The following is a 57,671-nucleotide window of genomic DNA, read 5'->3' as shown; positions in this document are numbered from 1 at the left end:
CCCCGCTCTATCCTGGAGCGCTTCTTGAGGTCACCGGAATCCCGACTAAAACATAGTTGGTGCGGTGCCGCAATACACCGTTACACCTGCAACTTCAGCGCTGGCGGCGGCGCTGTCGCCGCCGCCGTCCCGGGGTCTCCGCCGGGCGCTCAGCCGCAGCGCACGCCGGTGATCTGGTTCTTGTCGTCGACCTCGATGTTGAGCCGTTCGCCGTTGAATTCCATGGTCACTGCCTGGTTCGGCTTGAGCACGCGCACGCTCTTGGCGCCGGTGTCGCTGCGCGCCTGGTCCAGCAGCGCCTGCTCGGCGGCCTGGCCGACCAGGCCCTGCGCCTGCGAGGCATCGCAGGTCCCCACCGGCGGCGCGTCCGGGGCATTGGCCGGGTCCGGCGCGGCGGCCTGCTGTGCGGCGGCCTGGGCCTTGGCGCTCACCTGTTCCTGCTCGTCCGGCGGCGGTGCGCCGCAGGCGGCCAAGGCCAGCGCCAGGCAGGCCGTGCCGAGCAGGCCGGCACGCGTGGACGCACGGGAGGAAAGGGGTGTGCTCATCGGGGCTCCTGATGGATGGAGGGAAGATGGGGTGCAGCATAGAACGTGTGATGCGGTTTGCGTTGCCGTCCCGTCGCCGGCCGGCCGACGGCACGCGCCGACGCAGCGCAGGTTCCTGTGGCGACAGGATCGGACACCGCACGTTCGCCAGACGTTAACCGGCGCGCTGAGATGCCTGATGCGAGCCGCTTCAGCCGCGGCGAGTCAGCCCAAAGCCGACTGGCTGCTTCAGGCGTCGGGACTGAAGTCCCTCCCACACGGACGCCAGCACTTCCGCAGCCCCGCGGCGCGGGGCCAGACAGGCCCGTGCGGCAATCTCACGCGGCCTAGCCGCGGCGCTGCCGACAATCGATGTTCGTGGAACCGGCGGCACGGGTCGCGGTTCCGGCTTTCGGAGGTCCGATGTCCAACGCGTCCCGTTCCAACGTCGCCACAGCCGCCGACGCGGCGCGTGCCCGTCAGTCCCGCCAGGCCGCCAGCAGCGCGGGCCTGGTCTACGTCAGCGACCAGGAGCCGGGCATCGCCCGCCGCCGTGCCGGCAAGGGCTTCGGCTACCGCATGCCCGACGGCAGCGCGGTGCGCGATGCGGCCACCCTGCAGCGCATCCGCCAGTTGGCGATCCCGCCGGCCTACACCGAGGTGTGGATCTGCGCGCGCGACAACGGCCATCTGCAGGCCACCGGCCGCGACGCGCGCCGGCGCAAACAGTACCGCTACCACGCCGACTGGGCGCAGGTGCGCGGCGACGGCAAGTTCGAGCGCATCGTCGCCTTCGGCCAGGCCTTGCCGCGGCTGCGTCGGCGCCTGCGCCGCGACATGGCCCTGCCCGGCTACCCGCGCGACAAGGTGCTGGCGATGGTGGTGGCGCTGATGGCCGAGACCCTGGTGCGCGTGGGCAACGCCGAATACGCGCGCAGCAATCGTTCCTACGGCCTGACCACGCTGCGCAACCGCCACCTGGCGTTCGTGAAGGGCGGCCGCGCGCGGCTGCAGTTCCGCGGCAAGGGCGGCCAGGAGCACGACATCGAGGTCGACGACGTGCATCTGGTCAAGCTGATCCGTGGCTGCCAGCAATTGCCAGGGCAGGCGCTGTTCCAGTACCGCGACGACGACGGCCAGCTGCAGCCGGTGGACTCGGGCGAGGTCAACGATTACCTGCGCGAGGCGATGGGCGAGAGCTTCACCGCCAAGGACTTCCGTACCTGGGGCGGTACCCGCGCCGCGCTGCAACGGCTGGCCGCGCTGCCGCTGCCCGATACGGGCGGCGAACGCGCGCTGGCGCAGGCGCAGAACGCGGTGATCCGCGAGGTGGCCGAGGCGCTGGGCAATACCCCGGCGGTGTGCCGCAAGGCCTACATCGACCCGTGCGTGTTCGACGGTTGGCGCTGCGGGCGCCTGCACGGCCTGTGCGAGGGCGTGCGCGGCGAGCGGCAATGGGATCTGCTCACGCTGAAGTACCTGGGGCGGGCACGCACGGCAGCGCGCAAGGCGGCCAAGTCCGCCGGCCGCACCTCGGCCAAGGCGCCACCACTGCGCAAGGTGGCGCGTGCCCCGCGCAAGGGCGCTGCGGCGAGCACGCAGGGCAGCAGCACCCGCGCCAAGCGCAAGACCGCGCCGGCCGCACACAAGCGCGCCTGAGCGCGGGACGCTGCGCTCAGGCGCGGCGGGACGGCCCGGCGCCGCGGATCAACCGCAATACACGGTGGTGATGTTGTTGGTCGGGCCGATCTCGACGGTCAGGCGATCGCCGCCGGTCTCGCGCGCGCCGCGGTTGGCGCTGTCCACGCCGCTGGAGGTGGCGCCGTTGTCGCTGACGCTGCTCCTGACCACCTGCACCTTGAGGCTGTCGCTGTCGACGCGGGCGCGCTCGACGGTCATGCGCGAGGCGGCCAGGCCGACCGCGCCGCGCACCTTGTCGATATGGCATTGGCCGGAGATGACGCCGTCGATCGGCTGCACCTGCGCCACCTGGGTGGTGCTGCAGGCGCCGAGCAGCAGCACGGCGGCGAACGGGGCGAGGCGGGCGAGTGGGTGGCGGATCATGGGGCGTCTCCTTCGATCGATGGCGCGAGCCTGTCGCGGCGCATGTTTGCGCCGCATGAAGAGATCGCGCCGGGGGTTTCACCGGTCGTGGCCGCCGGCGGGGCCAGACTCGGGATTCCCCCAGCAACCGGAGCCGATCATGGCCACCTGCGATGTCTGCGGAAACGACTACGACCAGGCCTTCACCCTGACCCAGGGCACGCGCAGCGGCACCTTCGATTCGTTCGAGTGCGCGATCCACGCCTTCGCCCCGCACTGCAGCCACTGCGAGTGCCGCATCGTCGGCCACGGCGTGCAGGCCGGCGAGCGCATGTTCTGCTGCGCGCACTGCGCCCAGCATGCCGGGGTCAGCGGTCTCGCCGACCGCGCCTGATCGACGCTGGTTTCTTCCCCTCGAGGAGGGCTGCGCCACCGTGGCCTCCTCCCGCATCCGGAGTATTGCCGATGGCCTCCCGCAAGCGTCCTGCCGCCACCCCGTCCGCCCCGTCCAAGCGCAGCGGCGCTGAGGCAGCGTCCAGTGCCAAGACGGCGCAACAGCAACGCGCGCTGCAGCGCGCGGTCGATGCCGGCGACGCCAAGCCCAAGCCGAAGCGCGCCAAGCCGGGCGACGCCGGCCAGGCTGGACCGCGCAAGCAGCCACAGCGCATGCCCAAGCAGCATCTGGCCAAGCCGGGCAACGAACACGAGCTGGCGCTGCAGCCGCGTTTCGAGGCACCGGAGTACGTGGGCAGCGGCAAGCTGCGCGGCATGAGCGCGATCGTGACCGGCGCCGACTCGGGCATCGGTCGTGCGGTGGCGGTGCTGTTCGCGCGTGAGGGCGCGGATGTGGCGGTGCTGTACCTGGACGAACACGAGGATGCGCAGGTCACCCGCCAACACGTGGAGAACGAAGGCCGCCGTTGCATCACCATTGCCGGTGACGTGAAGGATCCGGCGTTCTGCGAGGATGCGGTGGCGCAGACGGTGAAAGCCTTCGGCGGACTCGACGTGCTGGTGAACAACGCCGCCTTCCAGTTGCATTGCGATGCGTTGGAGGACCTGAGCGAGGAACATCTGCAGGAAACCTTGCAGACCAACATCGCCGGTTACTTCCACATGGCGCGCGTAGCGTTGCCGCATCTCAAGCGCGGCTCGGCGATCGTCAACAGCGGTTCGGAGACCGGGCTGTTTGGCAGCAAATCGCTGCTGGATTATTCGGCGACCAAGGGCGCGATCCATGCGTTCACCATGGCCCTGGCCAGCCAGTTGCAACCACGCGGCATCCGCGTCAACGCGGTCGCACCGGGGCCGGTATGGACGCCGCTCAATCCCGCCGACAAGTCTGCGGAGGACGTGGCCGAGTTCGGCAAGCAGAACCCGATGGGGCGCCCGGCACAGCCCGAGGAACTGTCGCCCGCGTATGTGTTCCTGGCTTCGCCGATCACCGCCAGCTACATCAATGGCGCGATCCTGCCGGTGATGGGTGGGCCGACGGGGTAGTGGTTGAGTGGGTTGGGGGGTGCGTTGGCTGGCGGTCGGACCCTCACCCCAACCGCTCTCCCGGTGGGAGAGGTGCTTTGGCTTCTCCCTTCTCACGTCGGGAGAAGGTGCCCCGCAGGGGCGGATGAGGGTACGGGTCACTCGTGTTCGATCTCGGCGAGTCGCTTCGCGCCGGACCCTCACCGCAACCCCTCTCCCGGAGGGAGAGGGGCTTTGGCTTCTCCCTTCTCCCCTCGGGAGAAGGTACCCCGCAGGGGCGGATGAGGGTACGGATTGCTCGCGTTCAACGTCAGCGAGTCGCTTCGCGCAGTACCCTCACCCCAACCCCTCTCCCGGTGGGAGAGGGGCCTCGTTCACTCCGCTTCGGCCCAGCGCGCCAGGTTCTGCTTCAGCGCATCGATACCAGCCCAGGGATCCTTGCGCCGGCGCTTCAGCTTGGCCGGTACGTCGCGCAGCTTGAAGGCGTCGGCGCGGTGCAGTTTGGGCAGGTCGCTCCAGGCCAGCGGCATCGCCACCGGCGCGCCGGTGCGGGCGCGTAGCGAATACGAGGCCACCGCAGTGGCGCCGCGGCCGTTGCGCAGATAGTCGACAAAGATGCGTTGGTTGCGCAGGCGCTTGCTGGCGGTGGCGAGAAAACGGTCCGGTTGCGACTGCGCCAACGCGTCGGCGAAGCCGTGGGCGAAGCGCTTGGTCAGGTCCCAGTCGCAGCCCGGGGCCAGCGGCACCACCACGTGCAGACCCTTGCCGCCGGACACGCGCAGGAACGACTCCAGCTCCAGTTGTGCGAGCAGCTTGCGGATGTCGGTGGCCGCGCGCTTGACCTCGGCGAAGGGCACGTCCGGGCCCGGGTCCAGGTCGAACACCACGCGGTCGGCCACGTCCGGGCGTTGCGCCTTGGCGCCCCAGGGATGGAATTCCAGGGCGTTGAACTGCACCAGTTCGAGCAGCCCGGCCGCATCCTCCACCACCAGATACTCGGCCTGGGTGCCGCTCTCCTCCTTCAGCTTCACCGACGACACCAGTTCGAGCCCGGCGGTGTGGTGTTTCTGGAAGAAGCACGCGCGCTCGGCGCCGGCCGGGCAGCGGATGACCGACAGCGGGCGGCCGGCGATCTCCGGCAGCAGGTGATCCATCACCGCGCTGTAGTAGTCCCAGACCTCGCGCTTGGTGGCGCCGATGTCGGGGAAGACGACGCGGCCCGGGCTGGACAGCGTGGGCGGCGTGCGCGCGCTGTCTGCGCTCGCTGCACCGCGCTTGCCACGTTTGGCGCTGTTGGCCTTCGCGTCGACCGCCTTCGTCTTCGCCGCAGTTGTCGCTTCTGTCGCTCTAGCTGCTTTAGCGGGTTTAGCTGCTTTGGCCGTTTTGTCCATCTTGGCTTTCCTGGCGGCCGGCGCAGCACGCGCCGTCGCTGCGCGCGGTGCCGGAGCGTCGCCATCGCCGAGGTCGGCGATGTCCTTGTCCGGGCGCACCGCCTTCAGCGAGGCCTGGCGCAGCAACTGCTGCCCGCCGATGCCGCGGTAGAACACTTCCACCACGAAGCGCGGCGCGAACCAGCGCGCGCTGCGCAGGTCGGTCTCGGTGGTCGGCACGTGCACGCTGGACGTAGCGCTGCCGGCCTTGCCGATCAGTGCGGTCAGCTCGCGCAGCAAGGCGTCGGAGAAACCGGAGCCGACCCGCCCCACGTACAGCCAGCCGTGCTCGGGATCCGGCCGTGCCAGCAGCAGCGAACCGAAGCCGCTGCGGCTGCCCTTGGGCGCGGTGTAGCCGACCACCGCGAATTCGTCCGAGCGCAGCTGCTTGGTCTTGCGCCAGTCGTCGCTGCGGCCGCCGTGGTAGCCGCGGTCGGCACGCTTGGAGACGATGCCTTCGAAGTGCTGCGCGCCGGCGAGCTGGAACGCGGCCTCGCCATCGCCGTCGATGTGCGAGCTGAAGGCCAGGTGCGCATCGGCATCCTGCAGCAGCCGCTGCAGCAGCGCCTTGCGCTCGGACAGCGGCGCGGTGGCGATGTCGATGCCGTCCAGGTGCAACAGGTCGAACAGGGCGAGCGCCAACTTGCCCTGGCGCTCGCCGGACAGCACCGCCTGCAGCAGATTGAAGTCCTCCTTGGTGCCCTTGCCGGCGATCAGTTCGCCGTCCAGCGCCGCCGAATGCAGGCCCAGTGCGGCGATGGCATCGCGAATCTCGGGGATCTTGTCGGTCCACTCGATCGAGTTGCGCGACCACAGCCGCACCACGCCATCGGCGACGGTGGCCAGGATCCGGTAGCCGTCCCACTTGATCTCGTGGATCCAGTGTGTGCCCTGCGGCGGCGCATCGCCAAGCCGAGCCAGTTGTGCGGTGAACGGCCCGTCCGGCGCCGCGGCCGGCACCGCGCCCGGCAGTGCCTGGGCGAGCTTGGCCCAGTTCGTCCGGCGGCCCTTGCGCATCGGCGCGGCGACGATCGTGGCCTTGCGCTTGTTCGGTTTGCCGGCGCCGGCGCGCTTGACGTCCTGCGCCGGCGCCGCGGTGACATCGGCCAGCAGGTCGTCGGCCTCCAGGTCGCTGGCGAAGGCGTCGTCGTCCTTGAATAGCAGCCACTGCGGTTGCCGCGCCGGTTTGCCAGAGCGCACCAGGTGCCAGCCGCCCTTGAGCTTGTCGCCGAACAGTTCGAAGCGCAGATGGCCCTTGGCCAACTGCGCCTCCGGATCGTCCGCGCTGCTCCACACGCCATGATCGAACTGGGCGACATGGCCGCCGCCGTACTCGCCCTGCGGGATCTCGCCCTCGAACGTAGCGTAGTCGAGCGGGTGGTCTTCCACTTCCACCGCCATGCGCTTGACCTTGGGGTCGTAGCTCGGCCCTTTTGGCACCGCCCAGCTCTTCAGCGCATCGCCGACCTGCAGGCGGAAATCGTAATGGCGGCGGCTGGCGTGGTGCAGCTGCACGACGAAGATCGGCCGCTGCCCCGCCGGCACCGGCTTGCCCGGCTCCGGTTCGCGGGTCTTGTCGAAGCGGCGCTTGCGGCGGTAGTCGGCGAGGCTCATGGCGCGGGCCGGCCCGCGTCACTTGCGCAGGTGCGCGCGGACTGCCGCGGCGCTGCTGCCCACCGCCTGCACGGCGGCGCGCAGTTCATCTGCGGAGACGCCCAGCGCTTGCGTCCAGTAGCGCACTTCGTAGTCTTCGTGGAGGTTGATGCGGTCGCGGTCGGGCGAACCGGTGTTGCGGGTGTCGTCGCTCATGCCGATGTCCTGCTGTCCAGAAGCCGCTGCGGTCGTGGGGCGCCACGCGTGGCGGCGAGGCCGACGGACGCGGCATGCGTCGGCGGACCGGTGCGGAAACTTCTAGTCGCGGCGGCGTGGCACCGCCGTGAACGCCGTGTCTGCCCCGTGCATGCGCCCCCGCCGGCATGGGCGCGCATGCTGCTGCTCAGAACGCCAGCGAGGTACTGAACAGCAATTGCCGTGGCGCGCTGCGCTGCAGCGTCTGGTAGTCGCCGGCAAAGGCCGAGCCGGCGATGTTGGCGGTACCGATAGTGTGGCGGTCGAGCAGGTTGCTCACGTCCAGGCGCAGTTCCAGGCCGGGCAGCCGGCTGTCCGCGCCCAGCGTGTAGGCCGTGTACGCGTTGACCTGCCAGAACGCCGGCACGCGCAGGTCGTTCTCGTAGGTGAAGGGCTGATGCAGGTATTCGGTGCTGGTGGCGCCGAGCCGCCAGTGGCGCACATGCGCCGACAGGTCGCTGACCAGCGACAGTTGCGGATAGCCGGGCTGCGCCTTGCCCTGGATTGAGTAGACAGTGCCGTCGACGACGACATCGCGGTCGTAGACCGAGCGCGCCAGCGCCACGCCTTGATAGAACTGCAGGTGCGGGGTCAGGTCCACGGTCACGCCCAGGTCGACGCCGAACGTGTGCATCTTCGGCATCACCTGCACGGTGTTGACCTGCGCGAACTGGGTGCCGACCGCGGCCGACAGCAGGCGGTTGCGGATGTCGCCGTAGAACACGTCGGCAGTGATTGTGGCGCGGTCGAAGCGATGGGTGCCGCCGACGGTGAGGTTCCAGTCCTGCTCCGGGCGCAGGCTGCGGGTGAGGCGGTCGAAGGCGTCCTGGTCGGGCACGGTCCAGGCCGAGGCGGTGTAGCCGATGTTGCCGCGCTGGGCGACGCGGAAGCCGTTCATGGCGCTGCCCAGGTCGATGAAGCCATCGGTCTGCGCGGTCGGGCTCCAGAACAGCGACAGGTGCGGCAGGAACGCACGCTTGGCGCGCAGCGTGCCGGCCGCGGGCCGGTCCGGCGCATCGCCGACGCCGCCACCGCTGGTACGGAAATCCACTGCCTTGGCGCCCACGCCCAGCACCAGAGTGTCGCTCAGCGCGATGTCGTCGTGCACGTAGGCCTGGCGCGCGCGGGTGGTCCACTGCGAGACGTTGTCGGTCTTGAAGGCCGGGCCGTACACATCCCACGGCCCGGTGGTGCGCAGCGGCCGGCCCTGCCCCAGCAGCGGTTCAGTGTACCAGAAGGTCGCCGCGTCGGCACTGGCGTGCTCCTGCCAGAGGCCGGCGCTGAGGGTGTGCCGGCCGTACACATAGGTCAGGCTGAGCAGGCCGCCGGTGCGCTGCAGGTGCGGCGCCTGTACTTGCTCGGAGAACGGCGCACCGTCGGGCGAGGGCGTGGTCGGGTCGCTCAGCGTGGCATGGGTGCGGCTGCGCGCGCTGTAGACCTGCACGCGTCCGCTGAGCGCGTCGGAGATGCGGAAATCGTGCGCGAGCGAGGCGATGCGGTCGTCGGTGACCTGGCCGGTGTCGTACGGCAGCAGTCCGGCCAGCGCGCCGCAGGTGTAGGCACCGCAGGAGGCGCCGGCGTTCTGCGGCAGGGCGATGGCATAGGCCCTGGCGTAATCGGGATAGACGCTGTCAGCGCGCCAGCCGAGCTTGCCGAGCATGTCGAAGGACAGGTTGTTGTAGCCCCACATCGCCGCATGGCTGGCGGACAGGAACACGGTGAAGGTGCCCCAGGCCACGTCCTGCGTCGCCTTCAGATCGCCGCGCAGGAAGTGCTGGGTGCCGCCGCCCTGGTACTTGTCCGCGCCCAGCCGCTGCAGGTCGACCTGCAGCTTCGGGCCGTTGTCGCCGAGTTGCCCGCTCTGCGCGGAGACCGTGGTGACCCGGGTCGCGTCGCTGCCCACGCCCTGCTTGAGGCGCAGGCCGGGCGTGTCCTTCGGTTCGCCCAGGCGGTACTCCAGCGCGCCGCCGTTGGCGCTGCTGGAGAACACGCTCACCGGTGCCGCGCCGGGGCTGACCGTGATGGTGCCGATGGCATCCGGCACGGCCACGTTGACCACGCTGGTCCCGGTCAACGACAGGAAACCGCTGTCGTTCAACGGCACGCCTTCGAAGGTGATGCCCATTTCGTTCATGCGGAACCCGCGCACGAACAGGCTGGTGGCGGACACGTCCAGGCCCAGGCCATCGGTGGCGGTGTAGCTGGCGCCGGGCACGGTCTTCAGCCGCGCCAGGCCGTTGCTGCCGGCGATGTCCGCGTCCATGTCGCCGGCATTGATGACATAGCGGTTTGGGCCCACCACCTGGGTGGGCGCCACCGCCGCCGCATGCGGCGAGGCCACCACGTCCAGCGCGGACAGCGTGGTGGGCGTGGTGTCGGCATCGGCGCTGGCGACCGCGTCGGCGGCATGCGCCGAGGACGCGGCGAGGCACGTTGCCAGCGCCGCAGACAGCAACGACGGCATGCCTGCCTGCATATGGCGATGTGATGCGGACGGCGGCAGGGCGGCGGCGCGGAGACGGGAGGAAGTCGCGTGCATGGTCGGATCCGGCGTGGAGTGGGAAGCGGTGGCGCAGGCGCGCACCCAGCGCAGGGCGTCCTCTTCGCGGCGGCGTCCGGCTGGCTGTGCGTTTGCGATGGAAGGGCGCCAGCGATGCGGCGCGGACCCTGGGAGGTGGCGCGCGGCAGGTGCGGCGGCCCGCTCCGGCGCGATGGAGGCGAACGGCGCAGCTGCGGCAGCGCACTTCCCACGGTGAATACAGCGGTGTGAAGCGATGCAGGGAATTCTTGCATCGCATGTGCGCTTGCACCATTGCGCGTTGGTACAGCCGTGCCTGCTGCGCGTATGCGATGCGATACCTGGGTATAGGGCGTTGGTGTCGCTGTGCGAACAGGGCCGGATCGCCATAAACTTCTATGGCGAGTGCGTGCATGGTGGAGGTGGATGCGGATCTCGCGCCGCACGTGTGCGCGGGGCATGGACGATCGAATGCCCAGGACCGATGCGGCATCCGCCGGAATGGGATGAGGCGCTACCGCCGCGTCCCGGACGGACGTCATCGCCAGCCTGCAGCCAACCGCCAGCCCATGACCTGCGACCTATTGACGACAGTTGTCGTCATGGGTAGCTTTGCCGACACGTGTAGTCATCGGAGTGGGCGGATGCGCCGCAAATCGATCGGGGACCAGGAACTGGCCCTGCTGCAGTACATCGCCGAACAGGGCGATGCCAGCGTCGGCGAGGTCGCCGCCGGATTCGGCGAGGCGCGCGGGCTGGCGCGCTCGACCGTGCTGACCATGATGGAACGCCTGCGCGCCAAGGCCTATCTGCGCCGGCGCCAGGTGCAGGGCGTATATCGCTATGCCGCCACCAGCGGCCAGGACGACGTGGTGCGCAGCGCGGTCGGCAGCTTCGTCGAGAAGACCCTGCAGGGCTCGGTGTCGCCGTTCGTGGCGTGGATGTCGCAGCGTGCCGAGGTCAGCGATACGGAACTGGCCGAACTGGAGGCCCTGGTGGCCAAACTGCAATCGCAACGGCGGGAGGACTGAGCCATGCACAGCCTGTTGGGGACGGACGTGTTCGAGAGCCTGCTGTCGCGGCTGCTGGCGACCAGCGTGCAGACGCTGGTACTGGTCGCGCTGATCTGGGCGCTGTGCCGCTGGCTGCCGACCCTGCCGGCGGCGACGCGCTGCCGGCTCTGGTGGCTGGTTGCCGCGCAGAGCGTGCTGGGTCTGGTGTGGGCCGGTGCGGTGCAATTGCCGGTGCTGCCGGCCGCACCGGCGCCGCTGGCGGCAGTGCCGGCGGCCGTCGCCACGGTGCCGGTGACGCCGGTACGCGCTGCGACGCCGTCCGTGTTCGCTGCGGTGCCTGCGCAGATCAACGTCAACGCCACCACCGCCACCGCGGCGATCGCCGCCCCACCGGCAACGGCATCCGTGGCTGCCTTGCCCTGGACGCAGGCGCTGGCGGCGCTATGGCTGGCCGGCGTGCTGGTCTGCGCCGCGCACAGCGTCCTGGCCTACCGCCGCAGCCGCCAGCGTGCACGCGAGGCGGCACCGTGCACCGACGCCGCCCTGCTCGGCGCGCTGCGCCTGGCGGCCGAGGCGCACGGCCTGCGCGAGCCACCGCAGCTGCGGTTGTGTGCGCACACCGATTCGCCGCAGCTGATCGGGCCGTGGCGGCCGGTGCTGTTGCTGCCGGCGCAGCGCATGGCCAGCCTGCGCGCCGACGATCTGGACATGGCGCTGACCCACGAACTGGTGCACCTGCAGCGCCGCGATCTGTGGTGGGGCCTGCTGCCGGCCGTGGCGCAGCACCTGTTCTTCTTCCACCCGTTGGTGCACCTGGCCAACCGCGAGTACGCCCTGGCCCGCGAGGCGGCCTGCGATGCGGCCGTGGTCGCTGGTCACCGCCATTGCCGTCACGACTACGCGCGGCTGCTGGTGCAGCTGGGCGTGGCACCGCGGCCCAGCGCCGGCTTGGCCAGCGCTTCGCCGACCTTCCTGAGCCTGAAACGGAGATTGCTGATGCTGCAGACCACGTCCGCCTTTCCGCGCCTGGGCGCGGCCCTGATCCTGACCGCGGTGACCGTGCTCGGCGTGATGCCGCTGCGCCTGGTGGCCCAGCCCGGCCATGCCGTCGCACCTGCCAACAAGTCGGACGCTGCCCGGACCGCCGCCGAGGCCGATGCTGCAGCCGAGGCGGCCGACGCGGCTGCCGAAGCCGCAGAGGCAGCTGCCGATGCGGCCGCCGAGGCAGCGGAGAAGGCGGCAGATGCCGCCGATGCCGACACGGACAACGACACGGCCATGGATGACGGCGCTGCCGCCCGTGCCGCCAACGTGCCCGGGACGCCGCTGCCGCCGCGTGCGGCCACCTCCGCCACTGCAGCGACGCCGTCGCGTCGCGCGGCACCGCCGGTCGCCCCGCTGCCGCCACCCGCGCCGCTTGCGCCGCCGGCACCGGCGGTCCCGGCTGCAGCTCCGGCCATCGGTTCGCGGATCAGCACGCGGTCGGTACAGAAGATCCGCAACGGCCAGCTCGAACAGTCGTATGTCCGGGTCAAGGGCAACCATTCGACGATGAGCGGCAACAGCGACGAACTCGCCACCATGAAGCGCGAGACCCAGGGCGATGGCCTGTGGTTCCGCCGCGGCGGCAAGCGCTATGTGGTGCACGATCCTGCGCTGCTGGCCCGCTTCGACGCGCTGTTCGAGCCGATCGGCAAGCTGGGCGCGCAGCAGGGCGAACTCGGCAAGCGCCAGGGTGCACTGGGCCGCGAGCAGGGCGAGCTGGGCCGGGAACAAGGCAAGCTGGCGCAGGAGGCCGCGGCGCGGGCGCTGGAGCGCATCGACATGGATGCCGTCGCCGCCAAGGCGCAGGCGAAGGCCCAGGCGGCGGTTGCGCAGCGCCAGGACGCGTTGGCGGCGAAGATGCGCGCGCTCGGCGAACAGCAGGCCGCGCTGGGCCGGCAGCAGGGCGAACTGGGCGCGCGCCAGGGCGAATTGAGCGCGCAGGCCGATCGCGAGGTCGACCGCCTGTTCGATGCCGCCATCGCCGCGGGCACCGCGCAGCGGCTGGAGTGATCCGGTGCACGCCGCGTGCCTGGCGCGCGCGGCGTGTTCTTGCGTTGACGTTGCGCCGTCTCGAGCCACGCGCAGGCCGCCGTGACACGGCAAGGCACTGTGGGAGCGACTTCAGTCGCGACGAGGGTTTCCGGGAAAACCCATCGCGATGGAAGGGCGCGGCAGCAACGCCCTCCCGTTACGATCTGGCGAGACCTACCGTTGCCTTGTAGGAGCGGCTTCAGCCGCGACGGGCTTTCCCGATCGCGGCTTAGGGCATCTCCATGCCAAACCCTTCGCATCGCGCCATCGAAAAAAGCGCTGTACCGTGCGTGGCGCGCTGATGAGGCCGCGGATCTTCGGAACGCACCATGCGCGATCCGCTGTCGTAGGAGCGGCTTCAGCCGCGACAGCTTTACCGATAACGCCCGTCGCGGCTGAAAGCGCTCCTACGCGCGTGCTTGCCAACATGACTTGACGCTTCTGACGTCATTTCCGCATCGGTCGCGCCCCTGGATGCATCGCCCTTGCAAATCGCCATGACGCGTTCCCAGCATGGCGTCTGCATCAGCGCGCAATGCTCGCGCGAGGCAGCATCAGCAGGTCGGCAAGGCACCACCCGAGTGCCCAGCGACTACACCGACGCAGCCGCCGCCAGCGCGCGTTCTTCGGCCTCGGCGGCGACCAGGCGCTGCAGCAGCAGCGCCAGCGTGACCACATCCTGGTGGTTGTGCGCGGCGACGCGGCGCAGGTTGCGCGCGTTGCCGCCGCGCAGGTAGCCCAGCCACGCCGCCGGCGCTTCGGACCCCGGCAGGTCGTCCTCGCGCACCACGCGCAGCAGCTGCCGCTCGATGGTGGCGAGCTTGCAGTTCTCCCAGGTGCCGCGGTAACGGCGGCGGGTGGGATGCAGCAGGTCCAGGTGGTCCAGCGCCGACAGCGGATCGGCGCAGCGCGCCAGCCGGTAGCGGGTCTTCAGCAGCGGCGCGTCGTAGCAGCGGCCGTTGTAGCTGGACAGCACCGTGCCCGGCCGCAGCCAGGCGCGGAACGCTTCCAGCATCGCCTTCTCCGCGCCCATCGTGGCCATCAGCAACTGGCGGATGCGCAGGCCCGGGCCATCGGCCGGATGCACGGTCCAGTCGGCCGCGCCGATCATGAAGGCGCGGGTGCCGGTGCCGCCGGCCAGGCCGGTGGTCTCGGTGTCGAAGAACAGCAGGTCGGTGGGTTCCACCGCATCCTCGCGCCGGGCGAAGGCCAGCGACAGCGACGTGGCGGGAATCGGCTGTGGCAGGAACGCTTCGATCAGGTGCAGGCCGGGCGCGATCTCCACGCCGGGCAGGTACCGGTCCGGCGCTGGAGCCGCTTTGCGTGCGGAGGAAGCCGCGGCGGGCGCGACGGCACGTTCGCGCAGGCCGAGCAGGCGCCGCAGTGCGGACACATCGGTGCCACCGCGATCGAACGGGGCGATGGCAATGGGTGGCGCCACCGCGGTGTCGGTGCCGCCACCGCGTGCGGGAGCGGGTGGCGTGCGTGCGGCCGGAGGCGCAGCTGCGCGCGATGCGGCGTCGCGCATCGCCGCCGGTACCTGCGTTGTCGCCTGCGGGGGCGCCGCCGTTGCAGCGGTTGCGCGTGACGCGGGAGCCGCGTCGGCCGTGGTGCGGCTGCCGGAAGACGCCGGCGTGCGCTCCGCGCTGGCGTCGCCGGCCTGTCGGCGCAGCGCGCGCAGGCGCTCCAGGCTGATGCTCATGCGCTCCACTCCGGCAGCGCGTCGGCATCGGCGTCGGCAGCGATCGTGGTCGCGCCGTGCGCGTCCAGCGCCGTGTCGTCCTCGCCGTCGAGCAGCAACAAGCGCAGCACACGCAGCGCCAGCGCCCTGGGCGTGGTCGCGCTGGCTTCCTGCGCGGCCAGCACTGGACCGACGCAGGCCGGACAGCCGGCCACGCAGTCGCAGCCCTGCACCAGTTCGCGCGCGCGCTGCACCAGCTCGGCCTGGCGTCGCCACAACGGCTCGCTCAGGCCGACGCCACCGGGGAAGTTGTCGTACAGGTACACGGTGGGCACGAACTGCTGCAGCTCGATGCTGGCCGGCTCGCCGCTGTCGCCGCCGCGCAGCTGGCCGCGGCCCTTGGCGTCGGCCACCGCGAACCACGCGCCATCGCCGTCGCCCACCGCCTGCTGCAGGTCGCGCGCATCGGCCATCACCGCCACCGTGGCCACCACGTGCAGGGCGTAGGCCGCGCCGAGGAAGCCGTCCAGCGCGTCCTGCTTGCTGCCGAACGCCTTGAGCAGGGTGGCCTGCGGCAGCTGCCACCACACCGCGGTGGTGTGCAGCTCCTGGTCGGGCAGGTTGACCGGGCCGTAGCCGATGTTCTCGTGGGTGTAGTAGCGGATCTTCTTGTAGCCGGCCACGCGCCGCACCACGTGCACTTCGCCGTGGTGCGCGTCGCCGCGGCCGGCCGCGCCGCCGTCGAAGCGGTCCAGCACCTTGAGCTTGGTGAAGTCGATGCTGTCGGTGTAGTAGTCGACGTGGGTGCGGGTGACGTAGGCCTTGCGGCCTTCCCAGTCCAGCTTCTCCACCTGATACGGCGTGCTCTGCACCATGTGAATGGCGCCCTCGTACAGGGTCAGCGCCGCGGCGGAGTAGTCCACCTCGGCGATGATCTGCTGCTTGCCGTCGGTCTTGTCCACCACCACGAAATTGCCGTCGGCCACCGAGCGCAGGCTCACCGCATTGGCCGGGTAACTGTCGGCGATCCACTCCCAGCGGTCGCCTTCCTGGTGCACCACCTCGCTCTCGGCCAGCGCTTCCAGGAACACCGCCGGGTCCACCGGCCCGAACGCCTCGCCGGCGACGAAGGTCAGTTCGAACGCGGCGCAGCGGATGTGGTCGAACAGGATCAGCGGCTGGTCCGGGGCGATGCGGGCGTGTTCGGGCGAGGCGTCGGCGAAGAAGTCCGGGTGCCGCACCACGTACTGGTCCAGCGGCTGCGAACTGGCCACCAGCACGCCCAGCGCCGGCTGCTGGCGGCGCCCGGCGCGGCCGAAACGCTGCCAGGTGGCGGCGACACTGCCGGGGTAGCCGTTGAGCACCACCACGTCCAGCGCGCCGATGTCCACGCCCAGCTCCAGCGCCGAGGTGGAGACGATGCCGTCGATGCTGCCGGCGCGCATCGCCCGCTCGGCCTCGCGGCGCTCGCTGGGCAGGTAGCCCCCGCGGTAGGCGCGGATGCGCGGCGGCTTGCGTGGGTCGTGGTCGAAGATGTCCTTCAGGTACTTGGTCAGCACCTCCACCATCAACCGGGTCTGCGCGAACACCAGGGTCTTGAGCCCGGACTTGATCGCGATGCGCGCGATGCGGTTGCTCTGCGAGCGTGCCGAGGCGCGCAGGCCCAGGTCGGCGTTGACCACCGGCGGGTTCCACAGCAGCACGTGCTTGTCGCCGCTGGGCGCGCCGGAGTCGGTGATGGCGTGCACGCGCTGCTCGATCAGCGCCTCGGCGTGCGCGCGCGGGTTGCCGATGGTGGCCGAGCACAGGATGAACTGCGGGCTCACTCCATAGAAGGCGCAGATGCGCTTGAGCCGGCGCAGCACGTTGGCGACGTGGCTGCCGAACACGCCGCGGTAGGTGTGGATCTCGTCGATCACCACGTAGCGCAGGTTCTCGAAGAACTGCGCCCACTTGGTGTGATGCGGCAGGATCGCCTGGTGCAGCATGTCCGGGTTGCTGACCACGATATCGCCGTGCAGGCGGATCGCCTGGCGCGCATCGCCCGGGGTGTCGCCGTCGAAGGTGAAGGCCTTCACCCCGAGGTCGCCTGCGCGGTTGAGGTCCAGCAGCTCGGCCACCTGGTCCTGCGCCAGCGCCTTGGTCGGGAACAGGTACAGCGCCTTGGCCTGCGCGGTCATCGCCGCGGCCACCACCGGCAGTGTGTAGCACAGCGACTTGCCCGAGGCGGTGGGGGTGACGATGGCCACGTGCTCGCCGCGCTGCGCCGCGTCCCAGGCCTCGGCCTGGTGGCTGTACAGCTGCGCGATGCCGCGTTCGCGCAATGCGGCGGCCAGCGCCGGCGGCACGTCGTCCGGGATCGGCGCGTAGCGGCCGGCCTGGCCGGGGATGGTGAAGCTGCCGGTGATGCGGTCGTGGTAACGGCGCTCCAGCCGCGCGCTGAGCAGGGCGCCATCGCGCGAGGGCATCCCGTCGGTGGTGGACAGGGCGCGCTCGGCGTCCTCGGTGCGCGGGGCTAGGGCGTGGGCGGGCATCGGCACGGCTCTCAAAGCGGAACAGGGAAGCGAAATCGCGTCTCAGGGTATGAGACGGCGCCCGTCGAGGCGAGGAAGGCAGGCTGAGCGGATTCAGGCGGGGGGCTTGCGTGGAGGCAGCCCGCCTACCGACAGGTGCAAGCGGCTGCGCTGCGAATAACGAATGGCGCACCGTGGCGCGCCTCTGGAATGCGGCGAAGGGCGCGTCAGTAGGCGCGCGCTTGTCCCTGGCTTGGCTGTTGCGCCTGCTCGTATGTTTGAACGGCGTGTTGCTGCTCCGCCTGGTAGGCGCTTTCGCGGATTGGCGGTGCTGCAGCATGCGCATCCAGCTGGGTCCGGAATCCGGGCGTTCGCCCCGCGATGAATATCTGTTGATCCTGCAGCGTCACGGCTCCCAGCTGGTCGACACGTTCAATCCCGGCGCTCTTCGCGGCGACCAGTGCCTGTGCCACCTTGGCGTCGGACACACTCTCTGGCAGCCGATCGCGCAACGCGTCGAAATACGCCCGGTCGGGGTGATTCTGGGGAAAGCGTTCCTGGGCCTGGTCCTGGAGCTTGGTCACATCGCGATTGATTCGGTCGACTGCATCATGGTCGACAAGTTCGCGCTGCGGGTCTCCTGCCGGCAACTTCAGGCGCGGGTCTTCGGGATAGAGCTGCTTCAGGCGCGCGTCGTTCAGGCCGGTCACGAGCTCGCCGTTCTTCAGGGCGGCGTAGGTTTCCCGGGCGAGTTGATCGGCGCCGGAGGTCCTGTCGCCGATACGGCGCCCAGCCTCGTTGTTCCACAGATCCATGCGGTGCTCTGCGGGATCGTTCGGGTGGGCCGGGCCGATTTCGGCGTCGTTGCCGAACCTGCGCGCAATCCACTGTTGCCCTAAGGCGATCTGGGTGACGCGCCCGCTGGTGTAGGCATGCCGGAACGCATCCAGCGCGTCGTTATGGCCTTGCGGCTGAATGCTGCCATCGGCGCGGCGTGCCAGATGCACGCCGCTGAGTTGCTCGTAGTGCCGATACGCTTCCTGTTCGATCTCGCGCTTGGCGCCCTTGGGGTCGGTGATGTCGACCATGTTCAGCCCTCCGCTGGCTTGAGGAACTCCACTGGCCCCGCGTAGCCAGGATACTTCTTGCGGATGAGGATGCGTTCTCCCGGCTTCACGCACATGTCCTCCAGCGATTGTGGGACGTGCGCTTCGTCGACGAAGAACTGCTCATACGGGAGCGAAAGCGTCTGTTCGCCGGTGTCCTGCTTGAATGTCAGGCGCAGGCTGTCATCGCGCGTGAAGCACAACGAAGCCCACGGGAAATCGGTCAACTGGCTGGCAGCCACGACGACGTTGTCGCGACCGCCGAGCAGGGTTTCCACGCGCTGCGCGAACTGGGCTTGGGAAATATGGGGATCGGTCATGGTGCATCCTGCAAGCAAGGCGAACGGGAGAAAATGCAGGAAAGACGGCAGCCGTTGTGGCGGCACGGTCATCGGCGTGGCTCCTTCCATTGGTCCCACGGAATTTATATCGCAGGAAGTGAACGCTTTCACTGTCGGCAGCCCGCCGCGCCGACAGACATCGCCTCGACATGTGATAGGCGACACCCCTGCGTCCGGAGGCCATCGCCAGGTATCCTGTCGTCCCCCTCGGCAACGGCGGCTCCTGTCGTCTACTTCCCTTGCCCGTGTCCGCTCTCCCGCTTCCCCCCCATTACCGTACCGCCGCCGCCCGCCGCGCCGACCTGCTCGTGCATGCCGCCGGCCTGTTGCTGGCCGTGGTCGGCGGCGCGCTGCTGGTCTGGCGCGCCCATGCCAACGACGCGCTGATCGTCGCCACCAGCATCTACGCGCTGGGGCTGCTGACCATGTTCGCCTGCTCGGCGGCGTACAACTTCGCCCCGCCGCAGCGCCAGCCGGTGCTGCGCAAGCTCGACCATGCCGGCATCTTCGTGATGATCGCCGGCTCCTACACGCCGTTCTTCGTGCTGGCGCTGTCCGGCGCCTGGGTCTGGTCGATGACCCTGGCGGTGTGGGGCGTGGCCTTGTTCGGCGTGTTCGCCAAGCTGTTCCTGCCCGGCATCGCCAAGGGCTTCTGGGTGGCGATCTACCTGTTGCTGGGCTGGGCGGGGATGGCCGCGGTCAAGCCGATCGTGGCCGGGCTGGACACGCCGGTGCTGTGGCTGATCGCCGCCGGCGGCGCGATCTACACGGTGGGCGTGGCCTTCTACGTGCGCAAGTCGATGCTCTACAACCGCGCGATCTGGCATGCACACGTGCTGGGCGGCGCGCTGGCGCACTGGTGCGCGATCTGGCTGTGCCTGCGGCCGCTGTCGCCGACGTGAACGGCGGCGCCGATGCGCTAGAGATGACCGCGCCGCGTCCGTAAGCTCGGGCGCCATGGACAGCGTGGACACAGCGGATCCGATCGGCCGGCGCCTGCGCGCCTTGCTGGCAGTCGCATTGCTGGTGGCGTGCACGCAGGCGCAGGCGCAACAGGCTGCGCCTGCCGAGCAGGCATCTGCATCGCCGCCGCCTCCGGTCGCCGCATCGGCTGCGCCCGATGCCGCCGCGCAGCCCGACATCCAGACCCTGGGCGAAGTGCGCGCGCTGCCCCCGGACGAGGGCGAGCCGCTGGACCTGTACCGCTTCAAGAATCCGGTGTCGCCGCCGCCCAACCGCTTCGACAAGGACTGGCGGCCGCCGCCCTCGGTGGAGCAGGTCAGCCAGAGCGGCGGATACATCGCGCTCGGCGTCTACTACCTGGCCGGCAAGGCGGCCAAGGGTCTGCATGCGCTAACCGGCGGCCCCGACCAGGTCCAGGCCGCGGTCGCGCGGCCGCCCCCGCAGCTGAGCGAGGCCGAGCTGCAACGTGCCATGAAGGTGTGCGCGGAACAGGGCGGGGGCTGCGCGCCCTAAAGAGCTTGATTAGCTGCGCTTAGAGTTGGTGAAAGCTTTATATAAGCAATTGTAGACGATTTTGGCTGCGCATATCGGGCGAGTCAAATGTGATGTATTTTACAAGACCATAGAGTTGCTCAATTTTATATGTAAAGGTGAATGGGCTACGGATGGTGGTTGGGGCGACAGATAAAAATTTTAGAGTCTAGGATGCGAAGTTAGAGGGGGGGGTAATGCAGCCGACAACTGTTTTAGTAAGAAATTTCAGATCAATCGAAGAGTCCGTTTTTTCAATTCGAAACGGGTTGAATGTTCTTGTTGGACCTAATGGCGCCGGCAAGTCAAATGTCTTGCAGTCTTTGAGGTTTTTATCGTCGTTGCTTCATGACGGCGGCGCTGTCGCATTAGGCAGAGCAGGGGGGCCTTCTAGAAACTTTAAAAGAGGAACGACGGATATCTCGTTCGTCGTAGTTACAGAGTACGAAACTAGTCTTTACAAAGGGCGACAGGTTAAGTTTTGGTTGCGTTGGAGCGTGTCTTTGTCGCTAACGCAAAGTGATAACCTTCTTCAGATCAGTAGAGAGACCCTTTCTGTTGTGCCAAGTAAGCATAATCAGCCCGTTATTAATATGGAGTTGACTAGAAGTCCGGCTGGTTTGGTTAAATACAAGGCTGACGAAATAAGCCACGCCGTACTTACAAAAAAAATGGTTGCTGCGCAGCGGGCAATGAGTAAAGAGGAGGTTTTTAAAAATGCCAACAAATTAATATCGGAAACATTTTCTTCTATAAGAAAGCGCCCTTCAGATGCTTCTTTTCTTCCTTCTTTCGCATGGCTTCATGCATCTGTGCGAAGATTATTGACAGAAATAGGCTCTTTTGACGAGTACAATATTCAGCCGGATGTTGCTCGTCTTGCTGTAGATCCATTGCCTCTAACTAAGATGGGCAATGATGGCAGGGCTGTAAGTGAAGTGATTAATGCACTTGAATCCCAGCAGTACCATCGGCTGGTAAATACGTCCTATGTCGGCGGATACTATGGTCAAAAGCATACTTTTGGTTTTGGGTGGGAAAACTACTACAGCGCAAATAGTTTAGCGAAGAGCAATCCGCTTGAGAAAATAGTAGAACATTTAAGCGCTGCTGTATCTTCTATAGATGGTCTTTGTACTGAGCTTGATCCATCAACTGGACGAAGATTTGTAGTATTCAAATCAGGTGCGCATAGATTCAGGCCTGAAGAAATTTCAGATGGAACGATGAAGTGGCTCTGCCTCCTTGTGGCTATTTATGTCCCTCAATCTAAGGTGATTCTTCTAGAGGAGCCTGAGAATTTTATGCATCCGTGGATGCAGCAGAGATTTGTATCCATTCTTAGAGAACAGGGTAAGAAATTAAATACGGCAGTAATTATGACGACTCACAGCGCAACCATTCTAAATTCTTTGGTTGTACGTGAACTGCTTCTTGTTAGGCATGAATCTGGCGCAACAAAAGTACAAAACGTTGATGATGAAAAAGAAGTGCAGAAGCTGCTTGACGCAACTAACTTTGGGCTTGGAGATATGTGGGTTAGTGGAGCGATTGGTGCAGTCGCAGGAGGGGGATAATGCTTGGAGTAATAGTAGATGGGGCAGGAGACTACGCGGCCTTAAATGCTAGGTACAAGGGACGTGTCAAGATATTGAAATCTGATGGTCCTAGAGGCCACACGGCTGCTGAATGTGCAATAGTAGAAAGCGCGCGCAAACAGATGGCTATTCTCTCGGCATGGGGATGTACAAAAATAGCGTTGATTACAGACTTTGAAGGTAGAAACTGCTCTTTAGAAAGTTTTGCAGAAAGTATCAAAAGAAAAGCCTTGCAAGTTTTTCAGCAGGAAATCGTTGTTGTAATAGCAGATCAGATGATTGAGAATTGGCTTCTGGCAGATATTGCGCATCTGTCGGAGCAAAAGAAATATCTTAAAAAAATAAAAAACAAAAAGTTTATGAGTCAACTCATGGAAAAAAAGAAATAAAAAAGATATTTCTTCATGGCTATGATTATAATGAAATAAAACACTCTTCCGAATTATTTCCTCTCGTAAGAGCCTCCGAGGCCAAAAAGTATAGCTCTTCGTTCAATTATTTTATTAGTCAACTCGGTCTTGACTAAAATCGATTGGCTGCCTGATTTAAGGTGATTACTATTTGTGCAGTTGCTTTATGTGACTAAATGGTAAAAATTATTATGGGTGCGGCCATGGCATGCCACCCTCAACGCCCGCCGCGCGTATAGCCTTCCAGTTCGTCGGCGCGGGAGCTGATCCGGCGCAGGATGGCTTCGGCGCTTTGCAGGGCCGCTTCCTGGCCGCGGGCGCCGAGCGCCCGGTCCAGGTGTGCGGCCTGTTCGTTGGACTGCTGCCAGGTGTATTGCGCATCCATCAGCCGCGAACGGTCCATGCCGCTGAGGCGGTAGCGCAGTTTGTCGTAGGCGCGGTCCAGGCGCTCCTGCTGCACGCGCTGTTCGCGCTGGATGCAGCGGCGGCTCTCGTCCAGGCCTTGGGCCTGCTTGCGGCAGTCGTGGTAGGTGGCGGACAGGCCATCGCTCGGCGTGCCGCCCTCGGCGCCCGTGCCGGGCGGCGGCATCTGCTGCAGTTGCTGTTGCATCTGCTGGATCTGCTGGGCCTGCTGCTGCAGCAGGCGCTGCTGTTGCTGTAGTTGCGCATCGCGCGGGTCGACCTGCTGCGCGGCGGCGTTGCCGCACACGCCTGCGACCATCGCGGCGATCAGCCATGCGCGCAGGCGGCGCTGGCCCTGGGTTCCCTGGTGCTGGTGCATCGTCCGTCTCCTTCGATCGGCAGCCGATCCTGCCGCGCGCCGCATCGCCGGTGCGCGGTCGAGGTGGCGCCAAGCATACGGGAAGGGCGGTGATGGCTTCATGGCACCGCGATGGGCGCGCTCGGCGGGGAGACACCGCGCTCGTCGAAGGCTTCGACGGCGAACACGTAGTCCTGGTCGACGTTGAGCGCGCGGAGTTCCAGGTCGGTGCCGCGGTCGGCGAATACCTGGTAGGTGAGGGTGAGGCGGTCGGCGCGCAGGCCCCAGCGCACGTTGTAGCCGACGGCGCCGGGCACCGCCTGCCAGCGCACGCGGGCGTTGCGACGGTCGGCCTCGCGCTGCGCGGCGACGCCGGTCGGCGCCGGTGGCGGGGCGCCGTCGGCGTTGCCGAACACGCGCAGGTCGCTGATCGCCAGGTGCGCGGCGCCGACGTGGCCGTGCACATAGCGGATGTAGCGGGTGCGCACCGGCGCGGGCAACTGCAGGTAGGCGTTGGGCCGGTCGCGGCGGTCGGGGTCGTCGCCGACCTCGGCCAGCGGCAGCCAGTGGCGGCCGTCGCGCGAGTGCTGCAGCCGGAACGCGGTATAGATGTCCGGCGCGTCGCCGTAGCGGCCGGCGCGGTAGTCGGCGAAGTTGACCTGCACCGCGCGTACGCTGCGCTCCCCGCCCAGGTCGACGGTAAGGGTCTCGCCGGGCGCGTTGCGCGCGGCCACCCAGTAGCTGCGCGGGTCCTCGTCGGTGGCGCGGTCGGCGGCGAAGCCGTCCAGGGTGGACGAAGCGGTGACCGGCTTGCGATAGGACAGCAGCATCCAGCCGGTGAACAGCGTTTCCGGGTCGGCCACCGGGCCTTCCGGCATCCAGTGCGGGAAATCGCCGAAGCGGGTGGACACGCGCATCTGCCCGTCGGCGAAGAACGCGGCGGGGAACAGCACGATGCGCCGTTCGAAGGTCCAGTTGGCGCCGATCCAGGCGGTGCCGCTGTTCCACCAGTTGCCGTGCGCATCCTGGAAGGTGGAACCGTGGCCGGCGCCCTGCATGAAGCCGCCGGGCTTGTACGCCACCGGGTTGTAGGCCGCGTACACGAACGGACCGAGCGGGTGCTCGCCGACGTACACGCCGTTGGCGTAGGCGTTGTACTCGCTGCCGGGTGCGCCGTACTGCAGGTAGTAGCGGCCGCCGGTCTTGGTCATCCACGCACCTTCCAGGAAGCTGCCGATCGGGCTGCCGTCGGGGAAGCGGGCGCCGCGGTGGTCGGGGCCGAAGCGCTCCCAGCCGTGCCGCGCCGGGTCCAGCGCGAGCAGCGGCGTCGGCACGTCGCGGAAGGCGAATCCCTGCGCGCTGCGATCCATGGCGATGCCGTACAGCGGGTAGCGGTCCGAGGAGCCCCAGTACAGGTACCACTGGCCGTCGTCGTCGATGAACAGGTCCGGGTCCCAGGGGCCGGGCGGCACGTCGCTGAGCGGGCGGCCCTTCATCTCGGTGCCGATCGGCTGGGCGCGCGGCAGCGGGGGCAGCAGCCGGGTCAGGAAGTCGAGCGTGCCGCTGGCCGGGTCGCGGGTCTGCAGCAGCGGGCGCGGTTCGAAGGCCGACTGCATGATCACCAGGCGGTCGCCGTCGGCGACCACCGCCGGCGCGACGATGCTCTCGAACGGCCAGCGGCTGGGCGTGACGAACTGCCAGTCGAGCAGGTTGCTGGAGCGCCAATAGCCGTCGGCCAGGGTCTGGAACAGGTAATAGGCATCGCCGAAGCGCACGAACACCGGATCGGCGCCGGTGCGATAGGAGATGCCCTCGTTGAGCTGTTCGAAGTTGTAGCGGTAATCCAGGTCGATCGGGTTGGCGTAGCTGCGCGCGCCCGGCGCTTGCGCCGCGGCCAGCCCGGCGGACGCCAGCAGCGCCAGCGTTGCGAATGCTCTGAACATGTCGATGCCCTTCCCCCCGTGGCGGCGCCGGCTACCGTAGCAAATGGGGTGGCGGGGCGCGATGCGGCTGGCCATGCCGCCGCGGTTACCATGACGCCACGCGTCCGCCTCTGCCGTGCCGCGGCTGCAGCGTCTCCTCCCGCCGATCCCCGATGCCCATGACCGCCAACGTCTCGCCGCGCCGCCTGTTGCCCCTGTTGCTGTCGTCCTGGCTGTTCGCGACCGCTGCTGCCTTCGCCAACGACAGCAGCATCGGCGACGCCAATGGCTCCATCGAGCTGATTCGCCAGCCGGACATCCGCATGAGCAAGGAAGACCTGTTCATCAGCGAGGAGCGGGTGCAGGTGGATTACGTGTTCACCAACACCAGCGCGCGCGAGCTGCTGGTGCCGATCGCCTTCCCGATGCCGCCGATGTACTTCGGCATGGCCGACCACAGCGCGCTGACCGACTTCAAGCTGTGGGTGGACGGCAAGCCGGTGCGTACCGAGCGCCGGCTGGTGGCGAAGCTGGACGGCAGCGACATCTCGCGCGCATGGGCCGCCAGCGGCTGGACGCCGGACGACCTGGCCGAGTACGTCGAGGGCGGTACCGTGCCGGCCGGCCGCAAGCCGCTGCCCGCGCGCTGGTTCGACGCGGACGGGCAGCCGCGCTTTACCCTCAGCGAGTACTTCGTCTGGCAGCAGCGGTTCCCGGCCAACGGCACGGTGGCGATCCGCCACAGCTACGTGCCCAGCGTCGCCACCGGCGTGCCGATGCCGGCCAGCGACCTGATCGGCGAGTACGCCAAGCCCACCTGCCTGGACGCCGCCACGCAGCAGCGCCTGCGCCGCCGTGCCGGCGCCAACGGCCTGCAGTGGAGCAACCTGCGCTACGTGCTGCGCACCGGCGCCAACTGGAAAGGCCCGATCCAGGACTTCCACCTGACCCTGAAGAAGCGCGCGCCCGGCGACCTGCTCAGTCTGTGCTTCGACGGCGAGCTGCAACGCACCGATGCGCTGACCTTCGAGTTCCGCCAGCGCGAATTCGTGCCCGACCGCGACCTGGACATCCTGTTCCTGCGCTGATCGACGGCCGGCGCCCGCCCTGGCCGGTCGCGCCGAAGCCGACATCCGGCTGAACGCCGATCCGGCGCGGTCGGCAATTCTGGTCCGACGCGGTGGCGCGCGCGGCGGCGGATCGGGCAGCATGCGGCGGCGCGATCCCTCCCCCAGGACCTGCCCGCATGTGCGATGCCGCCGTTGCCGCTTCCGATCCCGTCGCCCTGGTGGCGGCGCGCCTGGAGCGCCTGCCGCCGACCCGCACCCTGTGGCGGCTGGTCGCGCTGCTGGCCCTGGGTGGTTTCTTCGAACTGTACGACCTGTTCCAGACCGCCTACCTCAGCCCCGGCCTGCTGCGCGACGGCATCTTCGCCGAGGGCGCCGCCGGCGTGTTCGGCATCGCTGACCAGGCCGCGTTCGCCTCGGCGACGTTCCTGGGCCTGTTCCTCGGCGCGAGCCTGCTCAGTCCGCTGGTCGATCGTTTCGGGCGTCGCGCGGTGTTCTCCTTCGCGCTGCTCTGGTACAGCGTGGCCACCGTGGCGATGGGCCTGCAGCACAGCGCGCTGGGGGTGATCCTGTGGCGCGGGGTGGTCGGCATCGGCCTGGGCATCGAATTGGTCACCATCGACACCTACCTGTCGGAGATGGTGCCGCGGCAGATGCGCGGCGCGGCGTTCGCGCTGGCGTTCTGCGTGCAGTTCCTGGCGGTGCCGGCGGTGGCGCTGAGCGCCTGGGCGCTGGTGCCGTACGCGTCGCTGGGCATGAGCGGCTGGCGCTGGGTGGCGCTGCTCAGCGGCGGCTTCGCGCTGGCGGTGTGGTGGCTGCGCAGCCGTTTGCCGGAGTCGCCACGCTGGCTGGCCACGCAGGGCCGGCATGCCGAAGCCGACGCGGTGCTGCAACAAATGGAGGCGCGCTGTGCCGCCGACCTGGGGCGGCCGTTGCCCGCGCCCGAGCCTGCCTCGGCGCCGGCCATGCCGACGCCGCAATTGTCCGCGCTGTGGCGGGCCCCGTACCGGCGCCGCATGGCGATGCTGGTGAGCTTCCACATCTTCCAGGCGATCGGCTTCTTCGGCTTCGGCAACTGGCTGCCGGCACTGCTGGCGCGGCAGGGCGCCGACAGCGTGCACGGCCTCGGCTACGCCTTCGCCATCTCGCTGGCCTATCCACTAGCGCCGCTGCTGCTGATCGGCGTGGCGCAGCGCTGGGAGAACAAGTGGCAGGTCGTCGTGTCGGCCCTGGGCGCGGTGCTGTTCGGCCTGCTGTTCGCCTGGCAGAGCCAGCCGCTGCTGCTGATCGCCTGCGGCGCGGCGGTCACCTTCTGCAATGCCTGGATGAGCTTCGCCTACCACGGCTACCAGGCCGAGCTGTTTCCCACCGCGCTGCGCGCCCGCGCGGTGGGTTTCTGCTACTCCTTCAGCCGCCTGTCCACCGCGGCCAGCAGCCTGCTGATCGGCATGCTGCTGGACCGCACCGGCCACCGCGGCGTGCTCGGCTGCATCGCCGCCAGCCTGCTGATTGCCGCCGCGGTGGTGGGCCGCTTCGGGCCGCGCACCCACCAGCGCGTGCTGGAGCGGATCTAGGGCTGGCCCTGGGCGCACGGGCGCGCGATGGCTGAACGTCCCGCACCGGTCATCGGCCCTCGACACCATGCCGCGGCCGCCCGGTGCATGCTGTCGCCTCCCTCGCCACGAGCTTCGGCCATGACCTCGCTATTGCCCGTCCCCGTGATGGATGCCGCCGACCACCGCGACCTGGCCCAGGCGCGCGCGCTGCTGGAACACCCCGGCCTGGCGGCGAAGATCGCCAATGCGGTGGGCGCGCCGATCGAGGCGCTGATCAGCAAGCGCATGCCGAAGATGCTGTCCTCACGCATCGATGCGGTCAGCCAGCGCGCGCTGCGGGTGGCGTTGCGCTCGGCGCTGCTGACCCTGCGTGGGCAGGCGCCGGAGCGTGCGCGGCCGCGCCTGCACGGCGCCGCGGTGGCGGCGACCGGTGCCGCCGGCGGCTTCTTCGGCCTGCCCGGGCTGGTGGTGGAATTGCCGCTGACCACCACCCTCATGCTGCGCTCCATCGCCGACATCGCCCGCGCCGAAGGCGAGCGTCTGGACGATCCGGCCACCGCCCTGGCCTGCCTGGAGGTGCTGGCGCACGGCGGCCGCAGCCACCGCGACGACGGCAGCGAATCGGGCTACTTCGCGGTGCGCGCGGCGATGGCGCAGCAACTCAGCGCCGCCGCGCAGTACATCGCCGCGCATGGCCTGGGCAGCAAGGGCGCGGCGGTGCTGGTGTCGCTGCTGTCGCGCATCGCCGCCAAGTTCTCGGTCACGGTCAGCGAGAAGCTGGCGGCGCAGGCGGTGCCGCTGGTCGGCGCGGCCAGTGGCGCGCTGCTCAACACGGTGTTCATCTCGCACTTCCAGGCGATGGCGCGCGGTCACTTCATCGTGCGCCGGCTGGAACGCCGCTATGGCGAAGCGGCGGTGCGCCAGGCCTACGAGGCGTTGCCGGCAGGGCGCTGAGCCATGGCGGTCGCCGCGTTGCGCTGGCACAGTGGTGGCCGCCGCCATGCCTCTCCAGATCTTTCTATGCCGCAGGTGCACGCCATGAAAACCCGCCACCGTTCCGACAGCGACGACGACCAGCCGCGGCTGGCAGTGCTGATCGACGCCGATAACGCGCAGCCGTCGGTGATCGAAGGCCTGCTCGCCGAGGTCGCCAAGTACGGTCTGGCCAGCGTCAAGCGCATCTACGGCGATTTCACCAGCACGCGCATGACCCAGTGGAAGCAGGCGCTGCTGAAGCACTCGATCAGCCCGGTGCAGCAGTTCGCCTACACCAGCGGCAAGAACGCCACCGACAGCTCGCTGATCATCGACGCGATGGACCTGCTCTACACCGGCCGCTTCGACGGCTTCTGCCTGGTCTCCAGCGACAGCGACTTCACTCGCCTGGCGCAGCGCCTGCGCGAGGAAGGGCCGACGGTGTACGGCTTCGGCGAGCGCAAGACCCCGGATGCGTTCGTGCAGGCCTGCGACAAGTTCATCTACACCGAAGTGCTGCGCAGCGAGGCCAGCGCAGCCGAGCCAATCAAGCCCGCCGCCGCCGCGGCCAAACCGGCCGCCAAGGGCCGCAAGAAGCCGGCTGCGACACCGGCCAAACCGGAGCTGGCGCCGGCGCCGACCGAGACCAAGGCGGCGGCGCCACTGACCCTGCTGCGGCAGGCCATCGAGGAAGCCTCCGACGACCAGGGCTGGGCAGGGTTGGGCAGCGTCGGCAGCTATCTGAACAAGGTGCGTCCGGATTTCGATCCGCGCCTGTACGGGCACAAGAAGCTCAGCGACCTGCTGCGCCGGTTGTCGGCGCACTTCGAACTGGAGGAGCGCGGCAACGAGGGTGGCGGCAAGCGCATCTTCGTGCGCTCGCGCGGATGAGCCGGCTGCCGTCGCCGCTTACGCCGTTGCATGGCGCGGCGGCACTGCCCAGCGCAGACAGGTGCACGACACGATGAGCGATCGACCCTACGCCCCGTCCTGCGACCGCAACCGCGACCCGATCCTGCAGGTGCTGCAGCGGCAGTTCGCCGATCGGCGCCGCGTGCTGGAGATCGGCAGCGGCACCGGCCAGCATGCGGTGTACTTCGCAGCGGCGCTGCCACACCTGACCTGGCAATGCAGCGAGCGCGCCGAGCATCTGCCCGGCATCGCGCAGTGGCTGGAGGCGGCGGGCCTGCCCAACACGCCGCCGGCGCTAGCGCTGGACGTGCGCGAAGGGCCGTGGCCGCACACCGGCTACGATGCGGTGTTCACTTCCAACACCTTGCACATCATGGGCTGGGACGCGGTGCAGGCGTTCTTCGCCGGTGTCGGCCAACTGCTGGCCGCCAGCGCCGACGGCATGCTGGCGGTGTATGGCCCGTTCAATTACGGCGGGGCCTTCACCAGCGACAGCAACCGCGACTTCGATGCGTGGCTGAAGGCGCGTGACCCGGCCAGCGGCATCCGCGATGCCGACGCAGTGAACGCGCTGGCGCTGGCGCAGGGCCTGGCGTTGCATGAGGACGTGGCGATGCCGGCCAACAACCGCTGCCTGGTCTGGCGCCGCGTCTAGGCACGACTGACCGCGACCGCGCGGCTGTCGGCGCATGCGAACGCTGTTCGGCGCGCTCATGCGCCGCGCATGCATGTCGTCACCTGTCCATGGTGGCGTCCCTACGCCGTTCGCGTTCCCTGGTGCGCCGCCTTGCGACGTGTGTGGTGCCAGTTGCGGTAGTGCCGAGGTCGTCGCTACGCCGCGCTGCGCAACCACGTATCGGAAATGGCCAAGCTGAGGGCGTCAGTGACGTGATTGCGACGTCGACGCTGTCGCGGCACGCCGGTGCAGTGCGCTGCATCGCATGCCTTGCGGGCTTACCTGCCAAGTCTGGCGATGCCTGGCCATCGACCTGACGGCCACGTGTTGCGTCCAGGTGACGGCAGCGCACTGCCTCCCTCATCGCGGGTTCACCGCAATGCCACGGCCGATTCACCGCTGACTTGCGACTGTGCGCCGACACCGGCTGCTGCATATGCGCAGATCGCCGGCATACCCTTCCACGACGGAGCGTTCCCATGCATAGCAACGACGAATCCCGCGATCTCAATCGCGACCCGATTTCCGGCACCCCGGGTTCGCATCCGGTCGGGGTCGGCATCGGCGGCACCGCCGGCGGTGTGGCCGCAGGCGCGTTGGCCGGCACGGTGTTCGGCCCGCTCGGCACCCTGATCGGCGCGGCGGTCGGCGTGGTCGCCGGCGCGGCCGCGGGCAAGGGCGTGGCCGAGCGCATCGACCCCACCGGCGAGGACGCGTACTGGCGCGAGGAGTACCGCAACCGCGACTACGCCAAGGCCGACTACAACTACGACCGCGACTATGCTGCCGCCTACGGCCTGGGCCTGCAGGCGCGCGAACAATATCCCTCGCGCACCTGGGACGAACACGAACGCGAGTTGTCGCGCGACTGGGGCACGCGCCGTGGCGATTCGCGCCTGGAGTGGGACGAGGCACGGCTGGCCGCGCGCGATTCGTGGGAGCGCGCCGATACCACCTATCGCACGTATGAAGACAGCGACCGCTACTACGCCGAGCGCTTCGACACCGTGGACTACCGCGATACCGACAGCAGCTACGACGATTACCGCCCGGCCTACCGCTACGGCGTGCAGGCGCGCAGCCGCTACCGCGACCGCGTCTGGGACGACCGCCTGGAATCGGATCTGGAAAGCGGCTGGGAACGCGTCAAGGATCGCTCGCGGCTGAGCTGGGCACAGGCCAAGGCCGCCGTGCGCGAAGCCTTCGATTCGGATCGCTATGATCGTCCCGGTCGCGGCAATCCGCCTGATCCGCGGGTCTGACCTCGACGCGCCTTCGGTCGGGTTGCCGCTCCCGGCAGCCGGTCGAATCGCGTCTCGCTTCGACACAGCGGCCGCGTGCGCGTGGCCGCTGTGTCGTCTGCGGGATTGCAGGAACCAACATGTGGGAGGGACTTCAGTCCCGACGCACAGATCCTTCGGTCATCGGGATCATCGCGATCACCGTGATCCAACCGTTTCCACAGATGACGCGCGCGAAACCGCGTTCGCATGCTGAATCTTCATGCCGGTCGACATCGCAGGTCGCGGCTGAAGTCCGCTCCTACGGATCTACCTACGCATCTAGCGATGCTGGCGGAATGCTTTAGGTGGTTGGATCAGATGCCTGTTGTTCGTCGTCCTGCACCGCGGCATCGGCGTCTTCCTTCAAGGCGGCATCCCACCACGCCGGCGCCGCTAACTGTTCTTCTCCATAGCCATTCATGCAACCTGTTCGTTGCTGCTCCAGGCGCTTGTAGTCCAAGGTGAGACGCTGCACTTCCTGTTGCTCCGGCCACTCGGTGTAGGCGAAATAGCCCTCGTACTGGTTCCCATTGATGCAGGCGATATACGAGTCCGCCCGCAGCCCGGCTGCCTGAAAGACCAACACCCGCGCTTCGCCGTTGCGATCCAGGTGGCCATGGAAGACCGTCCATTTGCCCGATGCGCAACTCGCGCCGGAGATCCCCATGTATCTCAGGCACGGGATCGACCACACGTCCTGCAGGACGCGAATCCTCGCGCCGGAGAGCGGCCGATCGGGTCCTGCCACGACGCGGATCGTGATGAACCGCGGCATGATCCAGGGGCCGGCGTGCTCTGCCAGCAGATAGAACAGCAGGATGGCGCCCACGAGCGCCACGCATGCGAGTTTGACCAAGCGCTTCACGCGATGCTCCTTCGATGATGATGCGACCGTGGATCGATGGCGATCCACGCAACGTGCGAATGGTGTCCAAGGCCAGTCGCCTTGGGCGATGCTGCCGTTGGAATCAGGTCGCGGCTGAAGCCGCTCCTACAGCGGCTGCACGGACGCTCGGAACGCAGGAGGGCCGCAAACGCGGCGCCGGTCGCACCGCGTTCCGTCGGACGCCCTCAATGCCGCCACTGCGCCGCCGCCTCGCGGTGGCGGCGCTACGCCTCCCGCTCAGGCCGCCTGCACGATATGCAGCGCCTTCGGATTGCGCCAGGTCGCCAGCAGCCGCGCTTCGCGTTGCTTGGCCTCGTGCAGGTGCGTTTCCTTGACGTGGCCGTAGCCGCGGATGTGTTCCGGGATGCTGGCGATCTGCACCGCCAGGGCCAGGTTGTCCGCCTGCAGCCGCTGCAGCAGTTCGTCCACGGTGGCGACGTAGTCGGCGATCAACTGCCGTTCGCCGCGGCGCTCGGCGCTGTAGCCGAACACGTCGAAGGTACTGCCACGCAGGCGTCGCAGCTTGGCCAGCCACTTGAACGCGGTGAACATCCACGGGCCGTATTCGCGCTTAAGCAGCCGGCCCTGCGCGTCCTTCTTCGCCAGCAGCGGCGGTGCCAGGTGGAAGCGCAGGCGGTAGTCGCCTTCGAACTGCGCCTGCAACTGCTGGGCGAACGCACCGCTGGTGTACAGCCGCGCCACCTCGTACTCGTCCTTGTAGGCCATCAGCTTGAACGCATAGCGCGCCACCGCTTCGGTCAGCGCGGTCGAGGCGGGGGCGACGCGTTGCTCGGCGGCGCGCACGCGTTCCACCAGTGCGGTGTAGCGCGCGGCGTAAGCGGCATCCTGGTAATCGACCAGGAAGGCATGGCGGCGCGCGATCAGCTCGTGCAGCGAGCGCGACAGGCGGCTGTCGTCCAGCGGCGCGTGCCCGGCATCGCCGCTCTCGGCGGCGGCGGGCAGCTCGCGCGCCGGACGCGGATTGGACGGATTGCGCGGCGCGGCGCTGGCGCCGGCCTCGTGGCCTTCCCACTCGCCCGGCGGCAGTTGCTGCAGGCCCAGGGCCTGGCGTTCGCGCTCGTCCGCGGCCGGATCGGTGAGACCGGCCGCGCGCCGCACCGCCGGCAGGTCCAGCGCCGCCAGGCGTCCCCAGGCGAAGGCCTGCTGGTTCATCGCCACCGCTGCGCCATTGAGCTCGATCGCACGCATCAGCGCCGCATGCGACAGCGGCACCAGGCCCTGCTGCCAGGCGTAGCCGAGCATGAACAGGTTGCTGGCGATGGCGTCGCCGAGCAGGGCCGTGGCCAGCTGGGTGGCGTCGAGCAACAGTGGATCGCGGCCACCCAGCGCCAGGCGCACGCCGGCAATGATCTCGGCGGCCGGGAACTGCATGTCCGGGTGCGTGGTGAAGGTGCCGGGCATCGCCTCGTAGCTGTTCAGGACCACCTGCGAGCGATCGCCACGCACCTTCGACAGCGCCCAGTAGTCGTTGACCACCACCATGTCGCAACCCAGCACCAGGTCGGCCTCGCCGGCGGCGATGCGCACCGCGTGCAGGTCTTCGGGCTGCCGCGCAATGCGGATGTGCGTGGTGACCGCGCCGCCCTTCTGCGCCAGGCCGGTCTGGTCGAGCACGCTGGCGCCCTTGCCCTCCAGGTGTCCGGCCATGCCCAGCAGCGCGCCGATGGTGACCACGCCGGTGCCGCCGACGCCGGTGATGAGGATGTTCCAGGGCTGGCTCAGGTCGCTGCGGAAGGTCGGTGCCGGCAGCTGCTCGAGCAGCGCCGCGGCGTCGGCCTTGCGGCCCTTGCGCGGCTGTCCGCCGTGCACGGTGACGAAGCTGGGGCAGAACCCGGACACGCAGGAGTAGTCCTTGTTGCAGCTGGACTGGTCGATCTGGCGCTTGCGTCCGTACTCGGTCTCCTTCGGCAGCACCGACACACAGAAGCTCTTCTCGCCGCAGTCGCCGCAGCCTTCGCAGACCAGCGAGTTGACCAGCACGCGCTTGGGCGGATCGGGCAGCTTGCCGCGCTTGCGCCGGCGCCGCTTCTCGGTGGCGCAGGTCTGGTCGTAGATCAGCACGCTGGTGCCCTTGACCTCGCGCAGGCGCCGCTGCACCGCGTCCAGTTCGCCGCGGTCGTGGAACTCCACGTCGCTGGGGAACAGCTCGCGGCGCCGCGTCCACTTGCCGATGTCGTCGCTGACCAGGGCGATGGTGTGCACGCCTTCGGCACGCATCTGCCGGGCGATGTCGGGCACGCTGAGGGTGCCGTCCACCGGCTGTCCGCCGGTCATCGCCACCGCGTCGTTGTAGAGGATCTTGTAGGTGATGTTGACGCCGGCCGCGATCGACTGGCGGATCGCCAGCGAGCCGCTGTGGAAATAGGTGCCGTCGCCCAGGTTCTGGAACACGTGCGGGGTGTCGGTGAACGGTGCCTGCCCGGCCCAGGTGACGCCTTCGCCGCCCATGTGGGTGAAGGTGTCGGTGGCGCGGTCCATCCACGTCACCATGTAGTGGCAGCCGATGCCGCCGAGCGCGCGCGAGCCCTCCGGCACCACCGTGGAGGTGTTGTGCGGGCAGCCGGAGCAGTAGTGCGGCACGCGCGGGAAGTTGGCGCGCGGCAGCGCCATCTCCGCTTCCTTGGCCTCCATCCAGCGCAGCCGCTGTTCGATCGATTCGGTGTCGAGCGCCTCGGACTGCGTCAGGCGCAGGATGCGCTGGCCGATCACCCCGGCGATGGTGGCCGGGGTCAGCTCGCCGGTGGACGGCAGGATCCATTCGCCGGCCTCGTCGTACTTGCCGACGATGCTCGGGCGTGGGCCGGCGCTGGCCGGCCAGTTGTAGAACTGCTCCTTCATCTGCCGCTCGATGAAGGCCTTCTTCTCCTCCACCACCACGATGTCCTGCAGCCCGCGCGCGAACGCGGCGATGCCCAGCGGCTCCAGCGGCCAGGTCATGCCGACCTTGTACACGCGGATGCCGATGCGCGCGCAGGCCTCCGCATCCAGGCCCAGGTATTCCAGCGCCTGCAGCACGTCCAGGTAGCTCTTGCCGGTGGTGACGATGCCCAGCCGCGCCTGCGGCGCGTCCATCACCGTGCGATCGATGCCGTTGGCGCGGGCGAAAGCCTGCGCGGCGCGCACCGCGTAGCGATGCAGGCGCATTTCCTGGTCCAGCGGCGGATCCGGCCAGCGGATGTTGAGGCCGCCCGGCGGCAGGTCGAAATCCTCGGGCAATACGATTTGCCGCGCGAACGGATCCACCTGCACCGAGGCCGAGGATTCCACCGTCTCGGCGATGGTCTTGAAGCCGATCCAGCGCCCGGTGTAGCGGCTCATCGCCCAGCCGAGCAGGCCCATGTCGAGGATGTCCTGCACCCCGGCCGGGTTGAGCACCGGCATCATCGCGCTGACGAACTCGTCCTCCGAGCCGTGCGGCAAGGTCGAGCTGCGGCAGGCGTGGTCGTCGGCGGCCAGCGCCAGCACGCCGCCGTGGCGCGAGGTGCCGGCGGCGTTGCCGTGCTTGAACACGTCGCCGCAGCGGTCCACGCCCGGGCCCTTGCCGTACCACATGGCGTACACGCCATCCACGCGCGCGCCGGGGAACAGATTGGTCTGCTGCGTGCCCCAGACCATGGTCGCGCCCAGGTCCTCGTTGAGTCCGGGCTTGAACACCACCTTGGCCGCGTCCAGATGCTTGCGCGCGCGCCACAGTTCCAGGTCGAAGCCGCCCAGCGGGCTGCCGCGGTAGCCGCTGACGAAGCCGCCGGTGTTCAGTCCTGCGGCGCGGTCGCGCAACTGCTGCATCAGCGGCAGCCGCACCAGCGCCTGCACCCCGGACAGATAGATGCGGCCATCGGTGCGGGTGTACTTGTCTTCCAGGGTGTAGCCGGCATCCACACCGTCGGTGGTCGCTGCGGCAAGGGAGGACGACGGACGCGGATCGACGATGCGGTTCATGGCTTGCCCGGAAATGGAAGGCTGGCGGGCGCGCAGCGCCTGCCGCGCGCGATCGCCCCGATTGTATCAGCGGCGATTTTTGCGCCCGTTCTCGTCCGTGCCGGCGCGGGCGGGGTAGGATGGGACCCGGGTGAGGGGATCACTCCAGGGGATTGCAGCAGTGAAGGCATACACATACGCAGTGGCCGCGATGCTGGCCTGCATCGGTCTGGCCACCGCGGCCACCGTGCGGGCGCAGGCATTGCCGGCACCGAAAGAGTTCTATTTCGACGAGGACCGCAGCACCACGCGTCCGGTGACCGCCATCGCCGGCAGCGGCGAGGCCCTGCTGGATCGCCTGGCCAGTACCGTGCAGCGCAATCCCGACGCCAACGAGGCGCGCGCGCAACTGGCCGGCATCGCCATGGCCGGCGGCCGCCGGGAACTGGGCGAACAGCTGTACCAGGCGGCGCTGCATGGACTGCCCGCCGGCATGCAGCGGCGCCAGGTGCAGTGGAACTACGGTTGGGACCTGCTGCGCGCCGGCGACCCGGCACGCGCATTGAGCGAGTGGAGCGCACTGGTCAACGGCCGCCCGGCAGCGCCGGATTGGGTCCCGCCGACCCTGGCGCTGGCGTTGTGGCGGCTGCAGCGCAAGGACGAGGCGGTGAAGTGGTACGCCGCGGCGGCGCGCACCTGGCCGGACAAGTGGGGCGCCACGGCCGATTTCGCCGCATTGCTGCCCACCTGGCGCGACGACGAGCGCGCCACCCTGGCCGAAGTGCAGGCCGCCTGGAAGGCAGCGCCGCCGGCCTGGCCCTGAGGCGCGCGCGTCCAGGGAGCACGACGCGGCCGGCGCAATCCGTGGTGCTGGTCGTGGTCGATCGCACAGATCGACGTTGTCGCGCCTGCACGGAAAGCCCGCCTGCGGCTGGGTGCAAGACAGGTGCGGCGTCGGTCGCGGCCGATGTCGCTCCCGCGGATGTCGACGCCAGTCGCCGCCGGTCGGTGCCGCGTTTGGCGCGGCCAGCCGCCGGGCTTTTCGCAGCAAGCCGCGCGCCAGGCACTGCAGCAGCAAGCCGTGCCATCTTTGCCAGCGCCATCCGCGCCATCGGCATCGCCACAGCGACGAAGACAGGGACGCCCCCTGCGACGCCACGACGGCCCACGCGCGCAGGCCATGCGATGATGCCGCGTATTCGCTGATTCCGTGCTGTGCCGATGGCTTTCGATGCGTTCGCCCTGATGTTGGTCATGCTGGCGCTCGGCAAGCTGTTCGCCCGTCTGCGCGTGCTGCCGGCCAACACCACCGAGGTGCTCAACGGGGTGGTGCTGTACCTGTGCCTGCCGGCCTCGGTGCTGATCTACGTACCGCGCCTGCAGTTCAATCTGGAACTGCTCGGATTGATGCTGACGCCGTGGCTGCTGACCGGCGTGAGCGCGCTGGCGATGCTGGCCTTGCGCCGGCCGCTGCGGCTGCGCCGCGACCAGCAGGCGGTGCTGCTGCTGTGCGTGGCACTGGGCAATTCCAGTTTCATCGGTTACCCGATGGTGCGCGCGCTGCTCGGCGAGGCGGCCTTGCCGTATGCGGTGGTCTACGACCAGTTCGGCACCTTCGTGCTGCTGTCCAGCTTCGGCCTGTACGTGCTGGCGCGCTACAGCGGCGAGGCGCCGCCATCGCCGCGGCAGACGCTGCTGCGCATGGCGCGCTTCCCGCCGCTGTGGGCGCTGCTGTTCGCGCTGACGCTGATGCCGGCGCAGCCGCCGGCGTGGATCGCCTCCGGCCTGCAGCACCTGGCCGACGCGATGCTGCCGCTGGTGATGCTGGCGGTGGGGTTCTCGATCCAGTTGCGCTTGCCGCGCGAGGAACTGGCGCCGCTGGCCGCCGGTCTGCTGTTGAAGTTGCTGGTGCTGCCGGCCCTGGCCTGGCCGCTGTCGTGGACGCTGGGCCTGCGTGGGCAGGCGCTGCAGGCCAATGTGCTGGAATCGGCGATGCCGACCATGATCACCGCCGCGCTGCTGGCGATCTCGCATCGCCTGGCGCCGCGCCTGGCCGCGGCGTTGGTCGGCTACGGGATCCTGTTGTCGCTGGTCACCTTGCCGGCGTGGGCGTGGGTGCTGGGGGCGTTGCGTTGAGCCTGCACAGGAGGGGGCTCCTGGATCGGCGGGGTGTGGCATGGCGAGCGCGTCGCACCCTCATCCGCCCCTTCGGGGCACCTTCTCCCGAGGGGAGAAGGGAGAAGCTAAAGCCCCTCTCCCCCCGGGAGAGGGGTTGGGGTGAGGGTCGGGCGCAGCCGCGTACAGCGGGAGCACAGTTGCTGCCGCGGCAGGACTCAATCGATGGCATCTGATCGCGGCTGAAGCCGCTCCCACGCAGCGGCAGTAGCCGACGCCGCACCTGCACCGCCCGCAACTAATCCGCCGGCACCGTGCGCCCGCTGGCCCAGCTGCGCAGCGCCTGCACCTGTTCGGCCATCAGCACCGACAGCGGCCGGGTATTGCGGATCTCCTGCATCAGCAGGTCGGTGTCCAGCGGTCGCTGTTCGGCGTGCGCGGCGTACAGCCCGGAGACGATCGCCTGCTCGATCTCGGCACCGGAGAAGCCATCGGCCGCAGCGGCCAGCGGCGGCAACGCGAATGCGTCCGCGTGCAGCTGCCGCCGGGTCAGGTGCAGGCGCAACAGTTCCACCCGGCTCTGCGCATCGGGCAGGTCGACGAAGAAGATCTCGTCGAAGCGGCCCTTGCGCAGCAGTTCCGCCGGCAGCTCGTGCACCTGGTTGGCGGTGGCGACGATGAACACCCCGGCGCCGCCGTCGGCGCTGCCGCGTTCGGCCATCCAGGTCAGCAGCGTGCCGAGCACGCGCCGCGACACGCCGCCGTCCTCGCCGCCGCTGGCCAGGCCCTTTTCGATCTCGTCCATCCACAGCACGCACGGTGCCAGTTGCTCGACCGCGGCCAGCGCGTCGCGCAGGTTCTTCTCGGTCTCGCCGTGGTACTTGGCGTACAGCGCGCCCATGTCCAGGCGCAGCAGCGGCACGCCGAATCCGGCCGCGGTAGCCTTGGCCAGCATCGACTTGCCGCAACCCTGCACGCCGAGCAGTAGCACGCCCTTGGGCGGGTCCAGCCCCGGCGGCGCGGTGCCGGCGAACACCGCGCGGCGCTGCGCGATCCACTGCTTGAGCCGGCGCGCGCCGGCCACGTCCTCGAAGCGCGTGGCGTCGTTGTCGTACTGCAGGTGGCCGCTGCGGTTGAGCAGTTCGAACTTGAGCTTGGCCAGTTGCGGCAGGTCGGATGCGGTGAGCGCGCCGTCGGCGTAGATCAGTTGCCGGGCGATGCGCCGCGCGTCGATCAGGCTGAGCCCGCGCAGGTTGCGCAGGATCTGCTTGACCGCGTCGCCGTCGACCTCGACCCGGCGGCCGCCGAATTCGCGCGCGTAGCCCTGCGCCTCCTCCTGCACCATCTTCAGCAGCGCGTTGGCGTCGGGCAGGCGCGGATTGAAGCGGGTCGCCAGCGCCTCGAGTTCGGCCGGCAGTTCGATCCGCGTGCCGATCAGCACCAGCACGTGCGGCTGGCAGTGTCGGCGTTCGACGATGTCGCGCAACAGGCGCTGGTGGCTGGCGTAGCCCAGGTATGGGGTGACGTCGAGCAGCAGGTAGATGCCGCGCTGATCGGCCTGCTTGATCGCCTGCAGCACCGCGCTGGCGTCCGGCGGCCCGCTCGGCGGATCCTCGCGGTCCAGGTCGATGCGGCGCAGGCCCTCGGTAATCGACCAGCGGTGCAGGGCGCGCCAGACCTGGATCAGCGCCTGCCGGAACAGATCGACGATGCGCGCCTCCTCCTGCGTCTCGATCACGATCAGGGGCGTGTTGGCGCGGATCAGCGCGACCAGGTCCTGCAGCTCGCTCATGGCATCGGAAGGCGAAGGGGGCCGCCACGATAGCAAGCCCGGCGCCGGTCGGCGTGCTGCCGGCTGGCATGCTGCATGTTGACTACCGGCTGACGTAGGGCCGGTGTACGCTCCGGCTTCTTCCCCCGGAAGCGAGGCGTGCATGAAGACGATCCTGGTGGCCGGCTCCAAGGGCGGCGTGGGCAAGACCACGGTCGCCACGCACCTGGCGGCGTCCTACGCGCTGGCCGGCAAGCGCACGGTGCTGGCCGATGCCGATCCGCAGGGCTCCTCGACCCGCTGGGCCGAACGCCGCGCCGGCCTGGACAGCGCGGTGCTGCCGATCGACGCCAGCCGCAAGCGCAGCTGGCGCGCGGCGCTGCCCGACGACGCGCAGCGGGTGATCGTCGACGCCGCCGCCGGCGCCATGGCCGAGGATCTGACCCATTTCCTCGACGAGGCCGACGCGGTGGTGGTGCCGGTGATGCCGTCGGCGCTGGACATCGAGGCCACCGTCGGCTTCCTCAACACCCTGGCCAAGGTGCCGCGGGTGCACCAGCGCAAGCTGCCGGTCGGGCTGGTGCTCAACCGCAGCAAGCCCTGGACCAATGCCACCCAGCAGGCGTTGCAGATGCTCGCCGAATGGCCCTACCCGGTCGTGGCGCAACTGCGCGACAGCCAGGCCTACGTGGTGCTGGTGGGGCTGGGCCGCAGTCTGTTCGATTACCACTCCGTCCAGGTCCGCGACCACCAGCAGGACTGGGAACCGTTGCTCAAGTGGCTCAAGAAGGCCTGACCGATGACCATCGTTTTGCGAGAAGTGATCCTGCTGCGCCATGCCCACGCCGAACCGGCCGACACCGGCCAGGCCGATTTCGACCGGCCGCTGTCGCCGCACGGCCTGGCCGAGGCCGAGGCGGCCGGGCGCTGGCTGCTGGAACAGCGGCTGGTGCCGGACCGGGTGCTGTGTTCGCCGGCGCGGCGCGCGCGCGAGACCCTGGAGGCGGTGCTGGAGCTGACCGGCTACGTCGAGCAGCGCCTGGAGCCGCGCATCTACGAGGCCACCTCGGGCACCCTGGCCGACCTGCTGGACGGCCACCGCGACGTCGAGCGGCTGTTGCTGGTCGGCCACAATCCGGGCCTGGAGCGCCTGGCGGCGCTGATGCACAGCGGCCAGTCCGGCGACTATCGCGGCATGCCCACCGCCAGCGTCGCGGTGCTCGGGGTGCCGCACGACGCGGCGATCGAGCCGGGCGTGGCGCGGTTGACCGCGTTCTGGTGGCCCTGAGACCGCTGCGCAGGTCCCTGCGGCCGGCGCTGTGCGCCGCGCTGCTGCCGTTGTGTCTGTGGTGCGCCGTCGGCCATGCGCAGGTGGTGGCACCGGCCTTGCTGGCGCCCGGCGAGTACGCCCTGGACCCGGCGCAGTCGCGCTTCGGGTTCGAGATCCGTACCCGCTTCGGGCAGCGCATCGAAGGTTTCTTCCCGCGCTACGAGGGCACCGTGCACGTGCTGCCCGACGGCCGCCACCAGGTGCACCTGCGCCTGTTCACCGCCTACGTGGAGATCCCCGGCAAGCCGCGCTATACCGGCTGGATGCGCGGCGAGGATTTCTTCGACGCGCCGCGCTACCCCACCGTGTCGTTCGACTCGCAGCCGTTCTTGCCGCAGGTGCTGGGCAAGGGCGGGCCGATCCCCGGCACCTTGAGCATCCGCGGGGTCAGCCACGCCGAGACGCTGACCGTCATGCCGGCCGCATGCACCCGCCCAGGCTATGATTGCGATGTCATCAGCCGCGGTACGGTATTGCGTGGACGTTACGGAATGGACAAGTGGGATCTGGCCTTGAGCGACCGGGTCACCTTCGTGCTGCGCGCACGCCTGACCGGGGCGGCCACTCGGTGACATCGCGGCTGATGCGGGTGCTGGTGGTGGTGGCGCTGCTGCTCGGCAGCGGCTGCGCGAGCCTGTCGCAGGCGCAGCACGGCCGTGCCGTGGCGATCGCCGAGGCCGCGCGCGACCGCCAGGTCGATTGCACGCGCAGCGACCATTGCGCGTTGGCCTCGCCGCTGCGCGGGCTGGCGGGCAAGGCCTTCGCCCAGTCCGGCGCCGGCGCGCCGCGCCACTACGCCACCATCCTCGACCACGGCGAGGAGGCGTTGGTGGCGCGGGTCAACCTGATCCGCAGCGCCAGCCGCAGCATCGACCTGCAGACCTACATCTTCGACAAGGACGACAGCGCGCGGCTGGTGATGGACGAACTGCTGGCCGCGGCGCGACGCGGCGTGCAGGTGCGGGTGCTGATCGACCAGCTCTCGGCGATCTCCGACCTGCAGATCCTCGGCGCGCTGGCCGGCGCGCACGAGAACTTCTCGCTGCGCATCTACAACCCCACCTTCGGCCTGGCCAAGCCCAACTATTTCCACTACGCCGCCAGCGTGCTGTGCTGCTTCCGTCGCTTCAACCAGCGCATGCACAACAAGCTGCTGGTGATCGACGATGCGATCGGCGTGGTCGGCGGGCGCAACTACCAGGACGACTATTTCGACTGGGACGCCGAGTACAACTTCCGCGACCGCGACGTGCTGGTCGCCGGCCCGGTGGCGCGCTCGATGGCCGCCAACTTCGACGCCTACTGGGCGGCGCGGCGCAGCGTGCCGGTGGCGCGGCTCAACGACGTCGGCAAGCTGCTGCTGCGCGAGGGCGTGCCGGCGATGCCGCCGGCGCAGTTCCTGCGCCCGGAGCGGGTGCAGCGGGTCAGCGAGGAGGCGTCCGATCCGGCCTTCGTGGAGAACGCCTTCGTGCTGCCGGCGTTGCCGGTGCGGCATGTGGACTACGTCGCCGACCTGCCGCAGAAGCACCGCCGCGAACACGGCCCCAAGGCCATCTCCACCGCGCCCAAGCTCGACCGGCTGATCGCCGAGGCGCGCGAGGAGATCCTCCTGCAGACGCCGTACCTGGTGCTGTCGGACCCGGCGCAGGAGATCTTCCGCGACCTGCGCAAACGCACCCCGCCGCCGCGCGTGGTGGTGGCCACCAACAGCCTGGCCGCCACCGACAACCCGGTGGTGTACGCGCTGTCCTACAAGTACAAGCGCCGCAATTTGCGCGAGCTGGGTTTCGACATCTACGAGTACAAGCCGTTCCCGCTGGACGCGCCGGTGGACTACGCCAACCTGCTGCCGGCGCCGCTGCAGGGCGAGCTGCCGTCCGCACCGGCCAGCGGCGAGAGCAGCGGCAGCGATGCCGGCAGCGGCCGCAACACGCTGCTGGGCGGCAGCGCCGCCGGCCGCAGTTCGCTGCTCGGCAGCGGCAGTGGCGGGCCGTCCGGCAACCGCGCCGACGGCAGCCAGGTCGCGCGCCGCGTGCTGCGCACCGAGACCCGCCCGTCCTGCCTGAGCCGGCGCATCGCCAACCGGCCGTTGCCGGTGACCCGCGAGGGCGCGCGCATGGGCCTGCACGCCAAGTCGCTGGTGGTGGACCGCCGCGTCGGCGTGATCGGCACCCACAACTTCGACCCGCGCAGCGAGACCTACAACACCGAGGGCGCGGTGATCGTCGACGATCCGGCGTTCGCGCAGGCGCTGGCAGCCAGCATCGGCCGCGACATCGAGCCGGAGAACTCCTGGGTGGTGGCGCCGCGGGTCAAGCCGCCGGTGCTGTCGGGCCTGAACTACAGCATGGGCAAGGTCTCCGAGGCGCTGCCGGTGCTGGACTTCTGGCCATGGCGCTACGCCACCGACTACGAATTCCAGCCGGGCCCCGACTGCCCGGCACCGCTGACCCGGCGCGACCCCGGCTTCCACCGCTGCTACAGCGCGGTCGGCGACTTCCCCGAGGTCAACGTCGGCCCCAAGTGGCTGCTGGTGCGCATGTTGACGGCGTTCGGTTCTGGGCTGGTGCCGATTCTTTGAGGGGCGGGGATTGGGGATTCGGGAGTGGGGATTCGTAAAAGCGCTTCCCTGCGACCGGATGCCTCGTCCTGGCGCGATAATGTCCGTGCCGGGGATGCCGCTCTTGCCAATCCCCAATCCCCAATCCCTAATCCCCAATCCCGGCCCCCCAATGTCCTTTCGCGAACCCGCCGATCTCGCCGTCCTCAACGCCGATTGCCGCGACACCCTGATCGCGCAGCTGGGCATCGTCTTCACCGAGGCCGGGCCGGATTGGCTGCGGGCGACGATGCCGGTGGACGCGCGCACGCGGCAGCCGTACGGGCTGCTGCACGGCGGCGCGTCGGTGGTGCTGGCCGAGAGCCTGGGCAGCACCGCCGGTAATCTGTGCGTGGAGCCGGGACGGATCTGCGTGGGCCTGGAGATCAACGCCAACCACCTGCGCAGCGCGCGCAGCGGCGTGGTCACCGGCACTGCGCGGCCGTTGCACGTAGGCCGGACCACCCAGGTGTGGGAGATCCACATCGAGGACGCGGCGGGCAAGCCGGTGTGCGTGTCGCGGCTGACCCTGGCGGTGGTCGACCGCGGCTGAGTCCAGGCCCGGGCTGAACCCTGCCTTCGCACGCGCGGCTGGCGCGTCTGCAGCGGCGTCTTCGGGCTGACACAATTCTCCGCTAGGCCCCTGCTTCCGGTACCCTTGTCCGAATGAGCGAGTTCTCCCCACCCGCCACGCGCCAATACGGTGGGGCGCTGCGCTGGGTCCGTTACGGCTACCGCGTGCCGCTGCTGGCGTTGCACGTGCTGTTGTCGCTGCCGTTCCTGCTGGTGTGCATGGCGCTGTCGCCCGGCCGCGCCGGCACCGAGTCCTTCGGCGACCGCATGGTCTGCTGGTGGTCGACCTGGCTGCTGCGCATCTTCGGCCTGCGCGTGCGCCGCATCGGCGCGCCGCTGCCCAATCCGGTGCTGTTCGTCGCCAACCACGTCAGCTGGATCGACATCGTGATGCTGCACAGCCAGCGCATGATGGGCTTCGTCGCCAAGCGCGAGATCGCCGGCTGGCCGCTGGTCGGCTGGCTGGCCGCGCGCGGGCAGACCATCTTCCACCAGCGTGGCAGCACCGAGTCGCTGGGCGGGGTGTTGCAGGCGATGCTGGAGCGGCTGCGCTCCGGGCGCTCGGTCGGCGTGTTCCCGGAAGGGCGCACCCGCGGCGGCCAGGACGTGGGGCCGTTCCACGCACGCATCTTCCAGGCCGCGGTCGAGGCCGAGGTGGCGGTGCAGCCGGTGGCCTTGCGCTACGGCGCCGGCGGCGCGGCGCAGCAGATCGTCGCGTTCGGACCGCACGAGAGCTTCTTCGCCAACTTCCTGCGCCTGCTCGGCGAGCCGGGACGCGTGGCCGAGGTGCATTTCCTGGAGCCGATCCGGCTGCAGGACGTGGAAGGACGCCGGCGCATCGCCGAGACCTCGCGCGCACGCATCGTCACGGCGATGGCACAACCCTGAACACCGGGACACCACCCATCGCCCGCTTGACCGATTACTCCATTCGGTGGGTGCAAGCTCGCTGCCCATGAACGCAACCGATTACTCCCCCCCACGCTGGCTGCGCAACCCGCACGTCCAATCGGTACTGGGTTCCAGCCTGCTGCGCGTGCGCCGTGGCGAGCAGTTGCTCGCCGCCAGCGGCGCCACCACCACCTCGCACATCCTCGACGGCGGCGACGGCGTGCGCCTGCAGGGCTGGCTGAGTGTGCCGGCCGGCGACGCGCCGCGCGGCACCGTGCTGCTGTTGCACGGCTGGGAAGGCAGCGCCGACTCCAGCTACATGCGCCTGACCGCAGCGAAGATGCTGGCGCTGGGCTACCAGGTGTTCCGGCTCAACTTCCGCGACCACGGCGGCACCCACCACCTCAACGTGGACCTGTTCCACTCCGAGCGCCTGGACGAAGTGGTCAATGCCGCCTGCGACCTGTGGCAGCGCTTCCCGGCGCCGACCCTGCTCGCGGCCGGCTATTCGCTGGGCGGCAACTTCGCCCTGCGCCTGGCGCTGCGCGCGCCGGCGGCGGGGCTGCCGCTGCAGCACGTGGCCGCCGTGTGCCCGCTGCTGGACCCGGCCACGACCATGCAGCGGATCGAGAACGGCCCGCAGTTCTACGACTGGTACTTCCGCCGCAAGTGGCGCGAGTCGCTGATGCGCAAGCGCGAACTGTTCCCCGACCGCCACGGCTACGACGACGCCACCCTGGCGCTGGACATGCGCGGGCTGATGGCCTGGCTGGCGGAGCGCCACGCCGGCTTCGCCAGCCTGGACGCCTACTTCGACAGCTACTGCATCGCCGGCGAGCGCCTGCTCGGCCTGCGCGTGCCGGCCGACATCCTGATGGCCGAGGACGATCCGGTGATCCCGCTGGACGACTTCCGCAACTGGCGCCTGCCCGAGGTCGCCCGGCTGGAGATCGCCCACTGGGGCGGCCATTGCGGCTTCATCGAGAACGCGCGCGGCGACGGCTTCGCCGAACGCTGGGTGGCCGAGCGGCTGACCGAGGGGCTGGTGGAAGCCTAGCCCGCGCCACGGGACAGCCTGGAGAGCGACCTGTCTGCCGCCTGCGTCGGTCTGGGAGCAAGCGTTTCGGGCTGCCAGGCGGGCGTCGTCGTTCCAATGCGCCGCTGCGAAGCGACTCCCGCGCTCGCATGCATCCACAGTGCATGCCTTTGCGCGGCGCGAGGGCCGCTGCCGGACATCTTGCAACGTGCAGGACATTCGCAATACGCGTCGCGTTTCCTGGTGCCTGCCGCCGCGCAGCATTCGCACTACGACGGACCCGACGCCCGTCCGCTGCCCCGCCAGGCGCCAGCGCAGGGCCGCTGTGCGCTCCCGCTACAATGCGGGTTTGCCCCAACGCCGGACCCACATGCACCAGCCCATTCTCGACGCCCTGCGCCGCCAGGACACCGCCGACGCGCTGCGTCTCGCCCAGACCTGGGCCGCCGAGGCCGCCGACGACCCGCAGGCCTTTCGCTGGCTGGCGCTGGCGCAGCAGCAGCACGGCGAGACCGCCGCCGCCCTGGACAGCATCGGCCGCGCGATCGCGCTGGCGCCGGAAGACGCCAGCCTGCACCTGCTGCACGCCGGCATGCTGGTCAGCGCCAACGACCTGGCCCAGGCCGAGGACGCGCTGGCGCAGACCGCGGCGCTGGATCCCAATGAATTCCTCGCCTACGTGATGCGCGCGCACCTGGCCCTGGGCCGTGGCGACCTGGACGAAGTGGAGCGGCTGAGCCGCACCGCTGCGCGCCTGCAGCCTGAGCATCCGCAACTGCTCGGCGTGGACGGCATGCTGGCGCTGCGCCGCGGCGACGCCGACCGCGCGCTGGCGCTGCTCTCGCGCGCCAGCAATGCCCTGCCGGAGGATCCGCGCCTGCTCTACGCGCTGGGCTTTGCCTATCTGGACAAGCAGCACTTCGCCTTCGCCGAGACCGCGTTCCGCCGCGTCGCCGCGCTCACCCCGGGCACCAGCGCGGCGATGATGGCGCTGGTCGCGCAGCTGGCCTACCGCCAGGGCCGCCTGGACGACGCCATCACCGCGCTGGAGACGGTGCTGGCCGATCCGGCCGGCGACACCGCCAACATGCGCCGGCTGGCCGGCGAATACGCCTTGCAGGCCGACCGCCCGGCCGAGGCGCTGGAGCACCTGCGCCGTACCCTGGCGGTGGCGCCGGACGATCGCCGCACCCTGCATGCGGCGCTGATCGCCTGGCAGCGGCTGGGTACGATCGACGACGCCCGCGCCACCCTGGAAGCGGCGCTGGCCACCACCACCGAGGCCCACGACCTGTGGCTGGCGCGGCTGGCGCTGGAGCCGGTAGGCGGCCCCGAGGCGCGCGCGCTGATCGCGCGCTGGCAGGCGGCGATGCCGGCGCACGTGCCGGCGCTGGAAGCGCAGCTGCGCGTGCACGACATGGCCGGCGAGCGCGACCAGGGCGAGGCCGTGGCGCAGCGCATCGTGGCGCTGGAACCGGGCCGGCTCAGCGGCGAGGAGCGCCTGGTCGAGGCGCTGCTGGAGCGCGGCGAGCACGACGCCGCCATCGACCACGTGCGCGGTCTGATGCAGCGCATGCCCGAGCGCGACCGCACCGTGGTGCGGCCGTGGCTGGCGGCGGTGCAGGATGCCGCCGGGCGCCCGGAGGAGGCGCTGGCGACCTGGCTGGCCTTCCAGCAGGAACAGTTGCCGCACCGGCTGCCGCTGCCGCCGCTGGGCCAGGCCGCGGCGCAGTGGCCGCCGCTGGGCGCGGTCGACCCGCAGAATCAGGCGCGCCCGCTGTTCGTCTGGGGTCCGCCGGGCAGCGGCGTGGAGCGGGTGATCGCGGTGATCGACGCGGCCAGCCCGGTGCTGCGCGGCGACCGCTTCGGCCCGCAGCCGCCGACCGACGGCCTGCAGCGCTTCCGCAGCGTCGAGGAACTGGACAGCGGTGCGCTGGACGGTGCGGCGCTGGTCGCCGAGTGGCGTGCGCAGCTGCCGGCGCGCGGCGTCGGCGACGGCAACATCGTCGACTGGCTGCTGTGGTGGGACAACGCGCTGCTGCGCGCGCTGCGCCCGCACCTGCCGGAAGGGCGGCTGCTCGTGGTGCTGCGCGATCCGCGTGACATGCTGCTGGACTGGCTGGCCAACGGTGCCCCGGCGCCGCTGGGCCTGGCCTCGCCGGAGACCGGCGCGCAGTGGCTGGCGGCGGTGCTGGCGCAGGTTGCCGACCTGCACGAACAGGATCTGTATCCGCACCATCTGGTGCGCCTGGACGGGACCGAGCACGATCCGGCCGGCGTGGCGGCGGCGCTGGAGCAGGCGTTCGGCGTGGCGTTCCCGACCATCGCCACGGTCGGCCCGCCGCGCCTGGCCGCCGGCCACTGGCGTGCCTACGCCGCGCCGCTGGCCGCCGCGTTCGCGCTGCTGACGCCGGTGGCTGTGCGTCTTGGCTACCCTGAAACCTGATCCCCACGGAGGCCCCCCATGCAACTTCGCAGTGACAGCATCCAGCCGGGTCAGCCCATCGCCGCGGCCTACGCGATGGGCCAGGCCGACGGCTTCGGCGGCAACCGCAATCCCCACCTGGCCTGGGATGCGGTGCCGGCCGGCACCCGATCCTTCGTGCTGCTGTGCGTCGATCCGGACGTGCCGACCGTGGCCGAGATGGTCGGCCGCGACGACGTGCAGATCCCGGTAGACCAGCCGCGGACCGAATTCGTGCATTGGGTGGCGGTGGACCTGCCGGCCGACCTGCGCGAGATCGCCGAAGGCAGTGCCAGCGACGGCGTGGTGGCCAAGGGCAAGCCGCAACCGCCCGGCCTGGCGGGCGCGCGGCAGGGATTGAACAGCTACACCGACTGGTTCGCCGGCGACGCGGCGATGGGCGGAGACTACTACGGCTACGACGGTCCCTATCCGCCGGCCAACGACCTGCGCGTGCACCGCTACTTCTTCCGCCTGTTCGCCCTGGACGTGGCGCAGCTGGACGTGCCGGCACGTTTCACCGCCGCAGACGCACTGCGCGCGATGCAGGGCCATGTGCTGGCCGAAGCCAGCCTGCACGGCACCTACAGCCTCAATCCAGCGGCGAAGTAAACCGTAAAGCCCCACTCCCCTCGGGAGAGGGGTTGGGGTGAGGGTCCGGCGCGCGAAGCGCCTGCGTGGATCCATTGCTGCGAGGCTTCGCTCGTACCCTCATCCGCCCCTGCGGGGCACCTTCCCCCGAAAAGGGGGCCATGGTCCCGGTGGGAGAAGGGAAGGGCCAGAGCCCCTCTCCCCTCGGGAGAGGGGTTGGGGTGAGGGTCCGGCGCGCGAAGCGCCTGCGTGGATCCATTGCTGCGAGGCTTCGCCCGCACCCTCATCCGCCCCTGCGGGGCACCTTCTCCCGAGGGGAGAAGGGAAGGGCCAGAGCCCCTCTCCCCCCGGGAGAGGGGTTGGGGTGAGGGTGCGCCGCGCGAAGCGCCTGCATGGATCCATCGCTGCGAGGCTTCGCTCGTACCCTCATCCGCCCCTGCGGGGCACCTTCTCCCGGTGGGAGAAGGGAGGGCCAGAGCCCCTCTCCCCCCGGGAGAGGGGTTGGGGTGAGGGTCCGGCGCGCGAAGCGCCTGCCTGGATCCATTGCTGCGAGGCTTCGCCCGTCCCCTCATCCGCCCCTGCGGGGCACCTTCTCCCGGTGGGAGAAGGGAGGGCCAGAGCCCCTCTCCCCTCGGGAGAGGGGTTGGGGTGAGGGTCCGGTGCGCGAAGCGCCTGCCTGGATCCATTGCTGCGAGGCTTCGCCCGTCCCCTCATCCGCCCCTGCGGGGCACCTTCTCCCGAGGGGAGAAGGGAGACGCCGAGCCCCTCTCCCCCCGGGAGAGGGGTTGGGGTGAGGGTCCGGGGCGCGTAGCGCCTGCATGGATCGATCGCTGCGAGGCTTCGCCCGTACCCTCATCCGCCCCTGCGGGGCACCTTCTCCCGGTGGGAGAAGGGAGAAGCCGTCACGCCGCCGGCAACCACAGCAGCAACGCCGTGCCCAGCACGATGCGGTACACCGCGAAGGCGGTGAAGCGGTGCGACTTGATGTAGCCCAGCAACCACTTCACCACCACGAAGCCGGTGACCATCGAGGCGACGAAGGCCAGCGCCACGTCGCCCCAGTTCTCGCTGCCCAGGCCGCCGTCCTTGTACAGCTCCAGGAACGAGTAAGCGCTGGCCGCGAACATGGTCGGGATGCCGACCAGGAAGGCGAACTCGGCCGCGGCCGAGCGCTTGCTCAGGCCCAGCAGCATCGCCAGGAAGATCGTCGCCGCCGACCGCGAGGTGCCAGGGAACACGCCGGCCACCACCTGCGCCAGGCCGACCGCGATGGCCACCGTCCAGGTCACCGTCTCGCGCTCCGGCAGGCGCGCAGCGAAGTACTCGGCCACCAGCATCCACACGCCGCCGATCACCAGCGCCCAGGCCACCGGCTCCACGCTGTCCGGCAACTGCCAGCCGGCCTTGCGCACCACCAGGCCGACCACTGCAGTGACCAGGAAGGCGGCGCCCAGCTTGAAGGCGTAGTCGCGATTGGCGCGGTCGCCCAGGCCGGTGGCCAAGTCCCACAGGCGCTGCCGGAACACCAGGGTGGTGGCCAGGATCGCGCCGGCCTGGATCACGATGTTGAAGAAGTCCGAACGGTGGCCGAGCCAGCGCTCGGCGATCAACAGGTGCCCGGTGCTGGAAATGGGCAGGAATTCGGTGAGGCCTTCGATGATGCCCAGCAGCAGGGCCGACAACAGATCGCTCATGGAGGAGAGGGTCGCTTTGGGGGAGGGGACGCTGCGCAAGGATAGAGCATCCGCCTCGCGCACAAATTTGGTGCGTTCAGGTGTGAATGCACCACTAAAGTGCGGTGCGTTTGCATCCTTCGCGTGCACGCTTCAGCAGAATCAAGGGCTTGTGAGTGCCACATGCTTGGCATGGCGATTGCTGATACTCGCCCACGCCCTTCACAACCCGAGGTTGCATCGAATGTCTGCGGAAACTATTGAGAAGCTGGTCAAGGACAACAAGATCGAGTTCGTCGACCTGCGCTTCGTCGACATGCGCGGCGTGCAGCAGCACGTCACCTTCCCGGTCAGCATCATCGAGCCCGCGCTGTTCGAGGAAGGCAAGATGTTCGACGGCAGCTCGATCGCCGGCTGGAAGGGCATCAACGAGTCGGACATGGTCCTGCTGCCCGACGCCGACACCGCCTTCGTCGATCCGTTCATGGCCGATCCGACCCTGGTGCTGACCTGCGACATCCTCGACCCGGCCACCATGCAGAGCTACGGCCGCGACCCGCGCGGCGTGGCCAAGCGCGCCGAGGCCTACCTGAAGTCCAGCGGCATCGCCGACCAGGCGTTCTTCGGCCCGGAGCCGGAATTCTTCATCTTCGACGGCGTGCGCTTCGGCAACGAGATGGGCCACACCTTCTTCAAGATCGATTCGGAAGAAGCGGCCTGGAGCAGCGGCAGCAAGATCGAAGGCGGCAACAGCGGCTACCGTCCGGCGGTCAAGGGCGGCTACTTCCCAGTGCCGCCGACCGACTCGCTGCAGGACCTGCGCGCCGAGATGTGCAAGACCCTGGAGCAGGTCGGCATCGAAGTCGAAGTGCACCACCACGAAGTGGCCACCGCCGGCCAGTGCGAGATCGGCACCAAGTTCAACTCGCTGGTGAAGAAGGCCGACGAGCTGATGATGATGAAGTACATCATCAAGAACGTTGCCTACCGCAACGGCAAGACCGCGACCTTCATGCCCAAGCCGATCGTCGGCGACAACGGCTCGGGCATGCACGTGCACCAGTCGCTGGCCAAGGGCGGCACCAACCTGTTCTCCGGCGACGGCTACGGCGGCCTGTCGCAGATGGCGCTGTGGTACATCGGCGGCATCTTCAAGCACGCCAAGGCGATCAACGCCTTCACCAACTCCGGCACCAACAGCTACAAGCGCCTGGTCCCGGGCTTCGAGGCGCCGGTGATGCTGGCCTACTCGGCGCGCAACCGTTCGGCCTCGTGCCGCATTCCGTGGGTGTCCAACCCGAAGGCGCGCCGCATCGAGATCCGCTTCCCGGATCCGCTGCAGTCCGGCTACCTGACCTTCGCCGCGCTGATGATGGCCGGCCTGGACGGCATCAAGAACCAGATCGATCCGGGCGCGCCCAGCGACAAGGATCTGTACGACCTGCCGCCGGAAGAGGAGAAGCAGATCCCGCAGGTGTGCTCCAGCCTCGACCAGGCGCTGGAAGCGCTGGACGCCGACCGCGAGTTCCTCAAGGCCGGCGGCGTGTTCACCGACGACTTCATCGACGGCTACATCGCGCTGAAGATGCAGGAAGTGACCAAGTTCCGCGCGGCCACGCACCCGCTGGAATACCAGCTGTACTACGCCAACTGAGTTCCACGCGCGGCGATGGCGAAGGCTTCCCCTCCCTCCTTCGCCATCGCCGCCACCTGCCTGGCTGGGGAGCCGCGCAGGTGGTCCGCGCCGGACATCGCGTCATCGCTTGTCCAGGGGATGTACCGCGCAACAGAGCGCTTGCGTGCCGTGGGCCACGTTCCCTCCCACGTCGCCGTCGCCGCCGCACCTTGCGTGCGGTGGGCCACGGCGTGATCCACGGAACGCATCGCGCAGCAGTAACCGCGCCGTTCGCGGCGCGGTCGATGGGCCCAGTGCCGGTCGGCCTTCGGCGGCCGGTTCCTTCCACCAACGGGGTATGCGCATGAAACTGATCACCGCCATCATCCGGCCATTCAAGCTCGACGAGGTCCGCGAGGCCTTGTCGCAGGCTGGGGTGTCCGGCATCACCGTCACCGAGGTCAAGGGCTTCGGTCGGCAGAAGGGCCACACCGAGTTGTATCGCGGTGCCGAATACGTCGTCGACTTCCTGCCCAAGATCAAGATCGAGACCGTGGTGACCGACGAGCGTCTGGACGCCGTGGTCGAGGCGATCCAGGGCGCGGCCGGCACCGGCAAGATCGGCGACGGCAAGATCTTCGTCACCGCCATCGAGCAGGTCGTCCGCATCCGTACCGGCGAAATCGGCGCCGATGCGCTCTAACCCCACCTTGGAGCCCTTCATGAAGACAGGTCTGTTCGCCGGGTGGAAGGCCCGGTTCTACGCGGTATGCATGCTGATGCTGGTCAGTGCGATGGCGGTCGGCGTGCCCGGCAACGCCTTTGCCCAGGCCGAAGTCACCCCGGCGCCGACGCCGGACGTGGTCACCGAACAACTGACGCCGCCGCCCGCGCCGGCCGCCGCGCCGGCCGCGGCCACGCCCGCACCGGTGGTGGACAAGGGCGACGTCGCCTGGATGCTCACCTCCACGCTGCTGGTGTTGCTGATGGTGGTGCCGGGCCTGGCGCTGTTCTACGGCGGCATGGTCCGCGCCAAGAACGTGCTGTCGGTGCTGATCCAGGTCGGTGTGGTGTTCTCGCTGATCGCCGTGCTGTGGGTGGTGTACGGCTACAGCCTGGCCTTCGCCGACGGCGGTCCGTTCATCGGCACGCTGCACAAGGCGCTGCTTGCCGGTGTCGACACCACCACGCTGGCCGACACCTTCTCCAAGGGCTTCAAGCTGCCGGAGTACGTGTTCGTCGCCTTCCAGCTGACCTTCGCCGGCATCACCGGTGCGCTGATCGTCGGCGCCTTCGCCGAGCGGGTGAAGTTCGCCGCGGTGCTGCTGTTCGTGGTCATCTGGTTCACCTTCGGCTACCTGCCGCTGGCGCACATGGTGTGGTCGGCCCCGGGCTTCCTGTTCGGCAAGGGCGCGCTGGATTTCGCCGGCGGCACGGTGGTCCACATCAACGCCGGCGTGGCCGGCCTGGCCGGTTCCTACTTCGTCGGCAAGCGCCTGGGCTTCGGCCACACCGCGCTGAAGCCGCACAACGTGACCCTGACCTTCGTCGGCGCCTCGCTGCTGTGGGTGGGCTGGTTCGGCTTCAACGCCGGCTCGGCGCTGGAAGCCAACGCCACCGCGGCGCTGGCTTTCCTCAATACCCTGCTGGCCACCGCTGCGGCAGTGCTGGCGTGGTCGCTGACAGAGAAGGTGATCAAGGGCAAGTCCTCGGCGCTGGGCGTGGCCTCGGGCATGGTCGCCGGCCTGGTCGGCATCACCCCGGCCGCCGGCACCGTGGGGCCGTTCGGCGCGATCGCCATCGGCGTGGCCGCCGGCGTGATCTGCGTGTGGGGCGTGACCGGGCTGAAGAAGCTGCTCAATGCCGACGACACCCTGGACGTGTTCGGCGTGCACGGTGTCGGCGGCATCGTCGGTGCGATCCTCACCGGCGTGTTCACCGACAAGGCGCTGGGCGGCATGGGCTACGCCGAGGGCGTGACCATGGGCCACCAGGTGCTGGTGCAGGCCGAAGGCGTGCTGATCACCGTCGGCTGGATCGGTGTGGTCTCGGTGGTCGGCTTCCTGATCGCCAAGCTGGTGATCGGCCTGCGCGTGCCGGAAGACGCCGAGCGCGAGGGCCTGGACATCACCTCGCATGGCGAATCGGCCTACGAGTCCTGAGGTTCGCCGGCCCGCGACGGCGGTCGCGGGCCTTGTCGCAGTGCGTGTGGGCGACGCTGGTTGCCGGCCCACGCGACCGCGGCCTTCGCCGGCGCGTCCTGGGGGGAAGCGCCGGCCATTCTCAAAAGATCGAGGTATTCCGCGTGGCCATTCGCCTCGCCACACCCCCGGCTTTCCGCAAGATTCCTGGCTGCGTCCAAGGCCGGGCGGCAGCGTCCACCGGTCCGCAGGCGGCCGCATGCCGGGCCGTCCGCAAGGGCGGGGGCCGCGCCATGCGCCGCTCGCCCGTGCCGCCTGCCGGGCTTTGCACTACATTGGTGCAATGGCCATGAACACCACGCCCCCTCCTCTTTCTGCGCTCGGCACCCCGGTGGTCTGGGCCGATGGCGACGGCCGCCTGCGCGGCGCCAACCCTGCCTTCGCGCGCTGGCTCGGGGTCAGCGTGCGGCGCCTGCTCGACCAGCCGCTGGCCTCGCTGGAAGTGCAGGGCGATGCACTGGCCCGTTTCCTGCGCAACGACGAACGCGACGTGCTGCGCCTGCACCGCATGGCCCTGGCCGTGCCCGGCGAGCCGCCGCGCTTCGCCGAGGGCTGGCTGTCGCGGCTGGACGAGGGCGGCTGGCTGCTGGAAGCGCACCCGGTCGACGAATTCCCCACGCCGGACCCGGCGCAGGCCTTGCCGAACGCGCTGAGCGCGGCGCTGAAGGGCCTGGCCCACGAACTGCGCAATCCGCTGGCCGGACTCAAGGGCGCAGCGCAGCTGCTGGCGCGGCGCGCCCAGCACCGCGACGAGGACGAACGCGAACTGATCGAGCTGATCGGCGCGGAGATCGAGCGCCTCAACAGCCTGCTCGACCAGTTGCTGTCGCCGGCGCCGGCGCGGCCGCACGCCATGCTCAACATCCACGCGGTGCTGGAGCGGGTGCTGCGCCTGGCCGAGAACGAAGGCGGCTGGTCGGTGCGCCTGCAGCGCGACTACGACCCCAGCATTCCCGAATTCCTCGGCGATGCCGACCGCCTCACCCAGGCGGTATGGAACCTGGTGCGCAACGCGATCCAGGCCGGCGCCGCACAAGTCACCCTGCGCACCCGCGTCGAGCACGGCCAGCGCATCCGCGACCACGTGCACGCGCGCGGCTTGCGCCTGGAGATCGTCGACGACGGCCGCGGCGTGCCCGAGGAACTGGCCGAGCACCTGTTCCTGCCGCTGGTCAGCGGCCGCGCCGAAGGCAGCGGCCTGGGCCTGGCGCTGGCCCAGCAGGTGGCGCGCGAACATGCCGGCTCGCTGACCTACCGCTCCCGCCCCGGCCACACCGTGTTCACCCTGCTGCTGCCGCAGCGCGCAGCGGATACCGATTAGGAGCACTGCGATGACCGAGTCCCTGCAAGGAACGCAACGTATCTGGGTGGTCGACGACGACCGGTCGGTGCGCTTCGTGCTGTCCACTGCGCTGCGCGACGCCGGCTACAGCGTCGATGGCTTCGACAGCGCCGCCGCCGCGCTGCAGGCGCTGGCGCAGCGGCCCATGCCCGACCTGCTGTTCACCGACGTGCGCATGCCCGGCGACGACGGCCTGGTGCTGCTCGACAAGCTCAAGGCCGCGCATCCGCAACTGCCGGTGATCGTGATGTCCGCCTACACCGACGTGGCCAGCACCGCCGGCGCGTTCCGCGGCGGCGCCCACGAATTCCTGTCCAAGCCATTCGACCTGGACGACGCGGTGGCACTGGCGGCGCGCGCGCTGCCCGACGCCGGCAGCGCCATCGCCGCGGCGTCGGCGGCGGCGCCGGCCGGGCAGGGCAGCACCGAACTGATCGGCGACACCCCGGCGATGCGCGCGCTGTTCCGCGCCATCGGCCGGCTGGCACAGGCGCCGCTGTCGGTGCTGATCAACGGCGAGACCGGCACCGGCAAGGAACTGGTCGCGCACGCGCTGCACACCGAGTCGCCGCGCGCGCGCAAGCCGTTCGTGGCGCTCAACACCGCCGCGATCCCGGCCGAACTGCTGGAGAGCGAACTGTTCGGCCACGAGGCCGGCGCCTTCACCGGCGCGCAGCGCCGCCACATCGGCCGTTTCGAGCAGGCCGACGGCGGCACCCTGTTCCTCGACGAGATCGGCGACATGCCGCTGCCGCTGCAGACCCGGCTGCTGCGCGTGCTGGCCGAGAACGAATTCTTCCGCGTCGGCGGACGCGAACTGATCCGGGTCGACGTGCGGGTGATCGCCGCCACCCACCAGGACCTGGAAGCGCTGGTCGAACAGGGCCGCTTCCGCGCCGATCTGCTGCACCGCCTGGACGTGGTGCGGCTGCAGTTGCCGCAGCTGCGCGAGCGCCGCGCCGACGTGCCGCAACTGGCGGAGAACTTCCTGGCGATGGCGGCGCGCAAGCTCGACACCCCGCCCAAGCGGCTGGCACCGGCGGCGCTGGACGCGCTACGCGCCTATCCGTGGCCGGGCAACGTGCGCGAGCTGGAGAACGTGTGCTGGCGCCTGGCCGCGCTGGCGCCGGCGGAGATCATCGATGCCGGCGACGTCGAGGCCGCGCTGTTGCGTGGCGGTCGCCGCGAGCGCAGCGGCGACGGCGGCGAGTGGGACACGCAGCTGTCGGCCTGGGCGCAGCAGCGCCTGTCCGATGGCGCCGAGGGCCTGCATGCCGAGGCCCGCGAACGCTTCGACAAGGCGCTGCTGGAAGTGGCGCTGCGCTTCACCCAGGGACGCCGCGCCGAGGCCGCCGCCCGCCTGGGCGTGGGCCGCAACACCGTCACCCGCAAGCTGGGGCCGAGGCGGCGCAGGCGCTGA

At 69.2% G+C, this 57,671-nt stretch carries 44 protein-coding genes and 2 pseudogenes; 31 read left to right on the top strand and 15 right to left on the bottom strand.

What is annotated here, in order from left to right; genetic code table 11:
• Positions 1 to 149: 149 nt before the first annotated feature.
• A complete protein-coding gene (locus tag ACP93_RS16095; RefSeq protein WP_048491677.1) occupies positions 150 to 545 on the bottom strand; it encodes an I78 family peptidase inhibitor in 396 nt (131 codons plus the stop codon).
• Positions 546 to 947: 402 nt separating this feature from the next.
• Between ACP93_RS16095 and ACP93_RS16090 the strand changes: the two genes are divergently transcribed.
• Positions 948 to 2,183 carry a DNA topoisomerase IB gene (locus ACP93_RS16090; protein ID WP_048491676.1) on the top strand — a complete coding sequence of 412 codons (1,236 nt, stop codon included), beginning with the start codon at positions 948 to 950 and terminating at the stop codon, positions 2,181 to 2,183.
• A 48-nt stretch (positions 2,184 to 2,231) separates the two neighbouring features.
• On the opposite strand, the gene ACP93_RS16085 is transcribed toward ACP93_RS16090, so the two are convergent.
• Positions 2,232 to 2,588 (bottom strand): hypothetical protein, encoded by a 357-nt coding sequence (locus ACP93_RS16085; protein ID WP_048491675.1) that lies wholly within the window; start codon positions 2,586 to 2,588, stop codon positions 2,232 to 2,234.
• A 139-nt stretch (positions 2,589 to 2,727) separates the two neighbouring features.
• Between ACP93_RS16085 and ACP93_RS16080 the strand changes: the two genes are divergently transcribed.
• Both ACP93_RS16080 and ACP93_RS16075 read left to right on the top strand, forming a co-directional pair.
• Positions 2,728 to 2,961, top strand: coding sequence for a hypothetical protein (locus ACP93_RS16080; RefSeq protein ID WP_048491674.1), 234 nt, complete (start codon positions 2,728 to 2,730; stop codon positions 2,959 to 2,961).
• Positions 2,962 to 3,032: 71 nt separating this feature from the next.
• The gene (locus ACP93_RS16075) at positions 3,033 to 4,067 is read left to right on the top strand and encodes an SDR family oxidoreductase (protein ID WP_048491673.1); all 1,035 of its coding nucleotides are present in this window, start codon (positions 3,033 to 3,035) and stop codon (positions 4,065 to 4,067) included.
• A gap of 353 nt (positions 4,068 to 4,420) precedes the next feature.
• On the opposite strand, the gene ligD is transcribed toward ACP93_RS16075, so the two are convergent.
• The 3 genes and pseudogenes from ligD to ACP93_RS22515 all read right to left on the bottom strand — a co-directional run bounded on the left by ligD (position 4,421) and on the right by ACP93_RS22515 (position 9,871).
• Positions 4,421 to 7,090, bottom strand: coding sequence for a DNA ligase D (gene ligD / locus ACP93_RS16070; protein ID WP_048491672.1), 2,670 nt, complete (start codon positions 7,088 to 7,090; stop codon positions 4,421 to 4,423).
• 18 nt (positions 7,091 to 7,108) lie between these two features.
• Complete coding sequence (locus ACP93_RS21305) at positions 7,109 to 7,285, bottom strand: DUF3606 domain-containing protein (RefSeq protein WP_048491671.1); 177 nt, start codon at positions 7,283 to 7,285, stop codon at positions 7,109 to 7,111.
• 187 nt (positions 7,286 to 7,472) lie between these two features.
• Positions 7,473 to 9,871 (bottom strand): annotated as a pseudogene (locus ACP93_RS22515) (TonB-dependent receptor).
• Positions 9,872 to 10,486: 615 nt separating this feature from the next.
• Between ACP93_RS22515 and ACP93_RS16055 the strand changes: the two are divergent.
• Positions 10,487 to 10,873, top strand: a complete 387-nt coding sequence (locus ACP93_RS16055; protein ID WP_048491669.1) for a BlaI/MecI/CopY family transcriptional regulator — start codon at positions 10,487 to 10,489, stop codon at positions 10,871 to 10,873.
• Positions 10,874 to 10,876: 3 nt separating this feature from the next.
• The gene (locus ACP93_RS16050) at positions 10,877 to 12,910 is read left to right on the top strand and encodes a M56 family metallopeptidase (RefSeq protein ID WP_048491668.1); all 2,034 of its coding nucleotides are present in this window, start codon (positions 10,877 to 10,879) and stop codon (positions 12,908 to 12,910) included.
• 613 nt (positions 12,911 to 13,523) lie between these two features.
• On the opposite strand, the pseudogene ACP93_RS16045 reads toward ACP93_RS16050, so the two are convergent.
• The 4 genes and pseudogenes from ACP93_RS16045 to ACP93_RS16030 form a co-directional block, all read right to left on the bottom strand.
• Positions 13,524 to 14,330, bottom strand: a pseudogene (locus ACP93_RS16045) (ribonuclease H-like domain-containing protein); the annotation flags it as partial.
• 299 nt (positions 14,331 to 14,629) lie between these two features.
• Positions 14,630 to 17,146: a DEAD/DEAH box helicase gene (locus ACP93_RS16040; protein WP_048491667.1), complete on the bottom strand. Its 2,517-nt coding sequence runs from the start codon at positions 17,144 to 17,146 to the stop codon at positions 14,630 to 14,632.
• A 206-nt stretch (positions 17,147 to 17,352) separates the two neighbouring features.
• A complete protein-coding gene (locus ACP93_RS20855; protein ID WP_053069779.1) occupies positions 17,353 to 18,213 on the bottom strand; it encodes a DUF6973 domain-containing protein in 861 nt (286 codons plus the stop codon).
• 2 nt (positions 18,214 to 18,215) lie between these two features.
• Entirely contained in the window at positions 18,216 to 18,623 is a 408-nt protein-coding gene (locus tag ACP93_RS16030) for a hypothetical protein (protein WP_228136070.1), read from the bottom strand.
• 194 nt (positions 18,624 to 18,817) lie between these two features.
• Here ACP93_RS16030 and ACP93_RS16025 point away from each other — a divergent pair, with 194 nt between their 5' ends.
• The 4 genes from ACP93_RS16025 to ACP93_RS21895 all read left to right on the top strand — a co-directional run bounded on the left by ACP93_RS16025 (position 18,818) and on the right by ACP93_RS21895 (position 22,053).
• Complete coding sequence (locus ACP93_RS16025; RefSeq protein WP_228136069.1) at positions 18,818 to 19,474, top strand: PAQR family membrane homeostasis protein TrhA; 657 nt, start codon at positions 18,818 to 18,820, stop codon at positions 19,472 to 19,474.
• 55 nt (positions 19,475 to 19,529) lie between these two features.
• Positions 19,530 to 20,048 carry a hypothetical protein gene (locus ACP93_RS16020; RefSeq protein ID WP_048491665.1) on the top strand — a complete coding sequence of 173 codons (519 nt, stop codon included), beginning with the start codon at positions 19,530 to 19,532 and terminating at the stop codon, positions 20,046 to 20,048.
• Between the two features lie 215 nt (positions 20,049 to 20,263).
• Positions 20,264 to 21,643 carry an AAA family ATPase gene (locus ACP93_RS21300; RefSeq protein WP_082143507.1) on the top strand — a complete coding sequence of 460 codons (1,380 nt, stop codon included), beginning with the start codon at positions 20,264 to 20,266 and terminating at the stop codon, positions 21,641 to 21,643.
• Complete coding sequence (locus ACP93_RS21895; protein WP_131721663.1) at positions 21,643 to 22,053, top strand: DUF4276 family protein; 411 nt, start codon at positions 21,643 to 21,645, stop codon at positions 22,051 to 22,053. Before ACP93_RS21300 ends, ACP93_RS21895 begins: the two co-directional genes overlap by 1 nt.
• Before the next feature lie 238 nt (positions 22,054 to 22,291).
• Here ACP93_RS21895 and ACP93_RS16015 read toward each other — a convergent pair whose 3' ends face one another.
• Positions 22,292 to 22,855, bottom strand: a complete 564-nt coding sequence (locus ACP93_RS16015; protein WP_048491664.1) for a lysozyme inhibitor LprI family protein — start codon at positions 22,853 to 22,855, stop codon at positions 22,292 to 22,294.
• 98 nt (positions 22,856 to 22,953) lie between these two features.
• The gene (locus tag ACP93_RS16010; RefSeq protein ID WP_204243709.1) at positions 22,954 to 24,777 is read right to left on the bottom strand and encodes a family 43 glycosylhydrolase; all 1,824 of its coding nucleotides are present in this window, start codon (positions 24,775 to 24,777) and stop codon (positions 22,954 to 22,956) included.
• A 158-nt stretch (positions 24,778 to 24,935) separates the two neighbouring features.
• Between ACP93_RS16010 and ACP93_RS16005 the strand changes: the two genes are divergently transcribed.
• The 6 genes from ACP93_RS16005 to ACP93_RS15980 all read left to right on the top strand — a co-directional run bounded on the left by ACP93_RS16005 (position 24,936) and on the right by ACP93_RS15980 (position 31,204).
• Positions 24,936 to 25,844: a DUF4424 family protein gene (locus ACP93_RS16005; RefSeq protein WP_048491663.1), complete on the top strand. Its 909-nt coding sequence runs from the start codon at positions 24,936 to 24,938 to the stop codon at positions 25,842 to 25,844.
• Positions 25,845 to 26,002: 158 nt separating this feature from the next.
• Positions 26,003 to 27,397: an MFS transporter gene (locus tag ACP93_RS16000; RefSeq protein WP_048491662.1), complete on the top strand. Its 1,395-nt coding sequence runs from the start codon at positions 26,003 to 26,005 to the stop codon at positions 27,395 to 27,397.
• Between the two features lie 120 nt (positions 27,398 to 27,517).
• A complete protein-coding gene (locus ACP93_RS15995; RefSeq protein ID WP_204243708.1) occupies positions 27,518 to 28,333 on the top strand; it encodes an EcsC family protein in 816 nt (271 codons plus the stop codon).
• Between the two features lie 84 nt (positions 28,334 to 28,417).
• Positions 28,418 to 29,245, top strand: coding sequence for an NYN domain-containing protein (locus ACP93_RS15990; RefSeq protein ID WP_048491688.1), 828 nt, complete (start codon positions 28,418 to 28,420; stop codon positions 29,243 to 29,245).
• Positions 29,246 to 29,318: 73 nt separating this feature from the next.
• Complete coding sequence (locus ACP93_RS15985; protein ID WP_048491660.1) at positions 29,319 to 29,921, top strand: DUF938 domain-containing protein; 603 nt, start codon at positions 29,319 to 29,321, stop codon at positions 29,919 to 29,921.
• 500 nt (positions 29,922 to 30,421) lie between these two features.
• Positions 30,422 to 31,204, top strand: a complete 783-nt coding sequence (locus ACP93_RS15980) for a hypothetical protein (protein ID WP_048491659.1) — start codon at positions 30,422 to 30,424, stop codon at positions 31,202 to 31,204.
• 322 nt (positions 31,205 to 31,526) lie between these two features.
• Here ACP93_RS15980 and ACP93_RS15975 read toward each other — a convergent pair whose 3' ends face one another.
• Positions 31,527 to 32,090 carry a hypothetical protein gene (locus ACP93_RS15975; protein WP_048491658.1) on the bottom strand — a complete coding sequence of 188 codons (564 nt, stop codon included), beginning with the start codon at positions 32,088 to 32,090 and terminating at the stop codon, positions 31,527 to 31,529.
• A gap of 258 nt (positions 32,091 to 32,348) precedes the next feature.
• Positions 32,349 to 36,071: an indolepyruvate ferredoxin oxidoreductase family protein gene (locus tag ACP93_RS15970; RefSeq protein WP_048491657.1), complete on the bottom strand. Its 3,723-nt coding sequence runs from the start codon at positions 36,069 to 36,071 to the stop codon at positions 32,349 to 32,351.
• 190 nt (positions 36,072 to 36,261) lie between these two features.
• On the opposite strand from ACP93_RS15970, the gene ACP93_RS15965 reads away from it, so the two are divergent.
• Positions 36,262 to 36,873, top strand: coding sequence for a tetratricopeptide repeat protein (locus ACP93_RS15965; protein WP_048491656.1), 612 nt, complete (start codon positions 36,262 to 36,264; stop codon positions 36,871 to 36,873).
• Between the two features lie 398 nt (positions 36,874 to 37,271).
• Entirely contained in the window at positions 37,272 to 38,186 is a 915-nt protein-coding gene (locus ACP93_RS15960) for an AEC family transporter (protein WP_048491655.1), read from the top strand.
• A gap of 277 nt (positions 38,187 to 38,463) precedes the next feature.
• On the opposite strand, the gene ACP93_RS15955 is transcribed toward ACP93_RS15960, so the two are convergent.
• Positions 38,464 to 39,957, bottom strand: a complete 1,494-nt coding sequence (locus ACP93_RS15955) for an AAA family ATPase (RefSeq protein ID WP_048491654.1) — start codon at positions 39,955 to 39,957, stop codon at positions 38,464 to 38,466.
• 142 nt (positions 39,958 to 40,099) lie between these two features.
• On the opposite strand from ACP93_RS15955, the gene ACP93_RS15950 reads away from it, so the two are divergent.
• The 9 genes from ACP93_RS15950 to ACP93_RS15910 all read left to right on the top strand — a co-directional run bounded on the left by ACP93_RS15950 (position 40,100) and on the right by ACP93_RS15910 (position 49,441).
• Entirely contained in the window at positions 40,100 to 40,732 is a 633-nt protein-coding gene (locus ACP93_RS15950) for a ParA family protein (RefSeq protein WP_017913046.1), read from the top strand.
• Positions 40,733 to 40,747: 15 nt separating this feature from the next.
• Complete coding sequence (locus ACP93_RS15945) at positions 40,748 to 41,224, top strand: SixA phosphatase family protein (RefSeq protein ID WP_010340932.1); 477 nt, start codon at positions 40,748 to 40,750, stop codon at positions 41,222 to 41,224.
• Positions 41,225 to 41,307: 83 nt separating this feature from the next.
• Positions 41,308 to 41,838 (top strand): YceI family protein, encoded by a 531-nt coding sequence (locus ACP93_RS15940; RefSeq protein ID WP_228136071.1) that lies wholly within the window; start codon positions 41,308 to 41,310, stop codon positions 41,836 to 41,838.
• Between the two features lie 11 nt (positions 41,839 to 41,849).
• Positions 41,850 to 43,847: a phospholipase D family protein gene (locus tag ACP93_RS15935; protein ID WP_048491687.1), complete on the top strand. Its 1,998-nt coding sequence runs from the start codon at positions 41,850 to 41,852 to the stop codon at positions 43,845 to 43,847.
• A gap of 151 nt (positions 43,848 to 43,998) precedes the next feature.
• Positions 43,999 to 44,418, top strand: coding sequence for a hotdog fold thioesterase (locus tag ACP93_RS15930; RefSeq protein WP_048491652.1), 420 nt, complete (start codon positions 43,999 to 44,001; stop codon positions 44,416 to 44,418).
• 113 nt (positions 44,419 to 44,531) lie between these two features.
• Positions 44,532 to 45,326, top strand: a complete 795-nt coding sequence (locus ACP93_RS15925) for a lysophospholipid acyltransferase family protein (protein ID WP_048491651.1) — start codon at positions 44,532 to 44,534, stop codon at positions 45,324 to 45,326.
• A gap of 67 nt (positions 45,327 to 45,393) precedes the next feature.
• The gene (locus ACP93_RS15920) at positions 45,394 to 46,386 is read left to right on the top strand and encodes a YheT family hydrolase (protein WP_048491650.1); all 993 of its coding nucleotides are present in this window, start codon (positions 45,394 to 45,396) and stop codon (positions 46,384 to 46,386) included.
• 349 nt (positions 46,387 to 46,735) lie between these two features.
• On the top strand, positions 46,736 to 48,811 hold the full coding sequence (locus tag ACP93_RS15915) for a tetratricopeptide repeat protein (protein WP_048491649.1): 2,076 nt from the start codon (positions 46,736 to 46,738) through the stop codon (positions 48,809 to 48,811).
• 18 nt (positions 48,812 to 48,829) lie between these two features.
• A complete protein-coding gene (locus ACP93_RS15910; protein ID WP_048491648.1) occupies positions 48,830 to 49,441 on the top strand; it encodes a YbhB/YbcL family Raf kinase inhibitor-like protein in 612 nt (203 codons plus the stop codon).
• A gap of 881 nt (positions 49,442 to 50,322) precedes the next feature.
• Here ACP93_RS15910 and ACP93_RS15905 read toward each other — a convergent pair.
• Positions 50,323 to 51,114: an undecaprenyl-diphosphate phosphatase gene (locus ACP93_RS15905; RefSeq protein ID WP_048491647.1), complete on the bottom strand. Its 792-nt coding sequence runs from the start codon at positions 51,112 to 51,114 to the stop codon at positions 50,323 to 50,325.
• A gap of 223 nt (positions 51,115 to 51,337) precedes the next feature.
• Between ACP93_RS15905 and glnA the strand changes: the two genes are divergently transcribed.
• The 5 genes from glnA to ntrC all read left to right on the top strand — a co-directional run bounded on the left by glnA (position 51,338) and on the right by ntrC (position 57,671).
• Positions 51,338 to 52,747 (top strand): type I glutamate--ammonia ligase, encoded by a 1,410-nt coding sequence (gene glnA, locus ACP93_RS15900; protein WP_017908900.1) that lies wholly within the window; start codon positions 51,338 to 51,340, stop codon positions 52,745 to 52,747.
• A 325-nt stretch (positions 52,748 to 53,072) separates the two neighbouring features.
• Positions 53,073 to 53,411, top strand: coding sequence for a P-II family nitrogen regulator (locus ACP93_RS15890; RefSeq protein ID WP_010341076.1), 339 nt, complete (start codon positions 53,073 to 53,075; stop codon positions 53,409 to 53,411).
• A 19-nt stretch (positions 53,412 to 53,430) separates the two neighbouring features.
• A complete protein-coding gene (gene amt, locus ACP93_RS15885; RefSeq protein WP_048491645.1) occupies positions 53,431 to 54,870 on the top strand; it encodes an ammonium transporter in 1,440 nt (479 codons plus the stop codon).
• Between the two features lie 322 nt (positions 54,871 to 55,192).
• Entirely contained in the window at positions 55,193 to 56,230 is a 1,038-nt protein-coding gene (locus tag ACP93_RS15880) for a two-component system sensor histidine kinase NtrB (protein ID WP_048491644.1), read from the top strand.
• A 10-nt stretch (positions 56,231 to 56,240) separates the two neighbouring features.
• A complete protein-coding gene (ntrC, locus tag ACP93_RS15875; RefSeq protein WP_048491643.1) occupies positions 56,241 to 57,671 on the top strand; it encodes a nitrogen regulation protein NR(I) in 1,431 nt (476 codons plus the stop codon).

This window comes from Xanthomonas sp. NCPPB 1128 (assembly GCF_001043115.1).
Classification (GTDB): Bacteria; Pseudomonadota; Gammaproteobacteria; order Xanthomonadales; family Xanthomonadaceae; genus Xanthomonas_A.
Note: the sequence above shows the minus strand (reverse complement) of the source record. Positions and strands in the feature narration are given on the sequence as shown.

Bases quoted from the DNA above. Each gene is read 5' to 3' on its own strand.
- ACP93_RS16090 (WP_048491676.1), top strand. From the start codon at position 948: ATGTCCAACGCGTCCCGTTCCAACGTCGCCACAGCCGCCGACGCGGCG.
- ACP93_RS16005 (WP_048491663.1), top strand. From the start codon at position 24,936: ATGACCGCCAACGTCTCGCCGCGCCGCCTGTTGCCCCTGTTGCTGTCG.
- ACP93_RS15880 (WP_048491644.1), top strand. From the start codon at position 55,193: ATGGCCATGAACACCACGCCCCCTCCTCTTTCTGCGCTCGGCACCCCG.
- ACP93_RS16010 (WP_204243709.1), bottom strand. From the start codon at position 24,777: ATGTTCAGAGCATTCGCAACGCTGGCGCTGCTGGCGTCCGCCGGGCTG.
- ligD (WP_048491672.1), bottom strand. From the start codon at position 7,090: ATGAGCCTCGCCGACTACCGCCGCAAGCGCCGCTTCGACAAGACCCGC.
- ACP93_RS15960 (WP_048491655.1), top strand. From the start codon at position 37,272: ATGGCTTTCGATGCGTTCGCCCTGATGTTGGTCATGCTGGCGCTCGGC.
- ACP93_RS15905 (WP_048491647.1), bottom strand. From the start codon at position 51,114: ATGAGCGATCTGTTGTCGGCCCTGCTGCTGGGCATCATCGAAGGCCTC.
- ACP93_RS16050 (WP_048491668.1), top strand. From the start codon at position 10,877: ATGCACAGCCTGTTGGGGACGGACGTGTTCGAGAGCCTGCTGTCGCGG.
- ACP93_RS15980 (WP_048491659.1), top strand. From the start codon at position 30,422: ATGCATAGCAACGACGAATCCCGCGATCTCAATCGCGACCCGATTTCC.
- ACP93_RS16055 (WP_048491669.1), top strand. From the start codon at position 10,487: ATGCGCCGCAAATCGATCGGGGACCAGGAACTGGCCCTGCTGCAGTAC.
- ACP93_RS15990 (WP_048491688.1), top strand. From the start codon at position 28,418: ATGAAAACCCGCCACCGTTCCGACAGCGACGACGACCAGCCGCGGCTG.
- ACP93_RS20855 (WP_053069779.1), bottom strand. From the start codon at position 18,213: ATGGTCGACATCACCGACCCCAAGGGCGCCAAGCGCGAGATCGAACAG.
- ACP93_RS15890 (WP_010341076.1), top strand. From the start codon at position 53,073: ATGAAACTGATCACCGCCATCATCCGGCCATTCAAGCTCGACGAGGTC.
- ACP93_RS15970 (WP_048491657.1), bottom strand. From the start codon at position 36,071: ATGAACCGCATCGTCGATCCGCGTCCGTCGTCCTCCCTTGCCGCAGCG.
- ACP93_RS15950 (WP_017913046.1), top strand. From the start codon at position 40,100: ATGAAGACGATCCTGGTGGCCGGCTCCAAGGGCGGCGTGGGCAAGACC.
- ACP93_RS15995 (WP_204243708.1), top strand. From the start codon at position 27,518: ATGACCTCGCTATTGCCCGTCCCCGTGATGGATGCCGCCGACCACCGC.
- ACP93_RS16095 (WP_048491677.1), bottom strand. From the start codon at position 545: ATGAGCACACCCCTTTCCTCCCGTGCGTCCACGCGTGCCGGCCTGCTC.
- ACP93_RS16030 (WP_228136070.1), bottom strand. From the start codon at position 18,623: ATGACCGTGCCGCCACAACGGCTGCCGTCTTTCCTGCATTTTCTCCCG.
- ACP93_RS15935 (WP_048491687.1), top strand. From the start codon at position 41,850: ATGCGGGTGCTGGTGGTGGTGGCGCTGCTGCTCGGCAGCGGCTGCGCG.
- ACP93_RS15910 (WP_048491648.1), top strand. From the start codon at position 48,830: ATGCAACTTCGCAGTGACAGCATCCAGCCGGGTCAGCCCATCGCCGCG.
- ACP93_RS21300 (WP_082143507.1), top strand. From the start codon at position 20,264: ATGCAGCCGACAACTGTTTTAGTAAGAAATTTCAGATCAATCGAAGAG.
- ACP93_RS15965 (WP_048491656.1), top strand. From the start codon at position 36,262: ATGCTGGCCTGCATCGGTCTGGCCACCGCGGCCACCGTGCGGGCGCAG.
- ACP93_RS15985 (WP_048491660.1), top strand. From the start codon at position 29,319: ATGAGCGATCGACCCTACGCCCCGTCCTGCGACCGCAACCGCGACCCG.
- ACP93_RS15955 (WP_048491654.1), bottom strand. From the start codon at position 39,957: ATGAGCGAGCTGCAGGACCTGGTCGCGCTGATCCGCGCCAACACGCCC.
- ACP93_RS16075 (WP_048491673.1), top strand. From the start codon at position 3,033: ATGGCCTCCCGCAAGCGTCCTGCCGCCACCCCGTCCGCCCCGTCCAAG.
- ACP93_RS15920 (WP_048491650.1), top strand. From the start codon at position 45,394: ATGAACGCAACCGATTACTCCCCCCCACGCTGGCTGCGCAACCCGCAC.
- ACP93_RS16020 (WP_048491665.1), top strand. From the start codon at position 19,530: ATGGACAGCGTGGACACAGCGGATCCGATCGGCCGGCGCCTGCGCGCC.
- glnA (WP_017908900.1), top strand. From the start codon at position 51,338: ATGTCTGCGGAAACTATTGAGAAGCTGGTCAAGGACAACAAGATCGAG.
- amt (WP_048491645.1), top strand. From the start codon at position 53,431: ATGAAGACAGGTCTGTTCGCCGGGTGGAAGGCCCGGTTCTACGCGGTA.
- ACP93_RS16000 (WP_048491662.1), top strand. From the start codon at position 26,003: ATGTGCGATGCCGCCGTTGCCGCTTCCGATCCCGTCGCCCTGGTGGCG.
- ACP93_RS15930 (WP_048491652.1), top strand. From the start codon at position 43,999: ATGTCCTTTCGCGAACCCGCCGATCTCGCCGTCCTCAACGCCGATTGC.
- ACP93_RS16015 (WP_048491664.1), bottom strand. From the start codon at position 22,855: ATGCACCAGCACCAGGGAACCCAGGGCCAGCGCCGCCTGCGCGCATGG.
- ACP93_RS16080 (WP_048491674.1), top strand. From the start codon at position 2,728: ATGGCCACCTGCGATGTCTGCGGAAACGACTACGACCAGGCCTTCACC.
- ACP93_RS15915 (WP_048491649.1), top strand. From the start codon at position 46,736: ATGCACCAGCCCATTCTCGACGCCCTGCGCCGCCAGGACACCGCCGAC.
- ACP93_RS15925 (WP_048491651.1), top strand. From the start codon at position 44,532: ATGAGCGAGTTCTCCCCACCCGCCACGCGCCAATACGGTGGGGCGCTG.
- ACP93_RS21895 (WP_131721663.1), top strand. From the start codon at position 21,643: ATGCTTGGAGTAATAGTAGATGGGGCAGGAGACTACGCGGCCTTAAAT.
- ACP93_RS16085 (WP_048491675.1), bottom strand. From the start codon at position 2,588: ATGATCCGCCACCCACTCGCCCGCCTCGCCCCGTTCGCCGCCGTGCTG.
- ACP93_RS21305 (WP_048491671.1), bottom strand. From the start codon at position 7,285: ATGAGCGACGACACCCGCAACACCGGTTCGCCCGACCGCGACCGCATC.
- ACP93_RS16040 (WP_048491667.1), bottom strand. From the start codon at position 17,146: ATGCCCGCCCACGCCCTAGCCCCGCGCACCGAGGACGCCGAGCGCGCC.
- ntrC (WP_048491643.1), top strand. From the start codon at position 56,241: ATGACCGAGTCCCTGCAAGGAACGCAACGTATCTGGGTGGTCGACGAC.